The 52,265-nt window shown below is 45.2% G+C and carries 44 protein-coding genes and 3 pseudogenes; 5 read left to right on the top strand and 42 right to left on the bottom strand.

Annotated features, from left to right (window positions below):
* Window positions 1-279 precede the first annotated feature (279 nt).
* The 19 genes and pseudogenes from NSB25_RS22400 to NSB25_RS22490 all read right to left on the bottom strand — a co-directional run bounded on the left by NSB25_RS22400 (window position 280) and on the right by NSB25_RS22490 (window position 23,790).
* Complete coding sequence (locus NSB25_RS22400) at window positions 280-555, bottom strand: hypothetical protein (protein WP_103241729.1); 276 nt, start codon at window positions 553-555, stop codon at window positions 280-282.
* Complete coding sequence (locus tag NSB25_RS22405) at window positions 521-1,522, bottom strand: ParB N-terminal domain-containing protein (protein ID WP_103241728.1); 1,002 nt, start codon at window positions 1,520-1,522, stop codon at window positions 521-523. The genes NSB25_RS22400 and NSB25_RS22405 overlap by 35 nt, the downstream gene beginning before the upstream one ends.
* Window positions 1,512-2,297, bottom strand: a complete 786-nt coding sequence (locus NSB25_RS22410) for a ParA family protein (RefSeq protein ID WP_103241727.1) — start codon at window positions 2,295-2,297, stop codon at window positions 1,512-1,514. The genes NSB25_RS22405 and NSB25_RS22410 overlap by 11 nt, the downstream gene beginning before the upstream one ends.
* A gap of 3 nt (window positions 2,298-2,300) precedes the next feature.
* Window positions 2,301-2,543 (bottom strand): SymE family type I addiction module toxin, encoded by a 243-nt coding sequence (locus NSB25_RS22415; protein ID WP_103241726.1) that lies wholly within the window; start codon window positions 2,541-2,543, stop codon window positions 2,301-2,303.
* Between the two features lie 579 nt (window positions 2,544-3,122).
* Window positions 3,123-3,292, bottom strand: a pseudogene (locus NSB25_RS22420) (cysteine-rich KTR domain-containing protein).
* Window positions 3,293-4,054: 762 nt separating this feature from the next.
* On the bottom strand, window positions 4,055-4,234 hold the full coding sequence (locus tag NSB25_RS22425; protein ID WP_103241725.1) for a DUF6440 family protein: 180 nt from the start codon (window positions 4,232-4,234) through the stop codon (window positions 4,055-4,057).
* A 107-nt stretch (window positions 4,235-4,341) separates the two neighbouring features.
* Window positions 4,342-5,079, bottom strand: a complete 738-nt coding sequence (locus NSB25_RS22430; protein ID WP_103241724.1) for a LytR/AlgR family response regulator transcription factor — start codon at window positions 5,077-5,079, stop codon at window positions 4,342-4,344.
* A complete protein-coding gene (locus NSB25_RS22435) occupies window positions 5,076-6,413 on the bottom strand; it encodes a sensor histidine kinase (RefSeq protein ID WP_103241723.1) in 1,338 nt (445 codons plus the stop codon). The genes NSB25_RS22430 and NSB25_RS22435 overlap by 4 nt, the downstream gene beginning before the upstream one ends.
* 351 nt (window positions 6,414-6,764) lie before the next feature.
* A complete protein-coding gene (locus NSB25_RS22440) occupies window positions 6,765-7,943 on the bottom strand; it encodes an aldo/keto reductase (protein WP_242982576.1) in 1,179 nt (392 codons plus the stop codon).
* Window positions 7,944-8,020: 77 nt separating this feature from the next.
* Complete coding sequence (locus NSB25_RS22445; protein ID WP_257479314.1) at window positions 8,021-8,986, bottom strand: 3-oxoacyl-[acyl-carrier-protein] synthase III C-terminal domain-containing protein; 966 nt, start codon at window positions 8,984-8,986, stop codon at window positions 8,021-8,023.
* A gap of 50 nt (window positions 8,987-9,036) precedes the next feature.
* Entirely contained in the window at window positions 9,037-10,365 is a 1,329-nt protein-coding gene (locus tag NSB25_RS22450) for a F390 synthetase-related protein (protein ID WP_242982575.1), read from the bottom strand.
* A gap of 141 nt (window positions 10,366-10,506) precedes the next feature.
* Window positions 10,507-12,654, bottom strand: a complete 2,148-nt coding sequence (locus NSB25_RS22455) for an NAD-dependent epimerase/dehydratase family protein (protein WP_242982577.1) — start codon at window positions 12,652-12,654, stop codon at window positions 10,507-10,509.
* 53 nt (window positions 12,655-12,707) lie between these two features.
* Complete coding sequence (locus tag NSB25_RS22460; protein WP_242982574.1) at window positions 12,708-13,994, bottom strand: glycosyltransferase; 1,287 nt, start codon at window positions 13,992-13,994, stop codon at window positions 12,708-12,710.
* Between the two features lie 27 nt (window positions 13,995-14,021).
* On the bottom strand, window positions 14,022-17,393 hold the full coding sequence (locus NSB25_RS22465) for a J domain-containing protein (protein ID WP_103241720.1): 3,372 nt from the start codon (window positions 17,391-17,393) through the stop codon (window positions 14,022-14,024).
* A gap of 18 nt (window positions 17,394-17,411) precedes the next feature.
* Window positions 17,412-18,332, bottom strand: a complete 921-nt coding sequence (locus NSB25_RS22470; protein WP_103241719.1) for an aldo/keto reductase — start codon at window positions 18,330-18,332, stop codon at window positions 17,412-17,414.
* A 289-nt stretch (window positions 18,333-18,621) separates the two neighbouring features.
* The gene (locus NSB25_RS22475; RefSeq protein WP_103241718.1) at window positions 18,622-19,158 is read right to left on the bottom strand and encodes a histidine phosphatase family protein; all 537 of its coding nucleotides are present in this window, start codon (window positions 19,156-19,158) and stop codon (window positions 18,622-18,624) included.
* Window positions 19,159-19,186: 28 nt separating this feature from the next.
* Entirely contained in the window at window positions 19,187-20,548 is a 1,362-nt protein-coding gene (locus tag NSB25_RS22480) for an ATP-binding protein (RefSeq protein WP_103241717.1), read from the bottom strand.
* Between the two features lie 91 nt (window positions 20,549-20,639).
* A complete protein-coding gene (locus NSB25_RS22485; protein WP_103241716.1) occupies window positions 20,640-22,397 on the bottom strand; it encodes an Hsp70 family protein in 1,758 nt (585 codons plus the stop codon).
* Window positions 22,378-23,790, bottom strand: a complete 1,413-nt coding sequence (locus NSB25_RS22490) for an MATE family efflux transporter (protein WP_103241715.1) — start codon at window positions 23,788-23,790, stop codon at window positions 22,378-22,380. The genes NSB25_RS22485 and NSB25_RS22490 overlap by 20 nt, the downstream gene beginning before the upstream one ends.
* Before the next feature lie 255 nt (window positions 23,791-24,045).
* Between NSB25_RS22490 and NSB25_RS22495 the strand changes: the two genes are divergently transcribed.
* Window positions 24,046-24,909 (top strand): PQQ-binding-like beta-propeller repeat protein, encoded by an 864-nt coding sequence (locus tag NSB25_RS22495; RefSeq protein WP_103241714.1) that lies wholly within the window; start codon window positions 24,046-24,048, stop codon window positions 24,907-24,909.
* A 51-nt stretch (window positions 24,910-24,960) separates the two neighbouring features.
* Here the strand turns inward: NSB25_RS22495 and NSB25_RS22500 are convergent, their stop codons facing one another.
* From NSB25_RS22500 to NSB25_RS22545, 10 genes and pseudogenes are all read right to left on the bottom strand, one after another.
* Window positions 24,961-25,902 (bottom strand): methyltransferase, encoded by a 942-nt coding sequence (locus tag NSB25_RS22500; protein WP_103241713.1) that lies wholly within the window; start codon window positions 25,900-25,902, stop codon window positions 24,961-24,963.
* A gap of 322 nt (window positions 25,903-26,224) precedes the next feature.
* Complete coding sequence (locus tag NSB25_RS22505) at window positions 26,225-27,175, bottom strand: PD-(D/E)XK nuclease domain-containing protein (RefSeq protein WP_103241712.1); 951 nt, start codon at window positions 27,173-27,175, stop codon at window positions 26,225-26,227.
* 119 nt (window positions 27,176-27,294) lie between these two features.
* The gene (locus NSB25_RS22510; RefSeq protein WP_242982573.1) at window positions 27,295-29,016 is read right to left on the bottom strand and encodes a DUF6262 family protein; all 1,722 of its coding nucleotides are present in this window, start codon (window positions 29,014-29,016) and stop codon (window positions 27,295-27,297) included.
* Window positions 29,017-29,260: 244 nt separating this feature from the next.
* Window positions 29,261-30,253, bottom strand: a complete 993-nt coding sequence (locus tag NSB25_RS22515) for a PDDEXK nuclease domain-containing protein (protein WP_103241711.1) — start codon at window positions 30,251-30,253, stop codon at window positions 29,261-29,263.
* Window positions 30,254-30,478: 225 nt separating this feature from the next.
* Entirely contained in the window at window positions 30,479-34,849 is a 4,371-nt protein-coding gene (locus tag NSB25_RS22520) for an NACHT domain-containing protein (protein ID WP_172455242.1), read from the bottom strand.
* A 270-nt stretch (window positions 34,850-35,119) separates the two neighbouring features.
* A pseudogene (locus NSB25_RS22525) lies at window positions 35,120-35,818 on the bottom strand (AAA family ATPase); the annotation flags it as partial.
* 239 nt (window positions 35,819-36,057) lie between these two features.
* Entirely contained in the window at window positions 36,058-38,796 is a 2,739-nt protein-coding gene (locus NSB25_RS22530) for an SIR2 family protein (protein ID WP_146040162.1), read from the bottom strand.
* A 46-nt stretch (window positions 38,797-38,842) separates the two neighbouring features.
* Entirely contained in the window at window positions 38,843-40,531 is a 1,689-nt protein-coding gene (locus NSB25_RS22535) for an AAA family ATPase (protein WP_103241730.1), read from the bottom strand.
* 301 nt (window positions 40,532-40,832) lie between these two features.
* Window positions 40,833-41,510 (bottom strand): sensor histidine kinase, encoded by a 678-nt coding sequence (locus NSB25_RS22540; protein ID WP_146040161.1) that lies wholly within the window; start codon window positions 41,508-41,510, stop codon window positions 40,833-40,835.
* A gap of 8 nt (window positions 41,511-41,518) precedes the next feature.
* Window positions 41,519-41,917 carry a response regulator gene (locus tag NSB25_RS22545; protein WP_146040160.1) on the bottom strand — a complete coding sequence of 133 codons (399 nt, stop codon included), beginning with the start codon at window positions 41,915-41,917 and terminating at the stop codon, window positions 41,519-41,521.
* A gap of 699 nt (window positions 41,918-42,616) precedes the next feature.
* On the opposite strand from NSB25_RS22545, the gene NSB25_RS22550 reads away from it, so the two are divergent.
* Together NSB25_RS22550 and NSB25_RS22555 are read left to right on the top strand one after the other, a co-directional pair.
* A complete protein-coding gene (locus NSB25_RS22550; RefSeq protein WP_103241705.1) occupies window positions 42,617-42,859 on the top strand; it encodes a hypothetical protein in 243 nt (80 codons plus the stop codon).
* A complete protein-coding gene (locus NSB25_RS22555) occupies window positions 42,846-43,181 on the top strand; it encodes a type II toxin-antitoxin system RelE/ParE family toxin (RefSeq protein ID WP_103241704.1) in 336 nt (111 codons plus the stop codon). Before NSB25_RS22550 ends, NSB25_RS22555 begins: the two co-directional genes overlap by 14 nt.
* Window positions 43,182-43,201: 20 nt before the next feature.
* Here NSB25_RS22555 and NSB25_RS22560 read toward each other — a convergent pair whose 3' ends face one another.
* Together NSB25_RS22560 and NSB25_RS22565 are read right to left on the bottom strand one after the other, a co-directional pair.
* Window positions 43,202-43,414, bottom strand: coding sequence for a helicase C-terminal domain-containing protein (locus tag NSB25_RS22560; protein WP_103241703.1), 213 nt, complete (start codon window positions 43,412-43,414; stop codon window positions 43,202-43,204).
* A 166-nt stretch (window positions 43,415-43,580) separates the two neighbouring features.
* Window positions 43,581-44,030 (bottom strand): annotated as a pseudogene (locus tag NSB25_RS22565) (PD-(D/E)XK nuclease domain-containing protein); the annotation flags it as partial.
* An 82-nt stretch (window positions 44,031-44,112) separates the two neighbouring features.
* Here NSB25_RS22565 and NSB25_RS22570 point away from each other — a divergent pair.
* A protein-coding gene (locus NSB25_RS22570; RefSeq protein WP_103241701.1) for an IS3 family transposase occupies window positions 44,113-45,257 on the top strand; the annotation gives its coding sequence in 2 pieces (ribosomal slippage) (window positions 44,113-44,350 and window positions 44,350-45,257; 1,146 coding nt in all).
* A 187-nt stretch (window positions 45,258-45,444) separates the two neighbouring features.
* Here NSB25_RS22570 and NSB25_RS22575 read toward each other — a convergent pair.
* The 8 genes from NSB25_RS22575 to NSB25_RS22610 are packed head-to-tail and all read right to left on the bottom strand — an operon-like array spanning window position 45,445 to window position 49,297.
* The gene (locus NSB25_RS22575) at window positions 45,445-46,398 is read right to left on the bottom strand and encodes an L-lactate dehydrogenase (protein ID WP_103241700.1); all 954 of its coding nucleotides are present in this window, start codon (window positions 46,396-46,398) and stop codon (window positions 45,445-45,447) included.
* Between the two features lie 2 nt (window positions 46,399-46,400).
* Window positions 46,401-46,589 carry a ferredoxin gene (locus NSB25_RS22580; protein WP_004070526.1) on the bottom strand — a complete coding sequence of 63 codons (189 nt, stop codon included), beginning with the start codon at window positions 46,587-46,589 and terminating at the stop codon, window positions 46,401-46,403.
* A 17-nt stretch (window positions 46,590-46,606) separates the two neighbouring features.
* Window positions 46,607-46,936 carry a cupin domain-containing protein gene (locus NSB25_RS22585; RefSeq protein ID WP_004070528.1) on the bottom strand — a complete coding sequence of 110 codons (330 nt, stop codon included), beginning with the start codon at window positions 46,934-46,936 and terminating at the stop codon, window positions 46,607-46,609.
* 45 nt (window positions 46,937-46,981) lie between these two features.
* On the bottom strand, window positions 46,982-47,218 hold the full coding sequence (locus NSB25_RS22590; RefSeq protein ID WP_004070531.1) for a DUF1858 domain-containing protein: 237 nt from the start codon (window positions 47,216-47,218) through the stop codon (window positions 46,982-46,984).
* Window positions 47,211-47,768 carry a hemerythrin domain-containing protein gene (locus NSB25_RS22595; protein ID WP_103241699.1) on the bottom strand — a complete coding sequence of 186 codons (558 nt, stop codon included), beginning with the start codon at window positions 47,766-47,768 and terminating at the stop codon, window positions 47,211-47,213. The genes NSB25_RS22590 and NSB25_RS22595 overlap by 8 nt, the downstream gene beginning before the upstream one ends.
* A gap of 3 nt (window positions 47,769-47,771) precedes the next feature.
* A complete protein-coding gene (locus NSB25_RS22600; protein ID WP_016306797.1) occupies window positions 47,772-48,383 on the bottom strand; it encodes a hypothetical protein in 612 nt (203 codons plus the stop codon).
* A gap of 10 nt (window positions 48,384-48,393) precedes the next feature.
* The gene (locus NSB25_RS22605; RefSeq protein WP_103241698.1) at window positions 48,394-48,579 is read right to left on the bottom strand and encodes a DUF1858 domain-containing protein; all 186 of its coding nucleotides are present in this window, start codon (window positions 48,577-48,579) and stop codon (window positions 48,394-48,396) included.
* Window positions 48,580-48,607: 28 nt separating this feature from the next.
* Entirely contained in the window at window positions 48,608-49,297 is a 690-nt protein-coding gene (locus tag NSB25_RS22610) for a DUF2249 domain-containing protein (protein ID WP_103241697.1), read from the bottom strand.
* A gap of 65 nt (window positions 49,298-49,362) precedes the next feature.
* Between NSB25_RS22610 and NSB25_RS22615 the strand changes: the two genes are divergently transcribed.
* A complete protein-coding gene (locus tag NSB25_RS22615) occupies window positions 49,363-50,067 on the top strand; it encodes a Crp/Fnr family transcriptional regulator (protein WP_103241696.1) in 705 nt (234 codons plus the stop codon).
* 60 nt (window positions 50,068-50,127) lie between these two features.
* Here the strand turns inward: NSB25_RS22615 and NSB25_RS22620 are convergent, their stop codons facing one another.
* The 3 genes from NSB25_RS22620 to NSB25_RS22630 all read right to left on the bottom strand — a co-directional run bounded on the left by NSB25_RS22620 (window position 50,128) and on the right by NSB25_RS22630 (window position 51,812).
* Window positions 50,128-50,631 carry an HD domain-containing protein gene (locus NSB25_RS22620; RefSeq protein ID WP_004070544.1) on the bottom strand — a complete coding sequence of 168 codons (504 nt, stop codon included), beginning with the start codon at window positions 50,629-50,631 and terminating at the stop codon, window positions 50,128-50,130.
* 84 nt (window positions 50,632-50,715) lie between these two features.
* A complete protein-coding gene (locus tag NSB25_RS22625) occupies window positions 50,716-50,997 on the bottom strand; it encodes a TIGR04076 family protein (protein WP_004070545.1) in 282 nt (93 codons plus the stop codon).
* Window positions 50,994-51,812 (bottom strand): pyridoxamine kinase, encoded by an 819-nt coding sequence (locus NSB25_RS22630; protein WP_004070546.1) that lies wholly within the window; start codon window positions 51,810-51,812, stop codon window positions 50,994-50,996. Before NSB25_RS22630 ends, NSB25_RS22625 begins: the two co-directional genes overlap by 4 nt.
* Window positions 51,813-52,265: the final 453 nt, after the last annotated feature.

Here is a 52,265-nt window from a genome sequence, read left to right on the forward strand (position 1 = left end):
CAAAATATCCTTTATACTGTGGCGTACTTTTCTGTGCTGCCTGACATCCTCGATGATCTCCATCCATTCCAGTAACTGCTCCATATCACCATCTCCGTTTTTATTTCCATTATAACGGATAATGGAGTAGTTTGTTCACATTTTATTTACTCATGCGTTTGTCGTGTAAGAACTCATTAAAAATCCATTGTCATATTTGCATCCACAATATATACATAAGAAAACTCTGACATATATCAATATGCCAGAGCTCTCACGATTTCCTCTTCATGCCATATATTACGAACGTCTCCTGCCGTTCATCTGGAACACATCATGCCCCTTAATACTCCTTACCGCCTGCCCCAGACTCCTTGCCCTCCCATGCTGATGATACGGCTGGGAAGCCCTGTGCTTATGGAAAATAATGCACTCCCCTTCCCCCGGATACTCCGGATTATGGATATACCAGATATGCCCCGTATTCTTAGACTGGATCGTCACATCATAGTTCTCCGCCAGGATAATATTAAAATAGGACTTATCCAGCTTCTCTATCTCTTCCGTCCGGAACATCTGCATCCCCTCCCTTCCCGAACCATGCCGCCAGCGCTTCCTCCACAATCCCTGCTACGTCCGCAGGTTTCACACCGGCAAAATACCTCTCATACACATCCGCCGGCAGCTTGATAGGCTTTCCGGCAGAATCCTTCTTCCCTCTCCCGCCGTCAAGCGTTTCCAGCACCTTCTTCTCTGTCAAACTCCCGGCCATGCCCCTGACACACTTCGCCGTCTTCGCATCCAGCTTAATCTTCCCCTTCTCTGCCAGCCCGGACACCACCTTCTGCTCCTTCCCCGACAGATAAGACAGATCCACCGCCGCCACCAGAGGCAGCGTCCCCTCATCCAGACGCTCCTTCAAAGGTTCCTCCAACTGCTGTACACGCATATACCTGGCAATATTCCTCCCGGTCATCCCATACTCTTCCCCGATGGCATCCCGGCTCTTCAACTTGTGGACATCATGTCCACAAGTCCCCGCCGTGTCCTGCCCGTTCAGCCTGGCGATCTCTTCCAGAATGTCATTCCGTCTCCCCTGGCTGCTGACCTTCTCATACCGCTCCGCCAGCACCGCCGCCTTCTCGGACGGCAGAAGCTCCGCAAAGCCCCTCTGTATCACATTAGTCTCAATCACATACACATAAGCTTCCTCTTCCGTCAGGTCCGTCTTCACGATAGCCGGAATCTCCGCCAGCCCGGCCAGCTTCCCCGCCATCTGCCGGTTATGCCCGGCCAGCATCTCATACCCGTCCCCCTCCTGCCACACGATCACCGGATTCAGAACGCCATACTCCCTAATGCTCTCCACCATATCCTCCAGACGCTCCCCCTCATACAGCCGGAAAGGATGCTTCCGGAACGGGCGGATACTGTCAATGGGCAGCATCCTGATTCCGTTCTCCGGAGCGGAAACCTCTTCCGCCCCCGCCAGAAGGTCCACGGCGTCATTAAAAATCTTCCTCTTCGTCCCATTAGCCTTCATACGAAACCAACTCCTTTGCAAACCTCCTATAAGCCATCCCTGCGCTCGCCTTCGGGCTGTACTCCGCCACCGGCAGGCTGTAATAAATGCTCTCCCCCACCTTCACCGTACTGGGAATCCTCGTCTCAAACACCCGTATCTGCTCCTGGAAACTCTCCGTCACTTCCTCCGTCAATACCTTACACAGCTTCGTCCTGGACTCGCACATGGTCATCAGAATGCCCGCAATCCCCAGCCCCGGATTGATCCGCTTCCTGATCTTCACCACCGTCCGCAGAAAGTCCTGCATCCCCATCATAGCCAGAAGCTGGGGGTTCACCGTGATAATGACCTCATCGGCAGCCGCCAGGGCATTGATCGTCAAAGTCCCAAGGGACGGGCAGGTATCAATCAGGATATAATCATACTTCTCCCGCAGCGGCTCCAGAATCCCGGACAGCATCTTCTCCGCCCCCATCTCCAGCCGCAGCTTCGCATCCACCACCGACAGATAAATAGACGATGGGATGAAGTCCACCCCGTCCTTCGTCCGTATGTACTTCTTCGGGGACGGCAGCTTCATATCCTCAATCTGCGCCATCATCAGATGCCCGATAGTATCATCCAAAACCCCCGTATCCTCCACGCCGAAGCACGTTGTCAAATTTGCCTGGCTGTCAAAATCCAGAGCCAGAACCCTCTTCCCCATCTTCCGCAGGCAGTACGCCAGATTGAACGTAGTTGTTGTCTTCGCCGTCCCCCCTTTTTGTGAACCAATCATATAAATCTTTCCCATATATCAAAACCTCACTTTCCTCTCTGCCACCATGCTTAACTGCTGTTCCTCAAACACATCAATGTAATCCACCGACTCCCTCGGCTCAATGACCAGCTTCCCTTCCTCACACCGGACCGTCAGGAGCGTCCCCGCCCCAAAGCCCAATTCCTCCAGCCAAAGCCCCTTTAATGTGATCGTAGGCGTCGGCTTATAATTATGGCCGCTCTGCTCATATACCTTAAATTTTCTGACATCCTTCTTCATCTGCTCCCTATCCTTTCAACGGCCCCAGACCGGACCTGCCACTGATTCTCTGTTACTGACCTTCCCTATGGAATTTTACAGGAACCGCTCCCAGGCGCACCGGCCCGTGCCTTTCCCTGTAAAAAAGAAATATTTGTTTCCGAACGAAACGATAAGCTAATCTATAAAAAACCATCACAACAATATGGGCGCTGTAAGTTCCCCGGCTTTCCGTAAATAAATCTCATTTGTTCCCATGGTACAGAAACACAGGTTTAACCCTCCCATGGCGCCCGGTTCACATTAAACCCGGCCGAAACCTGTCAACCAATATTACAACGCCCCCGTTGCAACCCGTCAGCATTTATAAGGACTTCGGACCTTCAAATCCATCATCAGCGGATGGTATGGTTGCTTTAATCGCTATCAGACTTTCATACTGCTGGCCAGCAATATATGTACGGCTCCCGGACGGAAACCAGAAATGCGGTGATTCCGTTTGCCCTTTTAAGGGCAAAAAAATAAGGGGACAAGTTAGTGCAACCCTTGATTTTACTGGGTTCTTCTAACTTGTCCCTATTATAACACGGGCATCTGCGTCTATGCGTCTGGCTCTGTGGTAACTGTTACTTTTAACTGCTGAACATTGATAATCTGCTCCCGATTACATTTTGGACAAAAAGCGGAAATTTATATAATTCTGTATCTTCTCTTATTTTTATTCTGGTTTTACCTCTACATAAAGGACACATAATCCATCTATTTCTCATCTTTTCAAACTCCTTTATAAAAAACTGTATTTTTCAACAGGGTTTTCAATTAACAATCCCCACATATTGTTTACTTATGGTATATACCACAAAAAAATAGCAAACATAAAAAAGCAAGAAACATATTGCAAAACAGAAAACAGCCCTCAAAAGAATATTGTGCATGACAATAGGCAATAGCAAATTTAATTTCAGATTTACCAATGGAATACTAAAAAGCAAAACCAAAAGTGTCATAAACATCGGCATAAGCAATTTGCCTGCAATCTGTTTTTTTACTAATTCCTTTATTTGTTTATTGCTTTTCCCAATATAAGACAATACCTTAATGCCTTTTGATTCCCGCTTTAATTCTACAATCTGCTGCAAAGACAAAACTGAAAAATATATAACAATAAAAATAAGACAAAGGCTTATTTGCAAAACTCCCACATTCTTTTTAGCAGCATGGCCAGGGTCATGAAAGCTCTCTCCCTCAGCCTTTCCTGCTGCGCCTGATTCAGATCCTTATAGTACATGGTATTACTTGTAGACAAAAACAAAAAGTTACAGTACCGCAACCAGTCTGTCATCAAAAAAGACACCCTGTTGTCTGCGGTGTCCTTTTAAATCTGTAATTCCATTATGATATTATTGCATTTCTTTATTCATCTCTTTTTCCAGAACAGTTTTGCAACCCGTAATTCAGATAATACTCTCCCCGGGATGGCAGTGATCCGGCACACGGACAGGATGAATTCAAATACAGTCTGCCTGACTGCCTTACTCCACGGAAGTTACAACCGGTTTCCCGTTTTGATCCACCAAAACGGTCAGTCCGGTGCCTACTCTCAGATCATGGGAAGCCAGCAGATAATTCACACCTGTTTCCGTATCTACAATAATCTTTTCCACATTGGTGATTCCCTGCGAATAGACTTCTACAAAACGATTTTTCGCCATATGTCCACACTCCTTTCTCATCTTGCCGTCTGCCAGTCCGCCAACACAAACATACCACAAAAATACATCCAGGCGGTTCGGATTTCCTGAATGAACATCAGGATTTCCTAAATGAAATGGGGAAGGGCCTTGTGGAGCTTCGACTTTCCTGCCCGGGAAAGCAGACATTCCCGGCTGCCAACCCACAGTTTACTGTGTTTCAGGTCCACTGCCTCGATCCTTTCTGCCGCCACAAGATAAGACCTGTGTGTACGGATAAAGCGATCTCCCAACTGCACTTCCAGTTCGCCCAGGCTGCTCAGAAAATCCATCCGGCTTTTCGATGTGTGGAGTAAAACGTGGTGTGGAATAGAAGCCGTTTCAAAAAAGAGAATATCACGCAAAGGGATATGACGCACCATATCTCCTGTCCGCAGCGTGAACATCTCCTCAGAGGTCCGCCGCTGTTCCAGGAGATGTGTGTGTATTTCTTCCAGGCACCGTGCCGCTGACGCTCCTGTCTGTGATTGCTGCTTTACGATGTAGTCAAAGGCCTCCAGATGATATTGAAAGGTACGCCATACCAAATCACCATAACCGGTAATGTAGACCAGCGTGCCGTGAGGATCTCTCCGCCGCAGTTCCTTTCCCAGCCGGAAGCCATCCCATTCTCCGTCCTTCAACTCCACATCCAGGAAATAGATACCCTGTTTCCCCTCTCCCGCTGCGTTCAGAAGTTCCCGGGCACCGGCCGCACTGCACACTACTTTCATATCATAATTTTCAATCAAAATCTTCTGCTCCAGAGCAGCCTGAATCTGGTGGCGGACTATGTCCTCATCATCACAAAGGTAAATTCCGATCATGCTCTATCCTCCGCCGTCAGCTCCTGCACAAACACGCCGTCCTCCCAACTGGTGCCAATGGAGACATTGGGATAATTCTCTAAAATACGCCGATAGCCGGACAGTCCCAGTCCCCTGCCCGCTCCCTTGGTAGACCAGCCATCCTTCCATATTTTCTCCGGATCTATGGTATTCGTATAAGAGTTTGATACCCTGAGAGACAGCGTTCTGCCCTGAACCAGCAGAATGATTTCCACCCAGGGCCATTCTGCGTCCAATGCGGCCTCTATGGCGTTGTCCGTCAATATCCCCAGGCAGCGTACAAAATCCCATACATTTATGCTTATCGTCTCCACAGGATAGAGCACCTCCAGGTGATATTCCACCCCTTTCTTTCGCATGTCAGTGAGCTTGCTCAGCAGAAGACTTCGCACCGGGGGAAGCCGCAGATTGCCGATTTGGACAGACAGCCGGATTTTCTCCCCCAGATGCCGGTCAAAATCCTCATCCAGCTCCGCCATGCTGGAATGCAATGCATCCAGTTCTCCCTCTTCTGTCTGATGAGACAGGCCCGCCAGGAGATTTTTATAGTCGTGCCGAAAGCTGCACATTTCCCGGCGAATATCCTCCAGACTCTGTTCATAAAGCTGCTGCTGGGCAATGATGTCCCGCTGCATCTGAAGTGTCCGACTGTCATCAAACCTATGGGCCAGGTAGATAATCAGCCCGATGATGACCAATACCGACACAATTACTAAAAAGTAATACGCTGCAAGGTAATATCCCTGAACACCGTTTTGCAGAATAAGGAATGTCTCCATGGAAACTTCCATCACAAAAACAAGCACTGCGGTTCGGCGCAGATTAGCCTGATCCTCCAGCAGCAGTCGGAACCAGGCGCCGAAACCCAGGCGCTTTAACAGAAAAGCGGCAGCTATGGAAAGAAGCAGGGATACGGCCATAGCTCCCAAATCCAGCCTCAGGCCGGACGGAAACATCAAAAATGAAATCTGAGTCAGGGCCGAGGTAGCCACCTGCAGGATTGCAGCCATGCATACGGAGGAAAAGGCCCGCCAGAAGTCCCACCGCCATGCCCACATCACCCACAAGGTACACATGGCAAGAATCATAACAGAACTGATAACGTACCGAAGCAGACCAAATTCCGGGATAACCACACCCAGCCCAATGGAAGTAAAGATGGCAATCACTGGGGACAGGAACAGCGCAGGCAATTTTTTCAGCCTGTTCCACGCGGCCTGTTCATCCGTTGCGGCCAGCAGATATGACAGAAGCATAAGGTGTCCTGTCAAAAAATCCAGAAAACCAATCAAAATGTCTTGAAACGATGGCATAGCAATACAAATCTCTTTCTTCGCGCCTAATCCCCGATTGCGGACAGCAATGCAGAATCCGGCAAAATATATGGTCAGTACACAGTTTATATGGAAATCACACCCAGCACCTTCAAAATCTCTCCCGCCAGAATCACCACCAGACAGACAGGTGCAATCCAGCGGATCATCACCTCAAACAGCTTCTTTCTGTGAAAGGATCCGGAAACCCGCCGGTCATGGCTCCGAAGACCTTGGGCAGTTTCATTCTTCTTTTCTCCCTCTTCGTAAGAAACTGACCATTCCTGTGAATTTATTTGGATGTCATTTTACCATGGTTCTCTTTATCCTGCAACCTGAAAAGAGCCTGTCTCAGTACAGCCTGAAAAGAGAAACGATTTTCCGTCCAATTTTATACATCGGCCCTTCCAGCTGCCTCCGGGCATTTTTCAGCTCTTTCCGAATTTCTATATGCTGCGGACAATGCTGCTCACATTTCCCACATTCCACGCAGTTAGCGGCGGCCGTGGAGGTCCTCCGCAGGGCGGTACACATGAAATGCTCCATAAGTGCGGCAAACTTCCCCTCGGAATAGCGGCGATTGTAAGAGGCAAAGGTACCCGGAATATCCACGTTCCGCGGACATGGCATACAATAACCGCAGCCGGTACAGCCCACCTTCATCTTCGCATTGATGGCCTGCACCACCTTTTGGAGCATCTCTTCCTCCTCCGTCCCCAGCTCTCCCACGAAAGCCTCTGAAGCCGTTTTCACATTCTCCTCCACCATTTCCAGAGAGTTCATACCGGATAACACACAGGTTACCTCCTCCTGGTTCCACAGCCACCGAAACGCCCAGTCTGCCGGGGTGCGCTTTACAGGATATGTTTCAAACAGAGTCTTCGCCTCTCCGGGCAGATTGTTCACAAGCTTTCCGCCCCGCAAAGGCTCCATAATGATGACAGGCAGCCCTTTTGCGGCGGCATATTGGAGCCCTCTGCGCCCTGCCTGCGTATTCTCATCCATATAGTTATACTGAATCTGGCAGAAATCCCAGCTGTACTCATCCACCAGCCGGCAGAAGGTATCGGAATTTCCATGGTAGGAAAAGCCTGCCTGGCGAATCTCGCCGCTTTTCTTTTTCTGTTCCAGCCACTCCACAATCCCCAGGCTTTTCAGCCGCTCCCAGGTTTCTACATCCGTCAGCATATGCATGAGATAATAATCCACATAATCCGTCCGCAGGCGTCTCAACTGTTCCCTGAAATATTTCTCCATGCTGTCCGCCGTCTTAATCAGGTAATGGGGCAGCTTGGTGGCAATGGCCACCTGATCTCTAATGTGATTGCGCTCCAGGATTTCGCCCAGGGCTGCTTCGCTGCCCGGATACACATATGCCGTGTCGTAATAATTGACGCCTCCGCGGAAAGCGGCCAGAATTTCCTGTTCAGCCTTATCTATGTCAACTTTGCCCCCTGTCCTGGAAAACCGCATACAGCCGTAGCCCAGGATGGAGAGATCATTGCCGTACTTATCTTTTCTATAATTCACTTTCCTCACCCATTCCTCTCATTTTACTCCCCATGCCCTTCCGTAACCTGCGATATTTGAATAAACCCTGTTCCGGCTCAATACCGCATCAACATAAAATTCACTGTCAGCCCAGCCGCGGTTCCCATAAGCAGCACCAGGTCTCCCCGCCGGATTCTTCCCTCCTGGATCGTTTCGCACAGTGCAAAGGGAACGGAAGCAGAGACCATGTTGCCATATGCCGGCACCCGGTTAATGTAAGTGCCTTTCGGGAAGCCAAGCCGCGGCATGATAACGTCCAATGCCTTGCTGGCCTGGTGGGGAATCACCGCCTGTATCTCCTCCCTGGCAACCCCCGCTTCCCGAAGGCATTCCTCCACAAAGCCGGGCAGCTTCCTGGCACAGAGCCGAAGAATCTGGATTCCCTTCATGTCAAAATAATACTCTTCCTGATTCTTCTCTGTCATGGAAAATGCGGGCAGCAGGCCTCCGCCTCCCCGGATCTCCGTATCATGGGCACCCTCCGACCAGGTACACTGGCGGGCATAGAGAATTCCGGAGCCTTCGCCCGGGCCCGCTTTCACAAGCACACAGGCCGCAGCCCCATCTGAGAACAATTCGTAACTCTCCTTCTGCTGCGGGTTCAGAGCCGCGGACGCCGTATCGCCGGAGAGAATCAATACCTTCTCATACCGCCCGGCCGCTATCATACAGGACATCACATCCAAAGCGCTGATAAAACTGGTGCAGGTGGTATTGATATCCATGGCCGGAATATTCATTCCTTTCGCCATCCTCTCATGGACCAGGGCTGCATTGCAGGGAATAGCCTGCAGAGGCGTGGCCATGGCGCAGACGATACAGTCCATATCCTCCATGCCCATGCCCGCTTCCTCCAGGGCCTTTCCTGCCGCTTCTGCCGCCAGATCCAACAGGGTCTCTCCTGCCCGAAGCCGGTATCTGGTTTCTCCGCCAAAATTCAACCGGCCGCCTGCCAGCGCCCGTCCCATCCCTGCCAGTTTTACATATCTGCCAATCTGTCTTTTCATCTGCCCGTTTTCCATCTGCGTTTTCTTCCCTCCTGACTTTTGCCATTCCATGAGCCGTTCTTATTTCACCGGATTCTCTGAACTCTTTTCAGTTTTTTCCCCACTTCCCAGTCATAAGGGGCAAAGGTAAGATCCGGTAAAACAATCTCCCTGTCCCGGGCCAGCCTTTGGAATTCCCGGCGCACCGCTTCCCTCTCCGCAGCGGTAAGGTCGGCATAGACTGTGACGTTCCTGTCGGGGTTCTGTACCACCCTGTATTCCCAGGCGCCTTCCGCCGCTTTCCCGGCCTGCTCTCCTGCCGCCCTTTCCTTCCTCTCCACCCCCGCAAACAGAATACATCTGCGGATGAAATCCGGGAAAATCAGCTTCTCTCTGCCCTGTATGTCCAGGAAGGAGAACATGTCGTCCTCCCTGCCCTCAATCTTCTCCAGCGCCAGACAGGGACTCTTGCAGCCGCAGGCTTCCTTTCGTTCCACCAGAATATCATTCAGTCGATAGCGGATCATCGGCTGAGCCCTGCGCTCAAAATCCGTCACAACAGGCACGAACCGGCGTCCTTCCAGATATTCCCGCTGGATATGTACGATATCCTCATTCAGATGGAGCGTCCCAAGAGAACAGGTGCTGGCCAGGCAGCCCTCTGTACACTGATAGACCTGGTGAATCACTTTCTGCCGGAACACTTTTTTCAGATAAGTCTCATCCTCCCGTTCCAGTACTTCCGCAATGGAGATGATTATCTGAGGCGCAATGTGCAGGACCCCACGCTCCGCTGCCGCCCCCAGCATGAGAAGCAGGGAGGGCTGGCCCGCCAGAATCCGGGGCCGCAGCGCCTCCAGACGCCTGACATGCTCCTCCATGTCCCGGTAGATGTCGAAAAAATGGAAGCGGATTCTCCTGGAGCTTACCGCCTGATAGAGGTTGCTGTCCGCACGCATGAAAAAGGCAATGTCCATGGATTCCAGGATGCTTCCCGGCAGGAATTTTGCCAGCACATAACCTGCCCACCGCACTTTCTCCTTATCCGATACCAGAAATATCCCTCTGTGACCGGAGGTGCCTGAGCTCAATCCCACCGTGACGCCACGCAGCTTCGGAGCGAAATCCCTCTCCCGCTCCGCCTGCACTGCGAAAGCCTCCGCCTCTTCCCGCCTGATTCCCACTGTGTTCAGCCGATCGAAATGTTCCATCATGAATGCCTTGTCTATAACCGGATAGGAGGAGAGCTTCCTCATTCCTCTGTAAAGAGGCGAGTGCTCCGACACGTATCTCAGGTGTCTTCTCAGCCTCCTTCCCTGCCGGCGCCTCAGTGCTTTTCTGCTCCGAAAGCAGCTGCTTTTCGGTAAAATATATTTGTAGTACAGATAGTATTTCAACACTTCCAGCTGTTCCAACAGATTGCCACCTCCCCTCCTGTCTCTCTGTCAATTCCACCCTTTCTGCCTGTCTCCATGTCTGCAGATTTCCGTTCCTGCTTATTTCCACAGCAGTTGTTTCCATATCTGCGTGCTTCCGACTGCTCTTTTCCATGCCCTTCATTTCCACACCTGGTGGGTGAAGCACACTCTGATCCCGGGATAATCCCGCTTCATACGGCAGATTCTCTTAAGACTGTCCTCATAGGCGGCAAAATCTTCCTGGAGCAGTCTGGGCAGCAGGCGCATGCGCCGGGTGGCCCGCACCAGATCCCCTCCCCAGCAGGCGTCTGCCGCCAGGAAAAGGTTTACATCCGGAATCCACAGCCCCATCTGTCCCTTTGTATGTCCATCCAGCCGCACTCCGATGAGGCTGCCGTCCCCGGACAGATCGTATACCTCCGCAAAATATCTGCACAGAAAATGCTCCCGCAGACAGGTCTCCGGTCTCACTTCCCTGCGGATACTGCCCTCCGGAGGCACCAGAGAGCGGAACATCAGTCTGCGTACACTGGGATGATGCAGGACATCCAGAGTCTCCCCCAGAGCCACCAGATCATAGCCGGAGAATTGGGACAGTCCCCCCACATGATCCGGATGGGCATGGGACAGCAGAATGGTCTTCACACTCTCCGGGGAAATCCCATCATTCTCAAGTCTCTCGGCTATGGTCTCTCCTTCTTCCAGTTGTACCGGGTTCAGCAGACGGTACAGCCACAGGCCAATGCCGCCCCCAAAAATCCCCCGGGAATAGCCGGTGTCATAGAGAATATTCCCCAGTTCCCTGTGACGAATCAGCACAGCCCGGGCCGGAAACTGACGCTTTCCCCTTTCCGATTCCTCCGCTTCTCCGGAATCCAGAAGCCCTCTTCGGGCTGATATTCCTCCCCGGAAAATAATTCTCAGATTGTTGGTGCAGGATCCGCAGCGGTACATTCTCACTTCCGTCACCCTTCCAGGCCGAGCCGGATTGTCCTGTTTTCCGCCGGCTGCTTTCTTCCTCTCTCTGCCCTGCTGTGTCAACGACTCTGTTCTCCTGTCGTCTTCCGCGTCCTCTGCCCCTGTCTGCTGTATTGAATCTCTCGAAGCTCTTACGCTGTGTGCTTTATTCCCATTTCCAGTCTTCCCTGCTCTGTCTGTATATCCGGCACTGTCAGGCTCTTTTGCTCTGGATCTCCTTCTGTCCTGCAGGGCCGCCCTGCCGCCTTTCTGCCCTGCGTTGTCCGCCTCTCCTGTCCCACATGTTTCCTTCCACCAGGCGCCATACTCCCGGATGGATTCTGCCAGAGTCTTCTCCGGCCGATACCCCAGAATCTCCCTGGCACGGCGGATGTCCATGGTCTGGGCATATCCCAGAGTACAGACCGTATAGCGGGTCAACGGCGGCTCCCCATTCAACTCAAAGGTTCGGTAAACCCACTCCAGCCCCTGGGCCGCGGCATATACCATTCCAAAGGGCAGCCGCAGATAACGGGGCTGTTCTCCGATGGCATCCAGAAACTGTTCCAGAATCCGGCGAAATGCCATAGGCTCCCCGTTGGTGATATTAAACGCCTTCCCGGAAGCCCCCTGAGCCTTCATTGCCAGCTCACAGGCCAGAGCCACATTCTCCACACTGGTGATATCCACCAGATTCCCGCCGTTCCGGAAAAGGGGAATTCCTGTCTTCCTGTTGGCCCGAAGGAGCCTGGGCACCAGGCTGGTATCCCCGATGCCGATCAGTCCCCTGGGCCGCAGGATAACCGTCTCCAGGCCTTTTGTGTTCCACCTGTGGAGCACGCCTTCCGCCATCAGCTTGGAACGGATATAATAGTTCAGTTCATTCTGTTCGGGAGCCTGGTCTTCCCGGATGTTATACTGGTCTTCCTTTCCGGTATAGATGCTGGGGGAAGAGAGATAGACCAGTCGCCGGACGCCTTTCTCCAGGCACAGCCCGGCCACCAGATTGGTTCCCGCCACGTTGGTCCGGTAGAAATCTTCCCACTTTCCCCACACAGTGGAAAGCGCCCCCGCATGGATGACATAATCTACCCCTTCAAAACAGGAAGCGCAGCTCTCCCGGTCCGTAAAGTCTCCCTGACAGAACACAGCTCCGTATGCCGCAAGCTGGCTGCCCTTCTCCCGGTTCCGCCCCAGGGCCAGTACCCTGTATTCCTTCACCAGCCGCCGCACCAGATATTCCCCCAGAAACCCGGTGGCGCCTGTCACCAGAATTGTCTGCCTTCCTGTCAGTTCCTCTTTCTTTCCCGTTTCCTGTGGTTTCCCCATATGAATCGCTCCTGTTCTGTCCGCTCCCTCTGTCCTGCCTCTGATTTCCTTTTTTACCCTCTCGGAAAAACATCGTCCTGCAGCTCTTCGAATATCTCCAGCATCTCTCTCAGGGATACCGCAGTCATCGCCGCCCGCCTCTTTTCCTGCCGGCTTTTGCTCAGTTCCATACATTCCAGCGCTTCCTGCCGGAGCCTGGCAGGATTGCGCAATATCCGACCGAATCCCAGCCGCTGGAACCGTCTCGCATTCAGAAGCTGCTCTCCCTGCTGGGGACACAACAGGCAGGGCACCCCGAAATAAAGCGCCTCATGGATGCTGTTCATACCTCCTGCCGTGATAAAAAGGTCCGCATGACGCAAAATGGCATTCTGATCCACAAAAGGACGCACAATAAAATTCTCCGGGAAATGTCGGTTCCCTTCCCAGACCAGGATTACGCGGAACTGTTCTTTCCCGGCCTGGTCTTCGCTGAAATCCTTTTTCCCGACCGAATCCCTCCCAAACTGCCGGATCACTTCCTGCAGCAGAGTCTCATTTTCATTGAAAATCGTTCCCAGGGAAATGTAGACCAGCCTCTCCCCGGACGCAGATTCCGGGCAGGAAAAATCATTATGCTCCACCGTCCGCCTGTGGACGGACAGAGGCCCCAGGAATCTGTACTCCGCCCCGAACAGATTCCCTCCCGGCTGAAACAGTCTGGAATATCCGCAGAGATTATAGTCTCCCCGGTTCATCAGCACAGACAGCAGTCCCAGCTTCTTCAATCCATACTTTCCTCTCAGCCGCCGCGCACAGGACACCGCCCCGGGCAGCTCCCCCGCATAGCGCAAAAACCCGGCGGAGAAGCCCGGTGCATATGCACCCAGTCCTTTTCGCCAGGGGCTTACAGGTAAAATGCCGGGCAGCCCTTTTCCACCGGCCGGCCTCCATGTCCAGTCAATGGCGGCAATGCTGTAAAAAGCAAAGGAAGGCACAGAGAGCAGCTCCCCAACGGCCCTGCCCCACAGAGCCAGCGACTCAAACAATATGGCTTTGGGAGCCTCCCTCCTGGCCTGGCGCAGAAGCCCCGGCAGCATCTCCCAGGTATATTGCAGAATCAGCCGGTAAAGCTTCAGAATTCGCTCTCCGTCCCTTAAGTCCAGTTTATTCCAGTCTATGGGATACGGCCGGTACTCACACCCGTTTTCTTCAATCACCTTCCGGAAAGGATCCGCAGAGTAATAGACCACCCGAAATCCTGCCTTCGCCAGCCTGCCCGCCAGATACAGGTTGGAAAGCGTGTGGCCATAGGCCGGAATCCCATAGAAATACACAATGCTTTTTGCTTTCTGAGCCATTCCCTGTCTCTTCATCATTTTCCTGTTTTAATTCACCAGTATCCTGATTTTTCTATCTCCTGTTTTTTCTGCAAATCTTCCGCAGTCCACATACCACTGCATGGCATTGATCAGGAAATCCGCCCTGTCTCTTCTGTCCATTCCCTTTGCCCATATCAGAAGCGGCAGCTGGGGAAGGTATACTTCGTTCTGCGGATTCCTGTCACTTTCCGCCGCCCCGGTCATGTCTGACGTATCCCCGTCTGCCTCTTCCTCATCTGACGCATCCCCGTCTGCCTCTTCCTCCTCTGTTGTATCTTCGAAATCCAGGTCCGCTTTTTCCTGGAATTCCTGCAATTCGGCGTCCTCCTCGTTTTCATGGATGCCGGCAAATGTCAGCGCTCCGCCTCTTTCCCAGTCAAGGCCTGTCACAATGGCATTCACCCAGGGTGGCAGCTGGGGATTCAGCGCCTCATCCAGCCACCGGACGAATTCCAGCCACATCTGATATCCGCCGAACAGAGTGAATCTGTCCGCCACAGTATCCTCCGCAGTTTCCATGGACTGGCGCATATCTTCCTCTGTATAGCAGTATTCCAGCCTGTGGTCAAGTCTGGATACGGTCAGGCTCCCTTCATAGCCCTGCACTTCCGTCACACCCTCCCATTCCTTCTGGAAAAAATCTGCCAGCAGCTGATCCAGAGTGTCAGCCCGGTGCATCCGGATGGCCCCATAGGCATAGAATCTCCCGCTCTCACCCTGATATACGTACATGGGGCCATAGTCGGAACTGGGCGAGTATTTGAACCCCCATCCAAAACGGCCCACCAGGATTTTTGGTTCCTTAATCTTCGTATTGGAAGAGGCCATCAGAAAATCTCTGCTTCTCACATATACCGCAGAGTGAGCCATCAGCTCAAAGCCGAAAGGCGCGCGCGCACCGTAGAATACCCTGTCGTGCCGCTTTTCCTTTTTCGCTCCGTACCGAAGCACACAGTATCCTTCCATATTCTCAATACAGCCCATCACCTCCAGGATCTTCGCCGCCTTCTGTGCTGTATCCATGCCTTCCAGAGAATATGAGACACGTAACCGGGGCGCGGGCTGACGCAGCGTATCCAGCACATTCCGGGCGGCGGCTCTTCTGCTTTCAGGAGAAGCACTGTCTCCTGTAACCTTGCTTTTACAGGCATATTCCTCCCATTTCCGCCAGCCCAGCTCCGCACTGCGGAATATGATATCCTGCCAGCCATAATCCAGCTGCCGCCAGATGCTGACACCCTCTTCTGAAACCACCGCCCGGAAGCAGACCCTCTCCTGCTCGCTGTAAAGTACGGCTGTCCTTCCCCCCGGCTGCACTGCCGCCGGAATCCGGTCATTGTCAGCGGCCAGCAGCCTGGCCACCAGGGGAATGATAAAGGGATGCACGGGAATCTGTTTCAGCCAGGCTTCGATCAGGATTCTGGCGGCGCTTCTGTCGGCGTCCTCGATGGCGGTGACTGCCAGAAGGAAGAAGAATTCCTCCGGTTTCTCCAGCTTTCCCGCATATTCCCGGAGTTCTGAAAAGGCCAGAACAGGCTCCGCCACCTGCACTTCCTTCCCAATCTGATACGCAGACTCATTGCCGGTATCATTCGCTAAACCCTCTACAAAATACAGGCAATAGTGGTAATGGAATTCTACCCTGAGTCGCCTGGCCCCGGGCATGGAGCAGACAAGGCTCACAGGCTCCCCTATCTCCTCCCTCTCCTGATCAAAGCCCACAAACTGCCTCTGCCATGCCCGGGAGGGCGCGTAAATGTAATTGATATAGGCGGGCAGATAGCATTGACCATTCATGACATAGATGAAATCTTCCTCCCAGGTTCCTCTGACTTTTTCATGACGGAAGCCGAATCCCCGCATGAGAAAATACTGCCAGAAATCAGGATTGTCCCCTATATCCTCCGGATTCGTGGAACTCAAGGTTATTTCCCACCGATAATCCAGCTCCCGGCACATTTTCTCCGTGGCAAGGGAACGCAGCAGACTTTCCGTCAGCTCCGTCCTCGCAGGTTCCGGGAAGTCTTCCTGCGACAGATGCCCGACCAGTGTCTCTGCCACAGTCCTGGGCATCACAATCCTTTTGGAGGCGCTGTAAATCCGTTCAAAAAGCCCCTTTTCCATCTTTAGCATTTCCCATTCCGGCGAAGCAAAGAAAGCCTTCGCCCGGTCCCTGATTTCCGGCGTCTCTCCATAAATGAATTTATCGTAATTATTCTGGTTGTCATTGATGATGGCAGAATAGGTTCGGTAGAGCCTGGTGATAAGCTGCTCCTTTCCATCCTCTCCAAACAAAATCTCCTCTGCCCCTGGCAGCTGGCGCAGGACTTCCTCTTTCAAGGCGCTGTAAAGTCCTCTGGTACTGCTGCGCTCCAGCGTTTTGAAATCCAGCTTTTTATAGAAGAACAGCAGCACCGCTTCCGGCAGCTGCTCCTTCTTCAGCCATTGGACATAAAGCTTCACCACGCTTTCGCTGCGGGACTCATAATCTGCCCCTCCTGATTTTTTGCCGTTGCGTTCAAACAGATAGCAGGGCTGGCAGGCTCCCAGAATATGCTGCCAGACTTCCCTTTCTCCATCTGTCAGCCGTCCGTCCCTGCTCATTTCCTTCACGGCCAGGTAGTCGGAAAAGGCATTATGCCGCACCTTGTTGGCAGGCTGCCGCAGAATGTGATTGGTCATGGATTTCAGGTCGCATTCCCGTCCCTGCATATTGAAGATTTCAGCGGCATATCTTCTGCCGGGAAAGGTGTTCTCCACGGAGACCTTGTACCATTCCTTTGGATATTTCAGACCCTCAAAATATTCTTCCCCTGCAAAATGAGGAATGAAGGCATAAGCAATGGCAAGCTCCTGAAGCAGGCCCTTGGGAAGATTATCGGAGGGACAGAGCGTCTGTTCTGCCAAATAGGTGAGCAATCCCTTTCCGAATTCTTCCGTGAACTGTTCCCCCAGAAACCCTTCGGTGAGGAAAAAACGCTTCCAGGTGTCGGCCTGCTTTGCCTGTTTGGGGTTCTCAAACAAAACTATAAAATCATGAAGCGCTCCCGTCTCCATGCTTTTCTTTATAGCCTGCTGTGCCGCCTGATCCAGGCGTTTCAGCAGGGAGCTTTCCCCGCCGGTATCTTCCGATTTCTCCTGCACTGTTTCGCGAGGGACATTTTCCTTTTCAGGGCGCTCATTTTGGACGCTTTCTTCCCATGCTTTCTCCCCGTCTGCTCCAGAGTCCAGAGCCGCCTTATATGCCTGGTTCAGCGCTGCAAAATACTCCGGTTCCTCCTCCGGATGATGAAGTCTGGACTGCGCCGCAAAGGCTCTTCTAATAGCTTTTTTGTCATCCGTGGGCTCTATGCCCAGCATGCTCCATATATCGCTCATTTGTCCTGCTCCTTCCTTTTACGGCAGCGGATGTCCGGCGGCCAGGTACAGCCGGTACCACTCCTCCCGGGTCAGCCGAACCTCACAGGCCTGAATGATCTCCTTCAGACGGGACTCCCTGGCCGTGCCGGTAATCAATTGCATCTGCGCCGGATGGCGAAGAATCCATGCTGCCGCGATCGTCGTAGGGGTGGTGTGATACTGCTCCGCCAGGCTGTCCAGCTCCCGGTTCAGCTCTGGACAACGCTCATCTCCCAGGAAACATCCGCCCCAGTTGGGCATCTGGAATGGGGACCACGCCTGGATGGTCATACCGCGCAGCCTGGAATAGTCCAGTACGCTCCCATCCCGGTCGACGGCACCCGGCGTCTCCATGTTGACTTCCAGGCCGTTGGCCACCATATTGGAGGCGGGGAGGCTGAACTGCAGCTGGTTGATCAGCAGCGGCTGCTGAACGGTTTTTTTCAGCAGTTCGATCTGCATGGGCCTGTGGTTGGATACGCCGAAATGGCGCACCTTTCCCTTCCGCTCCAGCTCATCAAATGCAGCGGCTACCTCTTCCGGTTCCACCAGCGCATCGGGACGGTGGATCAGCAGTACGTCCAGATAATCGGTGCCCAGGCGGTTCAGAATCCCATCCGCTGCCTTCAGCAGGTGCTCCCTGGAAGAATCAAAGAATCCCTGCCGAATGCCGCATTTGGACTGCAGGATCAAGTCCTCCCGCCGGATCGAGGGATCATTTTGCAGCACCGCGCCAAAGTGCTCTTCGCAGCTGCCGCCGCCGTAGATGTCGGCATGGTCAAAATAGTTTGCGCCGCAGTCCAATGCCGTATGGATGAACCGCCCCAGCGCCGCTCTGTCCAGCTCTCCCAGCCGCATACAACCCACGACAACGGAGGGGACCATCCATCCGCTGCCGCCTAATGGAATTTGTTTCATTGCAGATATCTCCTTTCCATTTTTCCTAAATAATATACCATATCTCTACTCATGCCACAAGCCTATGAAAAACCTGCATTTTTTCGGTGCATCTTTTCCGTATTTTCAACTAACGGTTGAATTTCCAGCATGAACTAACCGACATGGTTATGGCTTTTTTCATTTTTTGTAGTAAAATGAAACCAGAAAAGGAAGGAGACATGAATATTGGTTAGAGCTATGTCCGAAAAATGCAACAAAGGCAGCTGCAATAATGCTGACGACATGGCAAAATGGCTGGAATCACACTCTATCGTTCCCCAATGACCCATTCCTCATTTGAATAGCGGAATCGTTTATGGTGAATTCGAAATCCCTGCTTCCTCATTTGTTTTATGAGTGTATGCATAAAAAAGCCATGGGTGACAATCATGCAGTCTTTATCCCTTTTGATTATCATTTCTACAAATTGCCCTGCGCGGTAAACAGTTTCCGTTCTGCCTTCTTTTTGCGAACGGCTGTTAAAAAGCCATTGCAGCCGCCCACAAACATTCCAAAACAGTAACGGCAGCCTTTTATGCGAGTTAATGCCTGCACTTAGCGGCACCTCGTCGAGCAGTTTTGTGGAAATGTACTCTTTTTCACCGGATAACTGATCAGCCGTTTCTCTGCTTCTTCGCAAACTGCTGATGAAAATATCCGGATAGTCCGTTGGTGTGCCATCAGATACCAGTGGAAAAATCGGTGCCTTATCATACAGCTTGCAATCCTCATTAAACTGTATTGAAGTACTCCAATTTCTCCATTGAAAATCCACTTTCCCATGTCTGATAATCATTGCCCGCATATTTTTGTCCTCTAACCTTATGGCTTATCTAATATCCTATTCCTCTTCCTGTTACTTGTCGTTGTTCCAATGCCAGTCCAATCAGCCGATCCGTCTGGTCAGTCATAAACAGCGGAATGTTCAGCACATCATCGTCCAACTTCAAATTGTCCAGTGAGAACCGCACACGGAGCCTGACTTGATTCGGGAAAAGCTCCTTGAATTTCTTTAAGCTCCTACTGGTGATGTTGGCCTCGGACTTGACCTCTATAGGGAAAATATCATTCTCCCGCTGAATAAGGAAATCTACCTCATAGGGCGGATTGTTCTGGCTCCAGTACCGGGGAACCACTTCAAACTGCGTGATTAAGGTCTGCAGCACAAAGTTCTCAGTCAGAGCGCCTTTGAACTCGGTGAACAAACGATTCCCTTCTCCGAAGGCCGTAGGAGCCAACTGAGCCAGGCGGCGAAGCAGCCCCACATCCACCAGATAGATTTTAAATGCAGACAGGTCATCATAGGCAGCTACCGGCAGACCGGGAGCGGTGCTGCGATAGATTTTATGCACCAGCCTGGCATCTACCAGCCACTGCAAAGCATCCTCATATTCCCGGGCTCGTGCCCCTTCTTTCACCACCTTGTAGATAAATTTCTTATTCTCCCTTGCCAGCTGGGACGGTATGGACTTCCATATCATAGAGATCTTCGGGAACTCGCTGATATTGGGGTGCTTGGCAAAATCTCGCTCATAAGCACCGATGATCCCGGACAAGGCTTCCTGCATAGCAGAAACGTCTCGTGCTTCTGTCCACATGAGCACTGGTTCCGGCATACCGCCTGTAACATAGTACATCTTCAATTTCTCATAGAGCGGATTGAAAAAAGCATCAGGAATCGGTTCAATGGTATCCACGCTCTCCAGATACCTGGCCAGATTTTTATCGCCATTGGCAAGCAGAAATTCCGTGAAGGTCATAGGATCAATCTGCATGAAGTTGACTTTGCCCACCGGAAAGGAGGATGGCTTCGCCAGGGCAATCCCCAGCAAAGAACCGGCACATGCAATGTGATACTGCGGAGCATTCTCACAGAAATACTTCATGGAATTGATAACCTTGGAGCAGTCCTGTACTTCGTCAAAGATAATGAGCGTCTTTTCCGGCACAATTTTCTGTCCACTGGCCAGCATCAGATTCTGCAGGATGCGATCTACATCTTTGGTGGTCTCAAAAAACTGCTTGTATTCCTCGTTTTCATCAAAGTTAAAATAGGCTGTATTTTCATAATAACGTCTGCCGAATTCTTTGAGAACCCAGGTCTTACCCACCTGGCGCACCCCCTTTAAGATTAACGGTTTGCGGTAAGGTGAATTCTTCCAATCCAGCAGCTTATTCAAAATCAATCGTTCCATAGATAGGCTCCTTCACATTTTTATTATAGTTCTTGTGTGGTGCGATCACATTTTTATTATATGTTAAGAGCATAAAAAAAACAACTCAAAGTTACAGATCTTCCTCCAGGTCCTCCCAACCCTCTTCGGACCCAAACTTCAATTCCCCGTCGAACAGAACCTCCTCCCGCATATCCGCCGCCTGCTGCAGTTGGGCCAGCCATGCTCTTCCCAGCTCCTGCGCATTTCTGACCTCTTTCTTCCTGCCGCTCTGCAGGCCCGCCATGATTCTGCCGGTCATGGCTGCAATCATCTCCCGTCTGTGCCCGGTGCTGTTCTCATAATATTCCAGAAAAGCAGCCAGCATTTTCTGATTTTCGGGCTGTTGAATGGGAGGCAGCATGAGTTTCTCCATCTCCCGGGTATACTGTTCCAGCTCCGCCTCGCTTAAGGTCTGGTTCGCCAGCAGAATCTGCCTGCGCTCTCCCATTTCGTTCTCCGCCATCACATGAAGAATTCCGTTGATATCATAGGTAAACTGCACGTCCACCCAGGCCTGCCCCGCCGGTTTCAGGGCCACTTCTATGGAAAGCTCACCCAGAAGTACATCATCATCCACATAATATTCTTCGCCCTGGTAAATCCGGATCCTAATCTCCTTCTGGTAATCCCCCACTGTCACAAACCTGTCCCTGTGGGAGGCGGGAAGCGTAGAATTGCGCTCAATCATGGGGCTCAGGATATTTTTGTCCCGGTTGGCCTTATTGTTGATGCCGATGCCCAGGGTGAAGGGGCACACGTCTGTCAGCAACATATCCCGGATTTCCTCTCTGCGTTGTCTGATGCCTGCGTAGACTCCGGCTCCGAAGGCAACCACCCGGTCCGTCTCTCCCAGGACAATGGGCTCCTTGCCCAGAAGCTCTCTGAGAAAGCGTTTTACGACCCCCAGCTTTGAAGAACCGCCCACCATAATCAGGTCATCTATTCCGGATATTCTGGAATCCGCATCCTCCAGAATATGCAGAAAAAGCTGCTTTATCTTTCCAAACAAAGGCATACAGATTTCAAAAAGCTGTTCCTCATTCAGTACAGCCCGGCAGATTTTTGCCCCTGCCTCAAGCTTCATTGTCACCTCTTCCCGCTCTGCCAAAGCGCATTTGGCCTCTTCCGAAAGCTTTCTTACTTTCGCCTGCTCCTCTCTGGTCAGTTCTTCCGGTGTAAGGCCATTTTCCCGGCAGAAATATTCCGAAATCGCCTGGTCGATATCGTCTCCTCCCAGATGATTGTCCCCCGCCACGGCGATAATCTCTATCACATTGTCAAAGCATTCCACATAGGATAAATCCAGCGTGCCGCCTCCAAAGTCGAAGACCAGGAGAGTTCTGTCCTCCTCCCCGTATTCCATCCGATAGGCCAGGGCCGCCGCAGAGGGCTCATTGATGAGACGCTCCACTTTCAGTCCTGCAATCTGCGCCGCCTTCTTGGTATCGCTGCGCTGTTTATCATTGAAATAAGCAGGGACGGTTATAATGGCCTCCTCAATCTCTTCCTTCAGGAAGAATTCCGCGTTCCTTTTGATCTGTTCCAGCACCATGGCTGAAAGCTCCATGGGCGCATAATCTCTTCCACCCAGAGTATACTCCTTTGCCGTACCCATGAAGCGCTTGAAAGAGGCCACGGTATCTTCCGCATGGGAAATCAGACGCTCCTTTGCCACCGCGCCTACAGCAAAGCCCTCTCCCTCCACATATCCCACCACACTGGGCAGCAGAAAGCGTTCTTCCTCCATGGGAATCAGCTGTACCTCCCCATCCTTCCAGTATGCCCCCAGACTGTTAGTGGTCCCCAGATCAATTCCTATGACTGCCATAGTTTCCCTCTCCTTTCTCCAGGATATCTTCAAAGCCTTTTCCGGCCGTCTCCCTGGTCAGCTTCTTCGCCCAATTCCCGAAATTGCACTTCAGAAATGCGGGCACACATTTGAAGATCTGGTCCAGATTCAGGCACCAGAGCACCACGACGGAAGAGGCATTCATCACAAAAGCCATCGTGTAGGAAAGGGGCAGTACAATACACCAGATACTGACAAAATCCAATATCATCACATATCGAGTATCTCCTCCGCCCCGGACAATTCCCAGATTCGTGGGCATCTGATAGGACATACCGATGATGATCACACACAGAATCAGCAGAAATGTGTCAGCCAGACGCATAGTCTCCGGTTCCAGCTGATACAGCGACAGAATGGGAATCCGCACCAGGAACAGAACAGCACTGGAAGCAGCTCCGATTGCCAGAAAAAGAACCTGCATGGTTCGGGCATATTGTCTGACTCTCCCGGAGTCCCCCTCTCCCACTGCCCTGCCGATGAAGACTGAGGCGGTGGAACTGGCTCCTACTGCCATGGATTTCACCAGCAGAAACATAGTGGATGCCACACTGTTGGCTGCAATGGCACTGGTGGACATGTGGCCCAGAATGGCATTCTGAACCGCGTTATTCATTCCCCACAGTATACTGCCTGTCAGCACAGGCAACAGCACCTTCCAATAATCCCTGCGCAGATTCCTGTCCGTGTGCAGATAGTCTGCCAGACTCAGCCTCAGATGGCCTTCCTTTTTTGCAATGTATAAGAGCAATATCAGAAGCTCCGACACTCTGGCTGCCAATGTCCCGATGGCGGCCCCCATAACGCCCAGCTGTGGTGCGCCGAAATGCCCATAAATCAACGTATAATTGATACAGCAGTTCACAGCCAGAGACCAGACGGAAAGGCCCAGAGCAATGCGCACTGTCCCAGTGCTGCGCAGGGTCGCCAGCAAAATCTGCGTCACCGCAAAAAACACATAAGTATACCGAATAATACCCAGATATGAGACGCCCTGTTCAATAATCTCCTGGTCCGGCGTAAAAGCCGCCACCAGCGCATCCGGCCACAAACACACAGCCAAAAAGAGTCCTGCCGCCACAATCAGTGCAAAATGCAGGGCTATGGAAGAAATCTTCTTCAGGGGATTCGTTTCTCCCTTCCCGAAATACTGGGCGCCCAGTATTACCACCGCCTCCCCGATTCCCAGCAGAATCTGCTGGTATACGAACTGAATCTGATTGACCGCCGCCACACCGGCCAGAGCCGCTTCACTGTATGCCCCCAGCATAATGTTGTCCGCAAGATTGACGCTCAGGGTAATTACATTCTGTAAGATTAATACCACTACCATGGCAAAAAAGGAATGGTAGAATTTCCGGTCTCTGATCATGTATCTCTGCCTTTCTGTCCCACTTGTCCTCTATCAGCAGGATTTTATCGCTTTTTCATTCCGCTTAATCTTCATATTCAGATGAATAGTTCCATCTCTGTCAGCACCATGCTATCAGTATAGCATCAGGCACCAAATCCATCAATTACATTTTCACAGAAAAAGCGAAGCAGATTCTATAGAAATTTGGGTATGTTTGTGGTAGAATAATAATGTTGCATAATACAGCAAATCCGGAGATTTACGAGGTGAAATATGGAACATATAGCTGAGCTGGACGGCGTCGTAACAGGGTTCAATATTACAGGGCATTGTATTGACTGTATGTGTGGGAAAAATTTATTTAAAATTGATAAATTTTCCCGAGATATTATCTGTCAAAAAGCCGTTTTTGAGAAAGAAGGATTATCAAGAAAACTGACCGCAGATGAAGAACAGATTTTCATTTATGATTTTTGTACCCTTTATGTATTAGACCGGAAAAATTATGCGCTTATCGGCAAATGGCAGTTGGGCAATGATCTGAGCTCTGATATATGCGGAATAACAGTTGATAATAATACTGTTTATTGCTCCATCCGTAACGGAAAGATTATCACCCTTGACAGACAATCGTATCTGATAAAGGAGTTTCTTATATCTGAAAGCAGTATGTGGAGCATCAAAACATATAATTCATACCTGGTTTGCGGGACGGTTGACGGGAAAGTGCTGCTATTGGATAAGGCTACTCTCTTCGTTGAAAAGGAACTTGTTTTAGGGAAGAAAAATATCGGCAGTCTGTATCTCGACGGGGAAGCCTTATATGCCGCAGGTCACGATGGAAAGCTTTTCAAGGTCAGTATGAGAAGCTTTGAAATCGAGTCTTCCGTGAAGAATGCTCACAAAAAAATGTTTGACTGCGCGGGAATATATGAGGATATGCTGGTAACCGTTTCTCATCCCTGCTCGGAAATCGCCCTTTGGAATAAAGATACATTGGAAAAGATAAATATAATTCATACCCCGCTAAAGCTGTCAGGGCGCACATATATTGAAAATAATTTTATGTATATCTCTTCCCGCAATATATCAGGGATTGACAGAATAAGCTTAAAGGAATTATATCAGAAACGATAAAGCCTCCATGGATGATCACAGCGAAGAGAAAAGCTAAAGGCACAAAATTATTTACACCCTTGTATCTGCAGGTAACCAGGAACATATAACCAACATTGTATGAATTTCATTTAACCTTATTACCTCTTCCAGTGTATAATTAATACCCGAAAACATTTCTTTAAATTCTTCTATTGTTCGCTGCTTACCACCCATACATTCAATAGATAACCTTAATCCATGCAATATTACCTCTTTCGGTTCATATTCATTTGTCAAAATATCTTCTATTATTACAAACTTTGTATGAGGGCTACAATATTTAAAACAATTCTTTAATATTTCACAACACCTTTCATCATCAAAATCATGCAGCAAATTCATCATTAGAATATAGTCATAATTTTGACTCGGTACCTCCATTTCAAATACATTTCCCTCTATAAAAGTCACCTCTGTACCGTATAACTCTTTAAACTCATTTCCTATTTCGCAAGGTATTCTGGTATCCAAAATAAAATACGAACAATCTTCATATCTTGATAAAAAGGCAGCTCCCAGCCCTCCACTATTTCCTCCCAATTCTAATATGGTTTTGTTTGTCAAATCTAAATAACCAGCTATCTCTTTTCCCCTTTCATAGGTTACTGAGAAATTACATCGCGAATAAATCTCATACTCTAAATCACTAATTCTGTCAAAGAAAAATCCTGACTCATCGACTGTTCTTGTATACAGCGCCTCATATTTCTTTATCTGATTTTTACTATCTAAATCCTCTAAAATACATTTATGATTTTTGCTGTGTTCACTAGTCATGACATAACACTTTCCATCAAAATCAATCATATTGTTAACAACCAATATTCTCATTGTTGCCTTATATATGCTTTCATTGATTTTCAATTCTCTAAACGCCTGTGTGCTTAACTTCAAGGGTCCGTCATTGTTAACACAACTAATAAATTTCTGAAAGAAATATACGGCTTCGGCTAAATAATTTATGGAATCCATTTATTTTTTACCTTTCTGTCTATTGAACTGCCGATACACAGCTGAACTCAAAATATGTACTTATAATTTTAAACGGAATTTCGAAACTTGTCCTTCTTCAATACGAGTTATCGCAAAGCGGTCTAATGTGCTGTCGCTGACAGTTTCATATCGTCAATATTACCCTGCAAGTTGGTAATATCACTTTCGACAGCCCATAAATAAACAAAATCGTCATTTCATTAAAACATATCAATTAAATCTATTGGTACCATTCTGCCTGCTCTCGGTACATTTCAGCATAATAGCCATTTCTTTCCATCAATTCCTGATGCGAACCATCTTAGATCATCCGACCATCCGCAAAGACAAGAATACCATAGGCTTTCTCCTCTATCTGCCTGAGCGCCGCTGTCACAGTATCCGCCAGTGTCTCCTCATCCTCCGAATCATGCACCTTGAATTCCAGCACAAAGGCCGGGGCACCATCCTTCAAGGGCTCCAGCATCACATCATATCGCCCAAAACCGCTTTCTCTGTTGGAGGTAATACGGTATCTGTCCGCTAAATCCACCATCAGCCCCAGCACGAAGCCGTGATAAAAGCGTTCAGGTTCCGCCGTTTCAGACGGCCTGTTGCCAGCATCAAAAGAGCTGAAGGTATCCAACGCAGTCCGATTCATATAGACATTCATGGCCTTTTTATCATCCAGCAGCAGCGCCTTGATAAATGCGTTATAGGCAGGTGTATACTCCGCAAGCCAGCCGTCTATCATATGCCGGAACATCAGTCGTACTTCCTTATTCGTCAGAGACAATGTATAATCACACTCTCCATAATTTCCGTCTATGGTATATGTCTCCACCTTCAGGTAACCGCAGGCAAGGAGCAGACTCCAGATGGCATGAAGGTTATGATTCAACTGGCTGAATATAATCTGTTCATCAATTGACGCATGGAAAGATTTTCCCTGCAACAAATCTTCCATGACAATTTTTATCTCCGGAGTCCCCTCCTGTATCAGCTTTCCCACGAGACTGTTTGAACTGGTATTTGCCCAGTAAGCGGCAAAACGCTGTTTGTCAAGATAGTTAATGATGGACCAGGGATTATAAATGTCATGTGTATTTCCAAAGGTAAAACCATCATACCAGGCACGGACTTCTGCCTTCTCTGTGAGCCCGAATTCGTCCATGGCGGCAAACACTTCCTTTTCCGTAAAACCGAAAGAAGCCTCATACTTGCATGAGGTAGAGGTGACTACCTCCAGATGGGGTATGAAAACTTGTATCATAGTAGATTTTTCTTTATTTATCAATATTTTAACGCTATACACACTTTCTTCTATTTTGTATGTAAAAACTCGATTCTTCTCCACGTCTTATTCTTCTCTTCCTACACAGTATCCCCTGATCATTTTGAAGATTCCTTTTGCAGCTTATTCAACGCTCGAAGCAACTTTTGGTTTTCTTTCTTCAGATTTTCATTTTCATCTAACAGCCTCTTTATTTCCCTTTGATATAACTCTACCTGTTTCTCCAGGCTTTTATCTCGCACCTCTCTCTTTATCCGAGCAAGTGTTCCCTGATCCTGTTTTTCTTTCTCTTCATTTAATATATTTCTCACTTGTTCATTCTTATAAAAGAATCCTTTCGACAACCCTGTATTTCTGGAAAGGTCAGATACTGATATCGTATTCCCCTCTGATGCGGTTCTGCGAATCTCAGCAATGGCAAGTTGCATCTTTTTCTCACTTTCCTGCCGGTTCGCTTCATTCATCTTATCGTACTTAGCCATCAATAACATCCCTCCCAAACTGTTTTCTTCCTGCTTGAAAAATTCGTCCGACTTCTCAGCCACTTTCTCATCAACCCATCCGATATAGTTCTTTACGGTTTCATCTGTAGAATGGCCCATGTACTCCCGGATTGCCTGGATTGAAGTACCGTTTCGGTAAAGAGCTTTGCATAATTCCCTTTGGTATCCGTTCCCTTTGAATACATATTCTCCATCCAATATGCCGGACTTCAGGCATTGTCTCGTGATTAACTCTTCAAAACTTCTTGCTGTATATTTTTTATCCCTATTCAAAAAAAGCAGCATCTCTATATCTATATGATTCTTTTCTGAATACTTCAATACAAGCAAGTGCAGGATATCCGGTATAGGAATACTCCTGTTCGTACCCGGAACCTTCATCCAACTATCCTCATTCTCATAATAAAAATCTACATTTCTTAGTAAAAATATCTTTCCTTTATTGATACCTGTATACAGTAGAATCAGACTCATAATACGCAGCTGTTCAGGAAACTCCGAAAGATGAAGCATAAACAAATCCAGCTTCTTATCCAAATCTCTGACCTCATGATTCTTCGGATAACTTTTCTTTTTATAAAAGAAAACAGGTATTGCGAAATGATTTACATAATCTTTCATCTGCAAATATTGAAGAAATATTGTAACTGCCTGAATTTTATTATTATAACTTTGGGGGCTGGTTCTCTGTATACTCAGTTTCTCAAAATATTCTTTTACTGAATTAGCATCTATCGTAGTTATTGTTTTTTCCTGCTTCTCTAAATATTTAAGAAATCCTTTTATATAGGTCTGTTTTATGCGTATCGTACCCAGATTCAGGTTCGTAACTACAAAAAGATATTTTAGATACTCCTGGAGCACCTTCCGATTATCTTCCTTTCGAATATCTAAAAATGAAAAACTGTCAATTGTGCTACTAAGGCTGTATCTTTCAGGAGAGATATTTAATTTCTCCACATACCAGACATTAGCTTCCCAGTTAATCTCTTTCGCTTCCAGAAATAATGTTTTTCTACAGAATGCAATAAATTTTGTGGTGTTTACATTAGATTCACCCATCTGCTTTCTTAACAGAAAGGCAAATTCTGCTTCTTGAGCTACATCCATTTTTAGAATATCCTGAAGTCCGGAATTCTCTACATAACAAAGCAGGTACTTTAACGCAAGCAAGTGCCTGTTTCGTCTTTCTTCTTTGTTTTTCACTGATTTTACAGTATAGTCCAAAAGCAAATCTATCTGTAATCTCACAGTTTGAGCTACATCTCTTCCCAGATCCCAATGCTGGATTTCTGACTCTACATCTTTAGCGTTCAACCCGTTTCCCCATTTTCAGTCCGTTAACGTACTCTATCATATCTTTACCAACAACTGCTCTCATAAGGCGCTTTATTGTTCTCTTTAAGTCTTTTGTCTTCTCTGCAATCTTCAGCTATGTTGTATAAATGCATTTACAGCCACGGACAATATTTATCTTTTAAAGTGCCATTTAAAGTTCCATCTGGCACTTTAAGCGGTACATTAAAGATCAGCTTCACACCACATTCCTAAATGCCAATACTTACTCATCCTCTTCTAATAAAGGCATATTGATTAATTCCTGCAATTTCTTTTGCAATATATTCTTATCCGGCAATTGGAGTTGATATTCTGCAACCATCATTGGAGACAATGTTCTGCTCATAGCATACTCAACCACTTCATCATCTTTAGATGCACATAATATCATTCCAACACTCGGATTCTCATTTTCCTTTTTCTTCTGTCGATCAAGCGCTTCCAGATAAAAATCCATTTTCGATATATATTCTGGCTTAAACTTCCCAATTTTCAATTCAAACGCCACAAGACACTGTAATCCCCGATGAAAGAACAGCAAATCGATTTTATAATCCTCACCGCCAACCTGGACTCTGAATTCTTCATCAATAAACGTAAAGTCCCTTCCAACCTCCAGAATAAAATCCTTCATATTTTTGATCAGGCCTTTTCTTAGATCAGGTTCCTTAAAGTTAGATGGCAAATCCAGAAATTCTATCACATAAGAATCCAAAAATGGATTTTCTTTCAATCCTTTTATCGGCTCAGGTAACAGTTTTTCTTTGGATAACATATATCGTTCATAATATCCACTGTCAATCTGGCGGGATAGTTCTCGTGCCGAATAATTTTCTTTTATACAAAGCGTTATATAAAAATGACGCTCTTCGGGTGTTTTCGCTTTTGAAATTATAGCCAGATGGTTTGACCAACTTATTTGTGACAACAGTGTTGTCACAAATTCATCATCTGCATAAGTTTCATAAAATTTTTTCATACGGTACAAACCACGCCTGTTAAATCCTTTAATTCCAGGAAAAGCACTTTGAACCTCTTCTGCGACTGTATCTATATAAGCATCCCCAAATGATACTTTCGTTGATTCTGTACTCAGGTATTCTCCCACTTTCCAATACATCTGAATCAACTCTTCATTAACTTTTTTCAGCGCATTCTGCCTTGATTGACTAATAATCTGAATGAGATTACCTGTTGCTGAGATTTCATTTTTCATCAGAATCTACCACCTTTCAAACTTGTGTCAACACTGTTGTCACAAATCAACGTATCCCATATCTATCTTATTACCCTGAACATTTACAAAACTACAATACAATTTTAACTCCTCATTATGCTAGGATTCTTTCTGTCCTGTTGCTGATTCTCTGCCATGCATTTTTCCCACTTCAATTTGTAAATCATAATTATTTGATTCTTTACACTTGTTTCTTCATTTCTTTTAGCTTTCTTTGCCTTGAAGTCTATGGATTTCACCTGCTATGCTATCTCCTTCATAGATCAATACAGCCTCCCAATCACTCCACTTTATAATAGAATAATCCCCAGCATGAATTTCTTTTTCGGCATCTACCAGCCAAACAAGCTTCATCCCGGTCTTGCTAAGAAAAGTATCCAAGATATCCTTCCGAACAATAACACTGTTAACTTTTTGAGTTAAATCTGTATCAAAAGCAGCCAGCATTCCATTAGCGTCATAATAAAACCCATCTTCCTGTTGTTGTCTCAAACTCATTGTTTCGATGAGTTTGGAACACGGCAGACTTTGAGAAATTGCATTCTCTTTTGTTGCATCGTATTCTGCTTCCCACAACAAATCTGTTGTTGCATGAAGTATTTTACCAATTTCTTTCTCAATTTCTCGTTTTCTGATTTTCTCTTCGAACTGAATCGCTGGAATTTCAAAGTCCTCTTCCCCGTCCTCCACAAACTCTTCCTCTTTCTGCTCTTTGTCTTCAATCAAACCACCATATTTACAAAATAAGGCCTCTATCAGAGAAATATCCGGAACTTCTATTATCTCTTTAACTGTTTCATACTCGCCGGTTTTAATTTGCGCATCCACCCAAGCGTATGCATTTAATTCCTTGCAACTCGGTGACCAGGGATATTCTCTGTTAAAGACAGAAGATGTTTCATGGTGAGATGCTGTATCATGCGTAATAACAGATTGCCCGTTTCCAGCACATTGGAAGAGCTCATCTGCCTGCTCCGGACTGACGAAATAAGCATATAACCAGCTCCATACCAGTAGTTTTTCTGTATTCAGATCTTTACGCCCTGTGTCACAGTACTTCGTCAAGCATATCCACTTTATCCCATGATGATCGGTCAAAATCAATGTATCCTTCAACTCATCGAAAAAGATTCCCTTTGTCTCAAGCCAGACCTCCTGTGCATCCGCCGTAGAAATATCAGCAGTTTTATTTTCTTCTTTTCCCTTAGATAGAAGCTCTTCCAATACATCGAATTTCGGTGCCGCATCACAAGTCATAAAGTTTTGATTCAAAGTTGGATCAAAATCTCTGACATAAAGCTCCCATGCCCCTTCAAATTGGACATCTTCTTTCTCTGAATAATTCCAAGAGTCAATCTTCTTGCAATGATCAGAAATACGAGCCAGCATATTATACATTGTAATCCATTGATACTTTTTCCCAATTCTTTCAATCTTAATGGTCTGATTTCTACCATAGCCGCCACAATGCCGATCATGTTCTTCAAAATATTCTTCGGAAAAACCAAGTTCCGTCTGAATGTAATAGACAGCGTAATTAAATATCTTCTTGTCATCCACATCAAAGTTATGAAGAGCACTCTGGAAAACATAACGGCCAAAATCTCCATACATCCCCATGCCTTCAAAACGCATCGAATGCATCAGCCAATACATTGCTCCATTATATTCTTTCTCCAGATAGTGTTGATCCTCTATTTCCGGAATAGGGTCAGAATTATATGGAGGTATAATTATCTCTCTATCTATCATACCAGTATATTCTGGAGCCTCATACAGAAATCGCTCAATAATCAGCCTGGCATAATCTCTTAGCAGAATATCAGGATATACTTTTTCCTGATCAAATACTGTATGATAAACATACTCTGCTAATGTCTGAAAGTCCTTTCTATCTATCCTCTTACAGCAGGCGCCAAACACAATTCCATATAGACGCTGAATTATATAAGGGTCATTTACATTCTTAAACTTCTCAAGAATAATCTGACATAGATGAAAATGTTCCTTCAAAATTTCTATCATTGCTTTTGATGTATAATCCCTCAGCCATCGATTGGATGAAGTCAAAATCCATCCAAACAAGGTCAAAAGCAGCTCTATCTGCTTTTCATTTGATATTTCGAGTTTTTCTCCTTTGTCATACATCTGAATAAGTTGTACTATTCTGTTATTATCATCCTCTGTTAGTTCATTTATATAAATTGTCCAGAGGTAATCTCTCTTATTTAGCTTATAACTTAAGAGAAAGTGATGCAGAAAATCCGCATTAAATGGATGTGAAACTTTCACGCTATTTCCAATCAGCATCGGCCACAAGTCTTCCGGACTGCAGGGATGTTTTTTCAATAAATCTCTAAAATGGCTTGTTGGAATATACCGAGTATCCCGCCATTGAAAAGAATCAATATACCTTGAGAAAACCTGCCATTTATCATCGGAGTTTTCCAGGTCATCAATTATGTCTATACACTCTTCACCATACTTTGCTGCATATAATGCACAGGCATTTACAAACAAATCAATATTCCAGGAATTACCCATTTCCCCATTCTTTATTCCCAGAATTTTCTCGAATAAATATCTACGAACTTCATCTTTCGATTGGCGTCTTTTCATAATTGCTTTTGCGCAGTAATAGTCATTCATCTGATCAAAAGCAAAATATAGTGTTTCCTTTCCATCAAAAATGGAATCATGAAGAATATGTTCCTTTACAAGATGACGTACAAAAGGTACCGCATTCAGTCCATATTCAGTCCAAAAAACCAGCTGCGCCAAAGCCTTCTGAGAAATAGTTCTTTCATCATGTGATACTAACCATTCCGCAATTTCCATAATAAGCGGACTCAAAATATCATCATCCTCTGTATACCCTTTTTGCCTCAATTCCACTCTAAGAACCCTAGAAATATTGCTATTGGCATGTTCAATCACTCGATCGTACAATATAGGTAAACTAACCTCTTCACCATTGTATGTTTTGCAATACAGAGTAAGGAACAGCGGATTTGACATTTCATAGCCAAAATATTCCAGTGGTGTAAATGGGATATTATAGTGATTCAGGAACTCTCTTGCCGCTGAGAGGCTGTTATCCTCAAAACCTCTATGCAGCATGGTTACAATATCTCCCCGACCTTCCAGAAAGGAATCCGGCAAAATCAGCTTTTCATATTCTGGTCGATAGGATAGAATCAATTTAACCATAGGGTTCTCTTTAATCTTATCTATAATAGCAGGCAAACCCGATTTCCACAGTTTTCTATTCCATGTCTCATTAAGAGCATCTATAAAAATTGGTACGATACAATTATCTCTTTCACCGATAGTTTCCAAAATATCAATTAGATCTTCAAAGCTGTAGTCAAGTCTTAAGTTTTTCATAATCTGCTCATGGACTGGATCATCGGTAAAATAGATGCCTGCTACTAATAACACCCCTATTCGCCCTTCATCTAAAAGACTCTGTGTCTTCGAGGCCAACAGCTGTGACTTGCCAATTCCGGCTTTGCCGTAGATAGTTAATATATCCCCATAAAGCAACTGCTTTTCTCTTTCGGAGATTTCTATCCTGTTCGGAAGATTTATCAATATATCTATGTCACGAATCTTACTCCCCAGTTTATGGTATTCTTTTAGGGCTTCCTCTCGCTCTTTTTCACTGTCACAGGAAAGTATATACTGTCTATCTCTCTCTGCCTCCAGCTTTTTGAGTTCTTCTCCAAAATTATCTAAAAAGGTTGCAACAGCCAATCGAACCGTACTATTCCACTCGATAGAATGATATAGCGTTTCAATATTCACATCTGGAAGGGCTGAGACCACTTCTTCCAGTTTCCTTAAATAATCTCTTTTACTGCTTCGATATAACAGTTCGCTTATCTCATCAAGGAGAACCGTCTTCTTCGCATTAAGATATTCTGCTGCTCTTCGATCATGAATGAATAAGGAAAGTTCATCCGAAAATACAGTTCCAACATTGAAGTCACGGTTATAGCGTTCTCCAAGTTCATCTAACATATAACTTGTGTGAGTTGCAAACCATTCCTGCTGAATCGTATGATTTCCAAAATAGTATAAACCAAGGTAAGGATATTTGTTCCTTATGAGATCGAGAACTGCTGTATCCGTAACGAGTTGCACATCTATATTCGCTTTTATTAAACATTCTACTGCATTTACATATTGTTTCGCCGTGGATGTAATTGCTTTATTGCAAAAAAGATATACAAGATCAACAACTCCATCTTTACCTGTATAGTATTCCACTATCTTTTCTGCAGAATGTTTTATCTGTTCATAATGCACATCCTGGTCAAAAAATTTTGCCTGAAAACCAATCCATCGCTTGTTCGTTTCATCATAAATAGGTTCTGTTTCTAATCCATGATTATTCGGATTAGCATGGAGATACCTGAACTGTTTATTTCCAGAAAGATTCTCATTGGCAAATAACTGACGACACAAGTCTTCGAACTTAAACCAAATCCCACGTATATCATGATTATGTGTAGCAAAGCTTTCCCAGTTTATTTGCATTTCAATTCCCTCATCCTTCATATAGTAAACCAATATCACTGTATCCCAAATTTGAGCCTATTCTGTTTACTGATATTGGCGTATATTGTCCAATCTGCAATTATTATACCACAGCACCTCTGAGTTTTGAAGTTCTGCTGCCTAATGCCGGAAATAAAAATTGGCTTCTAGAATCTTACTTCTACAAGCCAGTTACTACAACACCATATACAATTATCACCATTTTGTGCATACTGTTCCCATCTCCCCCCATTTTACAAACGCTATGCACACAATACACTCTCAAAACCTTGCTCCATATTAGTTTAAGTCAGAGAAAATTGACTCTTTACCTATCCTTGTAATACCTGTCATGAGCGCCCTTTCCATATACGGATTCGTCTTGAAGGCAGAGTTAAACAGGTTTCGGACAAATGCCGCCATTTTATCCCAATATCCGTACACATAAGCTTCCTGCATTGGAGTATCATATTCATCCAATAAAATGATGACTTTCTTCCCATAATAATCCGAAAGGAATTCCGACAAGGCTTTCAGGGAATAAGAAGCTACAGAATCACTCATTGTTGGGGATATTTCATAGAAAATATCCGGAAATTTTTTCTGTTTCGGCCTCTTATCCTGCAAAGCTGAATATCTATCATACAGACTTTTGATGATGCGGCAGATCTTATCCCTTGCATTTTCAAAGGATGTTTCCTTCACATCTGCAAAGCTTAAGAAGATTACCGGGTATCTGCCCTGGAGGCTACGATACTTCTCTTCTTTCCATATGTCGAGCCCTTCAAATAGGGCACCTTTATCTGCATATTCTGCGGAAAAGAAATGCTCCAGCATGCTCATGGCCAGTGTCTTGCCAAATCGTCTGGGGCGGGTAATCAAGGTTACGTCGTCCTGTTTTTCCCACCATTCCCTGATGAACGCAGTCTTATCCACGTAAAAACAATTGTTTCGGACAATCTTCCCAAAATCCTGTATTCCTATGCCTACTGTCCTTACCATTAGACACCTCCCTGCTTTTGACCTGAACATATCAATCTGCTCATCTGCAGATTCTATCTTCTGAGTTTCAAAGCCTATTGAGCCAACATTCTGTTAAGTATACCACAATGCACATAGCCTAATCCCTGCAGACAGATTCAATTCTATGTGCAAAATGATAAACTAATACGGCGATAAAATCAAGGGGTCTTCCAATCAGACTGACTACTAATTTCAGATATGGATTTTCAACACTTTATTCATTCATGTATTGCGACAATTTCATTGAGAGATTTCTCTTCTATCTCTGTCCTGAATATCTCATAGAATGCATTATCCAGACACTTAGATATCCAAGAAGACTCACATATAGTGAAATAGTCGTTTGTAAAATCCACCTCTCCAGGATCAAATCTTTCTTTGAGCCAAAGAAGCCCATTCGGAGCCTGTTCCGCATATGCCGCTCTTATCCGCTGTCTGTTTTCTTTTACAAATTGCCAGATACTTGTACTTGAATCACTTTCCTGCTTCTCCTGAAATCCCAGACGATGTAAAATTTTTAACAGGGCTTCTTTTCTAAGACCATTCTGGGGACTTGTGGCCTCGCATATATACCTCTCCAGATATCTAACTGAAATGCATATAAGATAATTCTTCTCTATACATTCCGACACCGATGATTTTACCATAAATAATTCATACCATAATACCGGCTTATTAAATTTATCCGCTATTTTCCTGGTAGCGCTTTCACTTCCCCAGACATTAATATGTTCCCAATTTGCCTTACAAAAAACAAGTTTGTTCCCAGACAGCAAAATGTCAATATTATTCCTTACAATTTCGCTGCTCTCTCTTACTTTTTTCAGTAGTTCATAGGAATCCGCTTTATTTGTCTCTGCTTTGTCCTTATATTCTCTGAGAACTCCTACTATTTTTTCAATCTCAAGCGTATATATTCCCTTTGCGATATTATCCATAAAAATGCCTGCTATCTGTACGCTGCTTCTTGACAAATCTGTGACTATTTCTTTGCTATCTGTCTCAGTTACATCCAGCATCACAAATGGAATCTTTATATTGTTAAGTTGCTTGTATTTTGGTAATTCATCTTTATATTTGGCGGGCGAAATCAAGTCATTATAAAGTACGAGTTCATTTCTGTCTAATATTTTTTTAAGGCATTTCTCATTCTCCATTAATTCAGACTCATCTTCCTTAATCCACTCTCCTTTATAAATCTTGATGTTAGGAGATATCTCTAAAAACCATTCTTCTTTATTTATTTTGGGTATTTCTTTCTTCTCATTATTATATTCCACGCTGATATTATATTCCTGTTTCGTAACATACATCTCTAATCCCAAAACCTTCAGAATATCTTTCAAATTCTCTTTTCTCAGCTTTTCATGCATTTCACCATTTAAGCGTATCTTTACAATAGTAAATGATTTTTTCCCTTTCCCAATATCGGGATTCCCATCCAGCCATTCAACTCTTTTTTCATTTCCTTCAATATAGATTTTTAAAGGAAGCAATACGTTATCGCTTTTTTTCGTATATACTTCTGCATAATCTCCAATTAGAAAAACAGATAATATTCCAATGCCATATTTACCTACCAATCCCTTATTACTGTTATTTTTATTGGATTTTCCAACGGTCAGGAAATTCTCTCTGAGCTCCTGTGGATTCATACCGATTCCATTGTCTTCTATCTCCAAAAACATTTTCCCGCTGTCTTTATCATCACCTTCTGATATTCTTATTTTAATATCTGCTGATACTCCTTTCATTTTGCAGGCATCCAAAGCATTTTGTAACAGTTCTCTGGTTACCACCTTTAACTTTTCCTGCTGTTGATATAACGGTTCAATCAATAATTCAATTACATTCTTTGAAGTAGTAAATTTCAGCTCCCCAAATTGCTGACTAAAGCCAATTTCATTGATAGCCTTATAAAATTTATCATAATATTTCAGGCAAAAACAACATACTTTGATTTTCTTCCCATTTAACAACTCAATTTCTTTCTCTGTCACACCCTCGTCTTCTTCATGTTTTACAAAATCGACTATCCAAATACGTTCCAAAAATTTCTTTTTATCGTTAACCGTCATAATATCTATCATGGCAGTCAGAATATCCTTTATATTTCTGTCAGAAATACTATAACCTATGAAGACTACAGGGTACTCCCATAATAAAGTAAATATTTTAGAATATAAATACTTACTTTTCCGAAAAAAGTTATCATAATCTTCTTTTGTTATAATTATGGATTCCGGTTTCGTAACACATCCATGAATTTTATATAAATCAATCTTATGTTCATCAAGAATACTTGAAAACTCCTTCTGGCCAATCCGGACATTGCATCTTTGCTTAAAAATAATATTTTCCAACAAAGTATCATAATTTGTTGTAATAATTGCTTTCGGATTAATTTTCTGAAATTCCTTTATCTCAATAGCCTTTTTAATATTATAGGTATATTCCTTTATCTCATTTGTTATATCATCATATTCCCTTGCATATTGTATATCATTGTCTTCTGTTAATTTCTCGATTTTATGTAAGCGCTCTTCAATCTTTTTGTTGAACTCCTCATTCATTTGCCCGTTATTTTCTTTTATGTATTTTTCCACCTTCTCTTGTAAAATATCTGCAATCATTTTTCTTATAATCTGTCTATGTCCAATTTCTTCACATTCATTGGCGTTTTTGAAGCAAAAGTATTCTAACTCCTGTGCAATTTCCTCAAACTCATTATTACACAATCGTTCAACTTCTTTATAGTTGCATTTTGCTTTTACAGCAATGCACTTCAACAATTCCTCCCAATTGGGCGCATTCAGATATCTTCTGGAAAGGCCGGAACCAATAAAAAATATCGGAGGTTTATTTCCGTTACGCAAAACTTCCTGCATTTCTGCCAGCTTATCTTTCAAGGCCTTTTCTCCTGATGTCTCTTCTAATTTGTCCTCTACTGCACACATAATATTTCCTCCTGTAAGATGGCACACCCTTTTTCCCTGAATCCTCTCAGCCAATCAATACCTTTTTCCCCTCAAAGGCAAATCCATACTTCCGTATCCTATCCGCCGGGATTCCCTTTTCTTCCAGGGTACTGGCGTACCGCTTTTCCTCAATCTGCTGCAGAGCTGCTGCCACGGTATCCTTTAATGTCACCTCATCCTCAGGGTCATGTACCTTGAACTCCAGAATGATTGCATTATCTTCTTTCGGGTTTCCTGGCTCCAGCATCACATCATATCGCCCAAAACCGCTTTCTCTGTTGGAGGTAATGATATATCTCCCTTGCAGATCCACCATCAGCCCCAGCACGAAACCGTGGTAAAATCGCTCCGGCTCCGCTTTCTCCGATGGCTTATTCCCCGAATCAAAGTAACTGAATGTGGCAAGCGCTATTCGGTTCATATAATTGTTCATCGCCTTTCTATCACCCAACAGCAAGGCCTTAACAAAGACATTATAATCGGAAGTATACTCCGCGAACCAACCATCAATCATACGCTCAAACATCATCTGTACTTCCCAGTTTGTCAGCCGAAGTTCGTAATCTGCGTTTCCACGTTCATCGAACATGACACTCTCACCTTTCAGATAACCACTGGCCAGAAACAAGCTCCAGATGGCATTTGTATTGTGCGCAAGCTGACTGAATATGATCTGTTCATCAATCATCGCATGAAAGGATTTCCCCTGCAGCAAATCTTCCATGATTATCTTCACTTCCGGGTCTCCCTCCCGAATCAGCTTCCCTACCAGACCGTTGGAACTGGTATTCGCCCAATATGTGGTAAATTTCCCTGTATCCAGAAAATTCAGGATAGACCACGGATTATAAATGTCTTTGTATTCACCGAAGATGAAGCCGTCATACCAGTGCTTCACCTGCTCTTTCTTCTCTGAAAGTCCGTATTCTTCCAATGCTGCAGCTACCTCCTCCTCGGTAAAGCCAAAGGAAGCAGCATATTCATCCGAAGTAGAGGTCACTACTTTCAGATTATTCAAATCAGAAAAAACAGATTCTTTACTAATTCTGGTAATCCCCGTCATAATACCTCGTTCCAGCCAGGGATTCGTCTTAAATGTGGAATTGAACAGACTCCTGACGAATGCCACGATTTCATCCCAGAACCCGCCTACATAGGCTTCCTGCATGGGCGTATCATATTCATCCAGGAGAATGATGACTTTCTTTCCATAATAACGGTACAGATAATCCGACATCTGGTACAGTGCGGAGGTGGCATCGGAATTGCTGACCTCCAACTCCAATATCCTGTCAAAATAAGCCCTGTCCGCATCTGTCAGCTCCTCACACTCTCTCAGAAAAGAATATTTGATATACAGATTCCTTAAAATTTCGCACAGTTTTGCACGGGTATCTGGATAGTTCACTTCCTTTACCCTGGCAAAGGACAGGCTGATTACAGGATAAGTTCCCTGGAGTTCTCTATACCGCTCATCTCTCCAGACAGAAAGCCCTTCAAACAGTTCACCTCGACCTGCATATTCCACTGAAAAGAACTGCTCCAGCATGCTCATGTTCAGAGTCTTACCAAAGCGTCGGGGACGTGTTATCAGCGTCACATCATCTTTGCGCTCCCACCATTCGCGTATGAAATCCGTCTTGTCCACATAAAAGCAGTCATTCGTGATGACCTTCCCAAAATCCTGTATCCCGATTCCTACTGTCCTTGCCATAAGCACCTCTTTTTTGTATGTCTTCTGCCGCATTGCAGAAATACATTCACGCTCTGCCGTCTGCTTTTAGTATAACGGATTATAAGCGACATTACAATAACAATGTTCGCTTCCCTTATCAATAAAATGTAACTGTAAAAGTTCTACAGCTGCCTTTCGGAGAAATTTATAGAATAACCCTGCAACTCTGTTAAAAGAAACTATGACAAAATTTTACAATATAAGCTTCGTTCTTTTGGGAGAATACCCTTATCCCTCCAAAGAAGACTATCCGGATTAACTTCAGTCCACCGCACACTTATTAACGTGAAAGCGAACATTCTTGTCTTCTGTCCGCTTTTCCTGTTCTCAGTTCAAACTCTATCCAATTTTTTCCGTCTACTGACTTATTCCCACATGTAATATCACAATTCCATTCCTCGCAAAGACACCAAATACGATATAATCCTAATCCATGTCCCCTTCCCTTTGTACTCTTTTCCACTTGAAACCAGGATTCCATTTCATCATAGTTTACATAAGAAAAAGAATTTGCAATTATAAAATAATAATTCTCCTCATCTTCTAAAAAATGAAATTGTACAACCTTGTCATCCTCTTTGCCCTGTACTGCTTGAGACGCATTATCTAATAGAATTCCCGTCATTTCAACCAAATGATGTGGCGGAACAACGCTTTCTTCAAGCTTACCTTTAATAGAAAATCTCACTTCGATACCTTTCTCTTCTATTTCGCAGAACTTCTCATGCAAAAATCCAACCAGAACGACATCACCCAAAATCAATAAACTGGTAAATTTATTTTCCTGTACCAACCTGTCACAGTATTTCGCCTGAGCTTTCATAAGTTTGTCATATGATTTATATGTATAATGTGTCGCAAGAATTGCCGCCAAATGATTTTTGTACTCATGTTGACGCAATCTGATTGTTTTTATCAATTCTTCATACGGTTGCTGCATGCTTTTGGTAACTTGCAATTCATCTTCTATATCACTTTTTCAACAGCCAAAATAATGCTTTCCTTGCGAAATTTTAAAATCTTCGTCCCATTACCTGTTCCCGGAAAAGCCAATGCTTCCTCAATCACTTCCTTTAATCCGTCCTCATCAAAAGGCTTCTCGACAAAACTATAGCAATGCAGCTTCTCATATGTAACCAGCTTTTCATCCTGTAGAGCAGTAACAATAATCACCGGCGTGAATCCATAACACTTAAGTCGCCTTATATCTTCAACAAAATTTAGACCAGAAGTATCACCTGGTCTATGGCGTCCCTGTAAATCAAATCGGAAACGCGGCTGCTTTTGTGAACACCCCTGTTCACCGGCAAAATATGGAAGAACCGTACACATCTTTACCGATGACAATCCAAGGTTATTTAACATACCGCCAGGGGACTCTAAAGCATGGGAAAAGGAATATGACAGAAGAACTTCTGTGGAGCGCTCCAACAAGCGGGAGAAAGAGGACTGTAAATTAGAAGACGGCAGGCACTGCTCGACTAAAATGTGGTACTGCCGCCTCTACGGCATCAAGATGCTGCAGCATCTTGATGCCTGGGAAATGCCATCGACTGAGGCATTTCAAGAATCATTATTAGGATTCACCGCCTAATAATGATATATTAAGCGATTCCATGAGATTTTTCAAGGCATAGTACCCGCTATGTCCAATGTTTATGTCCATTTTTCTCAAAATTCTTTTCCTGCATGATATTCAGTTGTCAATTTTCGGTTGGTATCTCGTTCATTGAGATTCCGAGAAGTTATTCTGTCCTACCTTCATTTTATTTCTCTTCCAAATTGTCCTATGACAGCCCTGATTGTTCTTCTTTTCCAATGTATTCCCAAAAAACTGTCTGATATCATTTTGTCCTCAAATTACTTTTCCCATTCACTACCTCTCCATCTATAATCCCATGTTGCACCTTCTAAACGCGTCCCAGGCATAAAATATTTTACCACCAAAACCATCAGTAAAATCTCTTGCCTCCCCATATTGAATTCATTCTCTTTTTCATGTATAATCTACCCATAGAAAGAAACACTTTCCTACAGACCTTAATAATGAGAGGAGGATTTCCCATGAGCACTTTAGACGCAACTGTATCCATGCTCGAAGCAATGCCGGAGGACGCAAGAATCAAGGTCATGGAATTCACCCAAAGGCTGTTCACATCCAGAAAACCCGCAAACCCATTTGTCCCGATCGGCCAGGAACAAATTCTTTCCGACCTTGCCGAATCACGCCAGCAAATTTCCGACGGTAAAGGTCTTGACATGGAAGACGCATTGAACAGGATAGGAAAACAGCATGGATTCATTTGAAGTAATCATCTCGCCAAAAGCACTGTCCCAGCTGAACAACTATATCGACTACCTGCAGTACACTCTGTTGAATGACCAGGCAGCCTACAACGTATGGCAGGATGCCCTGGAAACACGAGAGCATCTTTCGAAAGTCGCCTCCAGCCTGAAATTTTGTACCCATCCTCAGCTGAAAAAACAGGAATATCGCATCGTCCATTTTATGCGGCACCGCTACCTCATGCTTTACCGGATAGAAGGCACAACTGTTTATGTGGATGCAATATACCACCAACTCCAGGATTATGAAAATACTTTTGCTGATGAATTAGGCCAACAATAGAATCCATGCTCCCCGGTCCTCTATTCGCTATCCACAAAATAACTCTCCGGCTTATGGCTTCTGATAAAAATCCCCACATCCTCTATATTATCCGTGACCGGCATATCCGGCAAAGCCGCCAGAATATCGTTCTTATACCGCTCACTGGCCCGGCAGTCCAGGATAGAGAACACACAGGTATCTGTCTCCCTGCGGATCCCCCGTCCAATCCATTGACGCAGTTTCATCAGCATACTCGGAACGATGCTTTCCTTTTCGTGGGGCTGATGTTAAATTAGTGTGGAGTCCAGCGGAAATTGATGTTAAATTAGTGCCAGGTTGTTTTCAGCCAAAATCTGTCAATCTCACTTCTTTGTTCCAATTTCAAGCCACGCCTACTATACTGCAAACTTCCCTGGCTTAGCCAATCAGCACTTTTTTCCCTTCAAAAGCAAAGCCATATTTCCGGATTTTGTCTATCGGAATTCCTTTCTCTTCCAACGTGTAGGCGTAACGCTTTTCCTCAATCTGCTTCAAGGCGGCAGCTACGGTATCCTCCAGGCTGTGCTCCTCCTCCGGGTCATGCACCTTGAACTCAAAGACGAACGCATCATCAGCCTTGTTCCTTGGCTCCAGCATGACATCATATCGTCCGAATCCGCTCTCTCTGTTCGATGTAATATTATATCTGTCTGCCAGGTCAACCATCAGCCCCAGCACGAAGCCATGGTAGAACCTCTCCGGCTCCGAAGCCTCCGAGGGCCTGTTCCCCGAATCAAAACAGCTGAAAGTGGCAAGGGCCGTCCTGTTCACATAGATGTTCATCGCCTTTTTGTCACCCAGCAACAAGGCCTTGACAAAGGCATTATAATCCGGTGAAGTGCTATAATAAAGTTGTAACGGGAGTGGCTTATGAGATATAATCAAAAACACAAGGAAAGAGGTACTCATTATGTCACAAAACTACACTCCCGAATTCAAAAAGAAGATTGTGCGCCTCCACGAAGAAGATGGACGCACCTATAAAAGCATCACCGCGGAGTATGGCGTATCCAAAGCCAGCATCTCCAAGTGGTGCAGCGAATTTAGCAAAGAATGCCAGACAAGCCCTGAAACAAAAGCAGAATACGATAACATGAAAGAACTGCTGAAGCTCAAGCGTGAAAACGAAGAGCTCCGCAAGGAGAATCTTTTCTTAAAAAAAGCAGCGGCATTCTTTGCAAAGGAAATCGATTAGAGGCTTATCGATTTATTGACCAGCACCATAAGGGATTCGGCGTCCGCTGGCTGCTGAGGCGGCTGGCAATCTGCCCGAATGCCTACTATAACTACCGAAAGCATCGGAAGGCAGATTATTATGCCCAAAAAGCGGAGATTCAGGATCAGATCCGCAGCATCTACCACAGCCATAATGGAGTGGATGGCTACCGCAGCATGACCGTCTATTTAAAGCGTGCAGGGTACAGCTACAGCGCAGCGACCATCCATAAATATATGAATACGCAGATGGGTCTGCGCTCCATCGTCCGCCCCAAAAAGCTGGGGACAAAGCCGGGAAAGCCCCATAAAGTATTCGGGAACAAACTGGATCAGGACTTCCATGCGGACAAGCCGAACCAGAAATGGTGCACGGATTTCACATATCTGTTCCTGAAAAATGGGGATGTGCGCTACAACTGTACCATCATAGACCTCCATGACAGGAGCGTAGTGGCAAGCATAACGGACCGCCATATCACCAGCGGACTTGCGGTTCGCACGCTGCAGAAAGCATTGGACGCCCAACGTCCGGCAAACGACAGCCTGATCCTGCACAGTGACCAGAGAAGCCAGTATACGTCAAAAGATTTCACAGAGTTCTGCGAATCTGCCCATGTGGCCCAGAGCATGAGCAGGGCCGGATATCCATACGACAACGCGCCGATGGAGAGGTACTTCAACACCCTGAAGAACGAATGTACAAATCTGTACGAATTTCGGACGGAGGAAGAATTGTACCAGACCGTGGAGGAATTCGCCTATGTCACCTACAACCATGTGCGCCCGCACAGCTATAACGGCTACCGCACACCATACCAGGCGCGGACAGCAGCATAAGGAGCGGCGGGAGCAGGCCTGCTGATTGGATTGCCTGACTACCCCAAATCGGAGGTGGCAGGTTTTGTCAATGGCATGGCCGCGCAGCGGTGCGAAGCACCATTGATAAAAGCTGACAGATCCGATAGCATCCGGGCAACAATCCAATAAATCTTTTAGCCACAAGCGTTACAAAAAAGCTTGACCACTACAAATCAAGCTCTTCTGCAATTTTTCTTATAGTTTTTGCCGAATTGTGAAGTTTCTCCATTTCCTTTTCATTCAAAGAAATAGGAACATGGGTTTCGATTCCGTCTGCCCCTATAATAGCGGGCATACTAAGGGCAATTTCTTTAATCCCATAATTTCCATGCATGATAGAAGATACCGGAAGAATAGATTTTTCATCCCTTACAACGCATTCACAGATACGTTTAACCGACATAGCAATTCCATAATAAGTAGCCTGCTTTTTAGAAATAATATCATAAGCGCTGTTTTTTACATCTTCCGCAATCTCCCGCATTGCTTCCTCATGGTTGAAATGTCCACGCATCTCACAAAAATCATTCAATGGAATACCAGATATATTCGTGCTGCTCCATGCTGCAATCTCACTATCCCCATGTTCGCCAATGATAAAGGAATGAATGCTACGGCTGTCTACCCCTAAATGTTTACTAAGCGCATATTTTAGCCTTGCGGTATCAAGAACCGTTCCGGAACCAATTACTCTTTTTTCAGGAAACCCGCTCAGCTTTACAGCAGCATAAGTAAGAATATCAACCGGATTTGATACAATCAGCAATATTCCTTTAAAATTGCGCTTTGCAATTTCAGGAATGATGCTTTTGTAGATAGCAACATTTTTATGTACTAAATCGAGCCTTGTTTCATTCGGCTTCTGGTTTGCCCCGGCAGTCACAATGACAATAGAAGCATCCATCAGGTCATCATAGCCTCCTGCATAAATCTTCATCTGTCCGGCAAACGGAACGCCATGCGAAATGTCCTTTGCTTCTCCGTCTGCTTTATCATAATTTGCATCAAGAAGCACCATTTCAGTGAACAGCCTGCTCTGCATCAGTGTAAATGCTGTTGCAGCGCCTACAAATCCACAGCCGATGACTGCTGCTTTTCTTGGGTTAATTGTTTTTATCATCTCTATTCCTCCCATTCAATAGCGGAAACAGGACAGGAACGAACGGCATCCTGTACCATGCTTTCGTTTTCCGGTGCAGAGTCCTGATACCCCTCCGCCTTATCATCGTCATTCATACGGAATACATCAGGTGCCATCCCAACACACAGCCCGCATCCAATACAAGCATTCTGATCTACATTCACCCTCATGCCGCATCCCCCTTTCGCTAAAATACAACAACCAGCAACATTTTAAACTGCTCTTTACCCAAGACCGCATGAGGGTGTTTTGCGGGCATTACGATAGATTCTCCCTCATGCAGTTCATACTTTTTGTCATCAATCGTAATCTCGCCAACGCCATCCAAACAAATCACAAAGGCATCACCACTGGATTCATGGCTGCTGATTTCTTCTCCCTTGTCAAAAGAAAACAATGTGACACTCAGCGCATTATTTTGTGCTAAAGTCCTGCTTACAACCTGATTGCTTTGGTAAGCAACCTGTTCTTTTAAAACTAAAATTTCTGCCTTGTCTATATTTTTTATTTTTTCCATACTGTTCGTTTGCTCCTTCCCTCAGCCTGATTTTTTACCACCCGTTCAAGATGTTTCTGTTTTCACCTCAAACCCATGTTTCTCAAAAGTTTCAAAAACTTTGTCCATAGGAATATTTTTTATGGCAGCTCCATTTGGTATCGTCATTACCTTACCCATTACAGCTAAAGACATAGGCTTTATAATTTCCTTAAACCCTGCTTCTGCCAATACCTCTTTTATTTCAGGATTTTCACTTACCAGCTCTGAAACTGTTTTTGTGAAATCAACAACTTTACCCATTCGCCTGTTTCCTTTTTTCTAACCATGTAATATATTTCTCCTGTATGCCGTCCTGTTCCGCTTTTTTCTCAAACGCTCTTGTCTGTTCATCAATCTGCGCTTTGCATTCCTCTGACAGTGTTCGTAATGCATAAGTGTAGCAGACGGTATCTTCTTTCTCAATGTGACGCTGCAATAAATCCACATAACCCGATGCATGGGTGACGATATCCAGCTTTCCTTCTGTAGTCGGAACACTGGCATACTGCTTAACTGCGTTCTCCAATTCCCCGATATGGAATCTTCCGAAGTCATGTTCCACCAGCATTCCATTGCGCACCAGTTTTTCTGCAACAGGATCGGAATTATTAAGCATAAACCGAAACAATATCTGTTCTTCCTTTCCATGATGATGCTTGTCTGCATAAGTTCTTGCAAAATCAATACACTCCAGGAACTCCTGAACATCAATGTCTGCCCCCTCAATCACAGCACAGCAGGTTCTCCTTAAATGCTTAGTCAGTGCTACGATATTCTCATGTTCTTTCATCAGTAAATCAATTCCATACATTATTTATCCCTCCTTAATCAATGTGAATGTCTGATTTCCTAAATATTTGTAGGAAAAACCGCTGCCCTCCAAAATACCTGCGACCAGCCTCTCCTTCAGGTCATAATAATGACTGACATCTCCTTGTAATGCTTCCCAATATGGCAAATGTATATCCACAGTCTGTTTCCATACTACTGCCTCCTGACTTATGGAAACCACAGTATTAACCCTGTCACAAGGCATTCCGTTCAATAGCAGATTATCCAAATGCCTATAAACTTCTTCTGCGCTTGTTTTCCCCGACAGTTTCCTGCTCCGTCCATACTCATATGCAGCATTCGCAATATCTGGCATACATTCAGAATGGGCATCCATCGTTGAGATGACCAGAAAAGCAAGGCGGTTTTCAGCGGCAGCGATTTTATCCTGTAACCAGCCATGTATATTACTGTTATCAATCATATTTTCAAGACTGCCTTTCTCCACCGCCCCATACTTTTGTTCCATTTCGGAAAGAATGCCATCATCATACCCGTTTTTGCTTATCATATCTGATAATCTTTCAACCAGCCCATTTTGGAACTCTATTTTTCCGTATAGCCAGTGATGAATCGAACCTAAAAATGCGCTCATTGCACTCCTCCTATGAATTCAGCTTTTTCAAGAGTTCATCGGCATCCAGCCCATGCACCATGCAGGCATCCGCAAGGCTCTCCATCTGTGAGGACGGGCACCCTAAACAGTGCATCCCCATCTTCATCAACACCTCTGCCGCCTCCGGTTTGGTTCTTAAAATTTCTCCAAGTAACATTTCCTTTGTGATTGCCATATTATTTTCCTCCTATCTTTCTTTCCTGTTACAACACTTGCACTTCCTGATTTTTTTCGCCAAACTTTTCTTTTATCTCGGTGCAGATTTCTTCCCTGCTTATACCTCTTTTTTCTTGCGTCTTAATCAGCTTATACGCTTGAAAAAGCGGTGAAGGTCCAATTTCCGAGCTGAAAAATCCGATACCCTGATTCCATGCCAAAAGTTCAAACACATCATCCAGCGCTGCGGATTCAAGACCATAAATATATGCCTTTACCAGTTCCCGCACAGCCTGCCTCATTCTTCCAGCGCCAACTGCATTTGTCAGGGAAAGGAGCAGACGCATTTCATAGGGGAGAGTGCGCTTCTCACTCTGCCATGTTGCCTGCCAAAAATCCGCCGCGATACGCCCTAAGTCCTCATCAATCATAGGATAATTCAGCAATGCAAGCGGACGGTATGGTGCAGAGCCTTCCGGCTCTTTTTCCTCTGTCCGGTAAAACCAGACATGAAACTCATTTTCTGCCAGCTTCTCTGTATGATGTATATACCCCAGCATATCCATCTCCTTATATAGCGGGTAAGGTTCAAAAGCCTGTATGACCTCAATTCCCTCCCCGGCTTTTAGCGTCATGGCACGTCTTTGTAAGCCGGGAAAGAAATTTCCCTGCACATGGCGTACATCCACTTTGAAGAAGTCTTTCTTTTTATCCTTCCATTCCTCGTACTTTATCATGATATCCTCCTTTATTTATTTTCTTGCTTTGGTGATTACATTATAGTAAAATAAGCAGAGCAAGTATGTTTGAATTCAAACAAAGAGGTGAGATTTTGGAAAAATTTTTAAACGTATTAAAAAAATGCCCGCTGTTTGCAGGATTATCCGATGACGAGATTTTAACCTCGCTAAAGTGTATCGGAGCAAAAGTCAGAAAAAACGCCAAAAATCAATACATCCTTCAGGCAGGAGATTGTACGGACTGTATCAGCCTGCTTGCGTCTGGGACTGCTTTAGTCATTCAGGAAGATTTATGGGGAAACCGGAACGTTATGACAAATCTTATGCCGGGCGACTACTTTGCCGAACCCTTTGCCGCCATTCCTGATGCAATTCTCAGCGTCAGTGTTGTTGCGACAGAAAATTGTGAAATTGTGGAAATAAATATGAACCGCCTGATTACCATGTGTTCCGCTGCCTGCAGCCATCATAACCGCCTGATTAAAAACCTGATTACAGCTTTTGCCCAAAAGACACTGTTGTTTAACGAGAAGATAACGCACATGAGCAAGCGAAAAACACGTGATAAGCTGCTTTCCTATTTATCTGCTGAAGCAGCCAGACAAGGATCACTTTCTTTTGACATTCCCTTTGACCGCCAGCAGCTTGCCGACTTCCTCTGTGTAGAACGTGCAGCAATGTCTGTAGAATTATCAAAGCTGCAAAAAGAAGGGCTTCTGAAAACCTTTCATTCTCATTTTGAATTAAGTCCAAATGCTACAAATTAAAACAGGTCAATCTATACATAGCAGATTGACCTGTTTACAAAATACATATTTGTTATCAAATCAGCGGTTGCCTTCTGCAATCCCATAAACGGATTGCAGAAGCATTTTTCCTGATGATGTCTTAAAAACACAATCTATAACATTTCTGATATTGGCTTCCTGATATCCGGATTCGTCAGCATTAACCAAATAATCAGCTTCCAGCAAAATCTGGTAATCAATCCCGTCAACCTCCTGAAAAGTATGATGATGTGCGACCAAAAAGATGATACGGTTCACCATCTCGTTCGACAGCCCTGTACCCTTCAGGAATTCTTCAGCTAATACAGCGCCTTCTTTTTCCTGAAGTTTTCCATTTGTATTTCCGTATTTTTCCCGGCACAAAGGACACGCAATATCATGTATAATAGCCGCAATTTCTATTATTCTCTGTTCATCATCCGCTACTTTCTCACACTCTGCAATCGTTTTTGCATAGGCATACACTTTCATAAAATGATTGATATCATGAAGATTTCCTTTTGAATACTTTACCATTTTAACCATGATTTCTGAAACAGTCATATCATTTCCTCCTGTTATCTATACATCGTCTATAACCAATAGTCCACAAACTTACCAGTCACATCGTACAATTAAAAGCCAACCTTATGGCGAATCGTCATCCAAAACATCAATCCGTTCTATTTTAAAGACATTTAATGTGTCCACATCAGGGCAGGCAAAAACCGCTGTCCCCTTCTCCTGTCCGGGTATTTCGCCGCCGTATCTTAAAATATCAATATATGGAAATGCAACATGCATAGCCATAGGACAGAGTTTTCCACGCTCTGTATCAAAATCAAAACTATCACCTATTTTGTGACCCCTATGACATCCTTTCGTGCCTTTTTGATCAATCAATGTGATCTGGATTCCAGGTTTTTTCATATTTTAAGCACCTCCAACTCCTTCTCAATCGGTATTCCCTTATATATATCTGTATTGTTTCTATTGTTTTCAATCAGGCTGCTCACAGTGTCCATGGCTTTTTTTGTACTGTCATACAGGCTGTTTCCCTCCATCAGTTTTCCCAATAAAACGGAAGAAAAAATATCGCCCGTACCCGGAAACCTGACCGGAATGTTATAAAAAGGAATTGTAAATCTTTGTTTCGTTTTATGATCGAAGCCTGCAACCACATCTTTGCCATCCTGCTGAATGCTTGTGATGATTACCGATTTTGCGCCCATATTACCAAGCCTTTGAATCATTTCATCTACCTCCGAGATTGTTGCAGATTCATGATACTCCACTCCTGTAAGTCTGGCCGCTTCAGTATAATTTGGTACAATATAATCGGCTACTCCTACCAGTTTCTTCATATGTGCAACCGTTTGCTCTGTAACTCCATTGTACAGGGTTCCTTCATCTCCCATAATTGGATCAACAAATATCAGGGTTCCTTTCATGCTTTCCTTTCGACAAAATTCTTCTATGATTTTTACCTGCTCCTCTGAAACAATAAAGCCTGTCGCTATCACATCAAAGCAGAATCCCAATTCCTCCCATACTTTAATAGTGTTCTTCATATAATCTGTTGTTTCAAGAATATCGAATTTGCCATAATCCAACGTATTTGATACTAACGCAGTGGGAAGATTATATATTTGGTACCCCATATATGACATCAATGGAAGCATGACCGATAATGCCACCTTTCCATATCCTGCCAGATCATTTATCAACAATACTTGCTTGCCCATTTTCATCATGCCTTTCAGTTAATTCAATTCATCTATAATGAAATAATTATATACAGGGAGCAGGTTTTCGTCAAGATTTGTGTATACAAGCACCAATATATACATTAAATATCCGCCACACTCCGGAATTTTATGGATTTCTGTTACGTGACTGCTTTTATTGACTTTACCCATTTCACTCAATCCGAAATTCTTATCCCCTGTTCTGCAACTCCCGTAAATGTCTAAGCTGAGCTTCGCTTAATGTTCTCGGTTTCCCAATCCTGACAAGATTTTTGGGTAAAACATAGGTCTTACTTACTTCCGTCCATGACTTTAACCTTATTACTATAAATGAGCAAATATTGAAATTTGCACAAAACTACCCTACCAATTTCAAAACAGCTTCAAGTGACGCACCATTTTTTATGAACTGGTGCAGATTACCGATTCGCTCTATTTTGACTTGATCTT

It is taken from the genome of Acetatifactor muris, assembly GCF_024623325.1.
GTDB classification, from domain to species: domain Bacteria; phylum Bacillota; class Clostridia; order Lachnospirales; family Lachnospiraceae; genus Acetatifactor; species Acetatifactor muris.

Excerpts from the sequence above, each read along its gene's own strand:
- NSB25_RS22400 (WP_103241729.1), bottom strand. The coding sequence starts at position 555 with ATGTTCCGGACGGAAGAGATAGAGAAGCTGGATAAGTCCTATTTTAAT.
- NSB25_RS22405 (WP_103241728.1), bottom strand. The coding sequence starts at position 1,522 with ATGAAGGCTAATGGGACGAAGAGGAAGATTTTTAATGACGCCGTGGAC.
- NSB25_RS22410 (WP_103241727.1), bottom strand. The coding sequence starts at position 2,297 with ATGGGAAAGATTTATATGATTGGTTCACAAAAAGGGGGGACGGCGAAG.
- NSB25_RS22415 (WP_103241726.1), bottom strand. The coding sequence starts at position 2,543 with ATGAAGAAGGATGTCAGAAAATTTAAGGTATATGAGCAGAGCGGCCAT.
- NSB25_RS22425 (WP_103241725.1), bottom strand. The coding sequence starts at position 4,234 with ATGGCGAAAAATCGTTTTGTAGAAGTCTATTCGCAGGGAATCACCAAT.
- NSB25_RS22430 (WP_103241724.1), bottom strand. The coding sequence starts at position 5,079 with ATGATCGGAATTTACCTTTGTGATGATGAGGACATAGTCCGCCACCAG.
- NSB25_RS22435 (WP_103241723.1), bottom strand. The coding sequence starts at position 6,413 with ATGCCATCGTTTCAAGACATTTTGATTGGTTTTCTGGATTTTTTGACA.
- NSB25_RS22445 (WP_257479314.1), bottom strand. The coding sequence starts at position 8,986 with ATGGAAAACGGGCAGATGAAAAGACAGATTGGCAGATATGTAAAACTG.
- NSB25_RS22455 (WP_242982577.1), bottom strand. The coding sequence starts at position 12,654 with ATGGGGAAACCACAGGAAACGGGAAAGAAAGAGGAACTGACAGGAAGG.
- NSB25_RS22460 (WP_242982574.1), bottom strand. The coding sequence starts at position 13,994 with ATGGCTCAGAAAGCAAAAAGCATTGTGTATTTCTATGGGATTCCGGCC.
- NSB25_RS22465 (WP_103241720.1), bottom strand. The coding sequence starts at position 17,393 with ATGAGCGATATATGGAGCATGCTGGGCATAGAGCCCACGGATGACAAA.
- NSB25_RS22470 (WP_103241719.1), bottom strand. The coding sequence starts at position 18,332 with ATGAAACAAATTCCATTAGGCGGCAGCGGATGGATGGTCCCCTCCGTT.
- NSB25_RS22475 (WP_103241718.1), bottom strand. The coding sequence starts at position 19,158 with ATGCGGGCAATGATTATCAGACATGGGAAAGTGGATTTTCAATGGAGA.
- NSB25_RS22480 (WP_103241717.1), bottom strand. The coding sequence starts at position 20,548 with ATGGAACGATTGATTTTGAATAAGCTGCTGGATTGGAAGAATTCACCT.
- NSB25_RS22485 (WP_103241716.1), bottom strand. The coding sequence starts at position 22,397 with ATGGCAGTCATAGGAATTGATCTGGGGACCACTAACAGTCTGGGGGCA.
- NSB25_RS22490 (WP_103241715.1), bottom strand. The coding sequence starts at position 23,790 with ATGATCAGAGACCGGAAATTCTACCATTCCTTTTTTGCCATGGTAGTG.
- NSB25_RS22495 (WP_103241714.1), top strand. The coding sequence starts at position 24,046 with ATGGAACATATAGCTGAGCTGGACGGCGTCGTAACAGGGTTCAATATT.
- NSB25_RS22500 (WP_103241713.1), bottom strand. The coding sequence starts at position 25,902 with ATGGATTCCATAAATTATTTAGCCGAAGCCGTATATTTCTTTCAGAAA.
- NSB25_RS22505 (WP_103241712.1), bottom strand. The coding sequence starts at position 27,175 with ATGATACAAGTTTTCATACCCCATCTGGAGGTAGTCACCTCTACCTCA.
- NSB25_RS22515 (WP_103241711.1), bottom strand. The coding sequence starts at position 30,253 with ATGAAAAATGAAATCTCAGCAACAGGTAATCTCATTCAGATTATTAGT.
- NSB25_RS22530 (WP_146040162.1), bottom strand. The coding sequence starts at position 38,796 with ATGTGTGCAGTAGAGGACAAATTAGAAGAGACATCAGGAGAAAAGGCC.
- NSB25_RS22535 (WP_103241730.1), bottom strand. The coding sequence starts at position 40,531 with ATGGCAAGGACAGTAGGAATCGGGATACAGGATTTTGGGAAGGTCATC.
- NSB25_RS22545 (WP_146040160.1), bottom strand. The coding sequence starts at position 41,917 with ATGTTAAATAACCTTGGATTGTCATCGGTAAAGATGTGTACGGTTCTT.
- NSB25_RS22550 (WP_103241705.1), top strand. The coding sequence starts at position 42,617 with ATGAGCACTTTAGACGCAACTGTATCCATGCTCGAAGCAATGCCGGAG.
- NSB25_RS22555 (WP_103241704.1), top strand. The coding sequence starts at position 42,846 with ATGGATTCATTTGAAGTAATCATCTCGCCAAAAGCACTGTCCCAGCTG.
- NSB25_RS22560 (WP_103241703.1), bottom strand. The coding sequence starts at position 43,414 with ATGCTGATGAAACTGCGTCAATGGATTGGACGGGGGATCCGCAGGGAG.
- NSB25_RS22575 (WP_103241700.1), bottom strand. The coding sequence starts at position 46,398 with ATGATAAAAACAATTAACCCAAGAAAAGCAGCAGTCATCGGCTGTGGA.
- NSB25_RS22580 (WP_004070526.1), bottom strand. The coding sequence starts at position 46,589 with ATGAGGGTGAATGTAGATCAGAATGCTTGTATTGGATGCGGGCTGTGT.
- NSB25_RS22585 (WP_004070528.1), bottom strand. The coding sequence starts at position 46,936 with ATGGAAAAAATAAAAAATATAGACAAGGCAGAAATTTTAGTTTTAAAA.
- NSB25_RS22590 (WP_004070531.1), bottom strand. The coding sequence starts at position 47,218 with ATGGGTAAAGTTGTTGATTTCACAAAAACAGTTTCAGAGCTGGTAAGT.
- NSB25_RS22595 (WP_103241699.1), bottom strand. The coding sequence starts at position 47,768 with ATGTATGGAATTGATTTACTGATGAAAGAACATGAGAATATCGTAGCA.
- NSB25_RS22600 (WP_016306797.1), bottom strand. The coding sequence starts at position 48,383 with ATGAGCGCATTTTTAGGTTCGATTCATCACTGGCTATACGGAAAAATA.
- NSB25_RS22605 (WP_103241698.1), bottom strand. The coding sequence starts at position 48,579 with ATGGCAATCACAAAGGAAATGTTACTTGGAGAAATTTTAAGAACCAAA.
- NSB25_RS22610 (WP_103241697.1), bottom strand. The coding sequence starts at position 49,297 with ATGATAAAGTACGAGGAATGGAAGGATAAAAAGAAAGACTTCTTCAAA.
- NSB25_RS22615 (WP_103241696.1), top strand. The coding sequence starts at position 49,363 with ATGTTTGAATTCAAACAAAGAGGTGAGATTTTGGAAAAATTTTTAAAC.
- NSB25_RS22620 (WP_004070544.1), bottom strand. The coding sequence starts at position 50,631 with ATGACTGTTTCAGAAATCATGGTTAAAATGGTAAAGTATTCAAAAGGA.
- NSB25_RS22625 (WP_004070545.1), bottom strand. The coding sequence starts at position 50,997 with ATGAAAAAACCTGGAATCCAGATCACATTGATTGATCAAAAAGGCACG.
- NSB25_RS22630 (WP_004070546.1), bottom strand. The coding sequence starts at position 51,812 with ATGGGCAAGCAAGTATTGTTGATAAATGATCTGGCAGGATATGGAAAG.